The organism is Ferrovibrio sp. (assembly GCF_025869515.1).
Taxonomy (GTDB): domain Bacteria; phylum Pseudomonadota; class Alphaproteobacteria; order Ferrovibrionales; family Ferrovibrionaceae; genus Ferrovibrio.
Genome location: NZ_JAOZVR010000118.1, coordinates 1 through 57,671 on the forward strand (window position 1 = coordinate 1; position 57,671 = coordinate 57,671).

Below are 57,671 nucleotides of genomic sequence, written 5' to 3' on the forward strand. Positions count from 1 at the left end.
CCGGCAACCAGAGCGTCATCGGCTTCTATGTCATCAATGCCGACGGCAGCTTCGGTCCGGCCCAGCTGGTCTTCCCCAATGCCTCGCAGACCCCGCCGGTGCTCGACCCGGACGATCCGAACAACCCGTCGGACAGCTACACCTCGGTCAGTCTGGGCAACCTGCCGGCCGGCTCAAGCTTCGGCCTGTTCATGATCAGCAACGGGGCAGGCAACAGCACCACGGCTGCGCTGCTGGCGGACGTGTTCAGCAACGATGCCGCCTTCAGCTTCGTCAATGGAGCTAACAGCAGCCAGACCGCTTCCCTCTTTGATACAGTTCCGCCGCAGTTGATGGTGCATGGCCTGTCCTCGGCGCCCTCGACAGGGACGGCGATCAACCAGTCGCTGACGCCGATCTTCCATACCGCCGCCAGCGCTACGGCGCATTTCAACGGCCAGACCATCGATACCCTGGCCCTCAACAGCGACGGCATGCAGCATGTGGCGGCCGGCCAGGGCGAGATCAACGACGGCGCCAATACGCCGGCGCCGGACCGTATCGCTATCGGCTGGGAGGATCTGGCGGCCAGCCAGTCTGCCGATTTCGACTTCAATGATGTGATCCTGCAGGTCGAGGTGGCGGCCGCCACGCTGACCCAGATCAACCCGGCCAATATCGGCGCCGGCGCCAATCTCAGCGTATCCGATGTCGACCAGGGCGATCTCAACGGCGCGGTGTTCCGCATTTCCGGCGGTTATGTCTCGGGCGATACGCTGCAGCTGAGCGGGACTTTCAGCATCGACAGCAATGGGGACATGCTCAACCAGGGCGTCGCCACCGGCATCTCGGTGGTCGGCGGCGGCTTCGGCGGTGATACCAACAACCCGAACGGCCTCAGCTTCACCGGCGCGGCCGATCAGCTGCTCTATGCGCAGCTACTGCAGTCCATCACGTTCGCCAGCAGCAGCGGCATGATCGGGGTCCGCAGCTGCGAGGTCTCGGTCCTAGATGACGGCAATGTCACCAGCAATGTCGCCATCCAGCATGTGGCGGTCGGCGCCAGCAGCGGCCAGAATGCCGTCACCGGCACTGCAGCCAACGACACGCTGAATGGTACCAGCGGCAGCGACTTCCTGTTCGGTGCGGCCGGCAACGACATGCTGAGCGGTGGTGACAGCGACGACATCCTGGCCGGCGGCACCGGGGACGACACCTACATCGTCGCCCGTGGCGACGGCACCGACAGCATCAGCCAGGCCGACATCGCCGATGCCTCGACCAGCACCGATATCCTGCGCTTCTCCACCGGCGTGGCCTTCGACCAGCTGTGGTTCCGGCAGGCCGGCAACGACCTGCGCATCGACGTGATCGGCGAGGCCAGCAGCAGCGTCTACCTGAAGGACTGGTATGGGGACGCAAGCCGCCGCGTCGACAGCATCGAGACGGTGGACGGCAGCCATAGCCTCTCGGCCGCCAATGTCGCCAACCTGGTTTCGGCGATGGCCAGCTTCAGCCCGCCGACGGCCGGCCAGATGACGCTCGTCGCCGCCGGACTGGATGACGATCTGAACGGCGTGCTGGCGGCGAACTGGGCATAGCGATGGCAGTCGAAAGAAATGGCTTAAACTTTCTGTTCCTTGCTATTCGGCAATCTGGTCCGTCCGACTAAGGATGTTAGTGACGCACCCGATATTTCAATCGCTTATGAGACAGTGGCCAGACACCAATGATAATCCCATCCGGCTAAGACCGTTAGTCGGAGAGTCGAATCCGATTTGAAATGTTAGTCGCACTAACATCACCTCAGTACGCTTAAATTTGGCGCCTTCTGCCCGAAATACTTCAGCTATATTGGATGCGGAAATGCTCGGCGATATCTCTTCGCCGCGCGACCCAGATGCGGTCGCCGAGCGCCCGTAGGTCACGCAGGATGGTCTGCACAGCAGCAAATCGTGCCGGCCGGCCGCAGATGCGCAGGTGAAACCCGACCGACAGCATGGATGATTTTTCGGTGCTGGCCTCACCCAGCAGGACATCCAGCGCCGCGCCGACATAGTTGGAAAACTGCTCGGGCTGCACGAAGCCATTGGGATGGAAGAACTTCATGTCGTTGGTATCGAAACCATAAGGCAGCACCAGCATGCGTTGCCCCGATGATAGGGTGTCCCAATAGGGCAGATCGTCGTTCAGCGCATTGGAATCATAGCCGAAGTCCAGCTCGGCCAGCAGCCCCCGGGTCCATGGGCTCTGCCCCCCGCGCGACATGAAACCGACTGGTTGCACACCGGTTGTCGCCGCGATGACGTCACGCGTCCGCACGATATCCAGTCGTTCGCTGTCACTGTCGCGGTAGCGTGAATGCGGCAGCCAGCGCCAGCCATGCACGGCCGGTTCATGGCCGGCCTCCACCACGGCGCGCGCCAGATCGGGCACGCGCTCCACCGTGCGGCCGCACATCATGAAAGTGGCATTGATGCCATGGAACTCGAAGGCATCGAGGAAACGCCAGAGGCCGGCCCGCATGCCGTAATCGAAGACCTGTTCCTGAACCAGGTCTCGCACGCCGGGCGGCTGCACCGACTGCACCTCCCCGAACTGTTCGGTCTCGGTATCGCCCTGCTCGATGGACAGCTCGCCGCCTTCCTCGAAATTGACGACGAGGGAAACGGCGACCCGGGCGCCATTGGGCCAGACGATGGCGGGGCGGTTGCGGCCATAGCCGCGCAGATCACGTTGGATGGTCATGTCAGCGATTCTGGATTTGTCGGCCGAGACCGCCGAACCGCTCGGCAACAATCAGGCCGATCAGCGTGGCGATGACGATGACGCCGGAAACGGCGGCAACACGGACATCGAGACTGCCTTCCAGGATGGCCCAGAGCTTGATTGGCAGCACTTCGGTGCGGGCATCGGCGAGGAACAGGGAAATCGGCACATTGTCAAAAGACGACAGGAACGCGACGAAGCAGCCGGCGACGATGCCGCGCCGGATCAACGGCAGGGTGACGCGGCGGAAAGTATACCAGCGGCTTGCGCCAAGGCTGAGCGAGGCGATGATCAGCGCCGGATTGAGCTGCTGCACGGAAGCGCCGACCATGCGGATCACGAAGGGCACGCAAATGATGGTATGCCCCAGCACGAGGGTCGTCAGCGAGAGGCGTACCGCCAGCATGTTGAACACCAGCAGCAGCGACAGGCCGAAGGCCATGGCCGGCAGCACCATCGGCGACATGAACAGGGCATCGAGCAGGCGGGCCAGCCGGCTTTTGCTGCGCGCGATGCCGAGCGCACCGGCCGTGCCCAAGGTTGCCGAACCGATCGTGGCCATGATGGCGACCTTCAGGCTGGTGATGGCCGGCTGGAGTATCTCGTCGGATTTCAGCAGTTCGAGATACCAGCGTACCGACCAGCTCGGTGGCGGGAATTTCAGCGTGATGCCGCCGGTGAAGGAAATGATCAGCACCACGGCGGTCGGCGCCAGAAGTAGCAGCATGGTGAAGCCGGCCAGCGCACCGATGGCACCGAAATAAAGAGTGTCGCCCGGGCTACGCTGCATCGACGCCTCGCATATAACGGCGCGACAGGGCACCGACGATGCCGACGATGCCGATCACGGCGCCGGTGAAGATCAGCGACAGCGCAGCCGCGAAAGGCCATTCCTGCACGCCCATGGCCTGCTGATAGATATAGACCGGCATCAGGATCATGCGGCCGCCGCCCACCAGGGTCTGCGTGATGAAGGCAGTGGTGGCGGCGGCAAAGACCAGCAACCAGCCGGCCAGCGCGCCCGGCCGGGTCAACGGCAGTATCACGGTGAAGAAGATGCGGAGCTGGCTGGCGCCGAGGCCTTCGGCGGCCCTGGTCAGGTTGCGGTCGACACGCAGCAGGCTGTTGATCACTGGCAGGGCCATCAGCGGCAGTTGTATCTGCGCCAGCGCGATCACGAGACCGTTCCAAGAGTAGAGCAGCCGCGCCGGCTGGTCCCACAGGCCAAGCGCAAGCATGGCCGAGTTGACGATGCCCTCGCGACCGAGAATGACGATCCAGGCAAAGGTGCGCACAACCGTGCTGGTCAGCAGCGGCAGCAGGATCAGGAAGGTGATGACTGTACGCCCGGTCTGCCCGGCCGCTACATAGGCGAGGCCGAGCGGATAGGCTAGCAGCAGGGTCAGCAAGGCAACTTCGGCGCCCAGCAGCAGGGTGTCATACAGCACCCGGAGGTTGAAGCCTTCGGAGAAGAAGCGGACATACTGGTCCGGCCCCATCTCGAGGAACTGCGGCGTGCGGAACAGGCTGAGAAACACCAGGACGACCAACGGCACCACGAAGGTGACGAGAAACAGCATCGCCAGCGGCATCGCCGGCAGCATCTGTTTCATTTCAGGTGAACGCAGCAGCATGATCCGCACGCCGTCGATCAGACTTTCACGTCTTTATTGAAGCGGGTGATCCATTCGCCGCGCAGCTTCTGGAACTTGGTCCAGTCGAGCAGCACGTTGCTGGCCACCAGGTCGTCCACGCTCCTGGCCACCGTGAGGTTGGCGCCGGTCAACGACACTTTCTTGTTGGTCGGCATCATCACCCAGGGTGTGGCTTCCAGCCCCTTCTGCACCTCGGTCGACATCACGGTATCGAGATAGTCGAGGACCAGCTTGGGATTCTGGTTGTTCTTGACGATCTGGGCGCTGGCGCGGATCACCACGGCGCCGGTTTTCGGCTTGGCGAAGGCGATATCCACGCCTTTGGCCGCCAGCAGGGCCACGTTGTTGAAGTAGTTGAAGGCGATGTCGATCTCGCCTTGCTGAAACAGGGCCGCCAGCGCGCCGGGCGACGGCGCGATGGCGCCGACATTGGGCAGCAGCTTTTTCATCGCCTCGAAGGCCGGCTCGATATTGGTTTCGGAACCGCCATGCATCTTGGCGATTTCGACCATGAAGGCGGTGCCGAGGCTGGAGCCCATGCCGGTGATGCCGACGCGGCCCTTGTATTCCGGCTTCCACAGGTCTTCCCAGGAGGTCGGCGGCGTCTTGATCTTCTTCGGGTTGTAGGCGATGCCGATCAGCTGCACCGTCAGTACGGGGGCATAGCCACGCGGATCGCGGAAGGCTTCCGGGATATCGGCATAGCTCTTCGACTTGTCGGCCGGGAATTTCTCCAGGATGTCAGCCTCGATGGCGGGGATCAGCGGGCCTTCATCGAACAGCACCACATCGAAGGGCGGCGCATTGCGCGAAGCCTGGATCTTGCCGATCTGATCGACATTGAGGAGCGGCGAGAAGGTGACGCCACCGCCGCCGCTGGCTTTGGCCAGGGCCGGGCCGACCACGGCCTTGAAGGCTTCATCGAAGCTGCCGGGATAAGTGGTGGCGACGATGGAACCCGCCGCGCGGGCCAGATGCGGGAAGCCGCCCATGGCACCCATTGCCATCGCAGCGGAGCCCATGGTGAGAATCGATCGACGGGTAAATTGCATGGTCCTTTTCCTTCTATCCTGAAGAATTCAAGCGGGGGGACTGGCAGGCAGGGCAAACAGGCCGATGCCGGTGGGATCGGTGATGACAAGGCCGAAGGACGTGCCGGCAGCGACAGGTCTGGAGGCCGGTGAGCGCGTGCGGTGGATCTTCACCGTCTCGCCGCCGGGAAGCGCTGCCTCGATCACATCGGCGGCGCCAAGCGGCAGGGTCAACCGCACGCTTCCCGCCAGCGCCCCGGGCGTCGCCGGGTCGGCCAGCGCGATGTTTTCCGGCCGGATCGAGACCAGCACCGGCGCGCCGACGGGAAGCGACGCGGGTTCGGCCAGTGCAATGGCGATGCCGGCCTGCAGCATCACGCGATCCGGTGCCGTCAGTGTGCCGTTGAGGAAGTTGGCATGGCCGATGAACTGGTTGACGAACAGCGTCGCCGGACGGTCGTAGAGCGCATCGGGCGTGCCGACCTGTTCGATGCGACCGCGGTTCATCACCACGATGCGGTCGGCCATCGACAGCGCCTCCTCCTGGTCATGGGTCACCATGATGGAGGTGACGCCATAGCCTTTCAGCAGGCTCTTGATCTCGATTTGCATGTCGAGGCGCAGGTTCTTGTCCAGCGCCGAGAAGGGTTCGTCCAGCAGCACCAGGCCGGGTTCGATGGCCAGTGCACGGGCAAGCGCGACGCGCTGCTGCTGACCGCCCGACAGTTGGCCGGGCAGGCGGTCGGCGAGATGGCCCATCTTCACCAGGGCCAGCATTTCGGCCACCTTGGCCTTCACGGCGGGTGCCGGCTTTTTGCGTGCCTTCAGGCCATAGGCGACATTCTCGAACACGTTCAGATGCGGGAACAGCGCGTAATTCTGGAACACCATGCCGATGCGGCGACGATTGGCCGGGATATGCTCGACGCGATAGCCATCCAGCAGCACCTCGCCGGTGCTGGGCTGCAGGAAGCCGGCAATGATCTGCAGCAGCGTGGTCTTGCCGCAGCCGGATGGGCCAAGCAGCGCGATCAGTTCGCCCGGTTCGACGCGCAGGGTGATGGCATCCAGCGCCTGGGTGGCGCCGAACCAGTGATGGATGCCGCTGAGCGCCAGGCCATTGCCGCGCATCGCCATCACCAGACCTCCGCTGCAGAAGGCAGGTTTTCAATCTGGCCCTTGATGAAACGGTTGCAGGCGTGCAGGTCTCCATAGATCAGGATGTCGACCGGCTCCGGGACGAAGGTCTTTCCGCCGTCCCATCCGATCAAAGCGCCGCTTGATGCCAGTTTTGCCATGAGCCCCTCGTTAGGGAGCCTGTAGCAATGCATGTGCCACAATATCCGTGTCTCTAAGATGCTGTATTATATATCGTTTTTTATTTAATCAAAGATTGGCGCCAATTTTATGATATTATTGTAATCAATTTTTACAACATATGATGAATAATTAAGCAAGAAGATTGCTTTCAAAAATTGGGCGAATTCAGTAAACAGGCAGCATGAAGCCTGCCAGGAAAGATCGCGATTCTGATGCCACCGGCACCGAGCCGAGGACCATGGATGATGACCCCGTGGTGCAAGGCATCCTCAAGGCGATCAGCCAGAAGCGTCTGAAGCCCGGCACCAAACTGGGCGAAGATGCGCTCGCGCAGGTGTTTGCCACCACACGCATTCATATCCGCCAGGTGCTGGCGCATCTGGCCTCACGCCATATCGTCACGCATTTCCCCAACCGGGGCGCCTTCCTCTATCGGCCCACTGTACAGGAAGCGCGCGATATCTTCGCTGCACGCCGCGTGCTGGAAACCGCCACCGTCAGCACGGTGATCGACAGGCTGGACGACGCGGCGCGCGCCAGACTGCGCCAGCATATCGGGCGCGAGACCGCTGACGACCGCAACGACCGCTGGGCTTCCCTGGCTCTCACTGCCGATTTCCACATCATGATCGCCGAGTTGGCCGGCAATACGGTGCTATTCGATTTTGCCAAGGAACTGATGTTGCGCACCTCGATAGCCATCGCCACTTTTGAAGTGCCCGGCTCGCCGGATTGCTCGCCCGATGCGCATCCCGTCATCGCCGACCTGATCCTGGCCGGCGACAAGGCCGGCGCGCTGGCCGCCATGGAGCGGCATCTTGATGAAATCGAACAGCGCCTGAATCTCGGCGTCACCGCGCCGGACCCGGACGACATCGTCGCCATCTTCCAGGATATCGGCATCGCGCCGGCGAAGCGCGGCGCCGTCTGACGTGACGGACAGGGCGCGCAGGAGCTCAGCCGCTCTTGGAATGGACGACTAGCAGTTTAAGTCAGACCGTCCAAATCATGGTCAGTCCGAATAAGAATGATAGGGGACACTTATATATTTCTGCATCTTACGGCAATGCGGCCGATAGCGAATGTTAGTCCAGTGCGATCCGGAATGTGAGTCGCGCAGCCGAATCCGATTCCCAATGTGAGCCGAACTAACACCAGATGCCGCTGCGCGAATTTTCCGATTTCAGGCGGATCGCATGCGCATGTCCCGCCACTTCTGCCACCCGTCAGATGATCTTGCCGGTGCAGAGCGTTTTGTCCGCTTACATCTTTGCGACATCCAGGATCGCGCGAGCGAAGGCCTGCGGCGCTTCCTGCGGCAGGTTATGACCGATGCCGCCGCGCACCAGGCGATGCTCATATTTTCCGACGAACTTGTTTGCATAGGCCGCCGGATCCGGGTGCGGCGCGCCGTTGGCATCGCCCTCCATGGAGATGGACGGCACCCTGATCACCGGCGCTGCCGCCAGCTGACGTTCCAGCGCGTCATACTGGCGTTCGCCATCGACCAAAGCGAGCCGCCAACGATAATTGTGGATGACGACAGCGACGTGATCCAGGTTATCGAAGGCGGCAGCCGACCGCGCATAGGTCGCTTCATCGAAGTTCCACTGCGGAGACGCCAGCTGCCAGATGAGCTTGTTGAATTCGTAGCGGTTCTGAGCGTAGCCGGCGCGGCCACGCTCGGTGGTGAAGTAGAACTGGTACCACCATTGCAGCTCGGCCCGGGGCGGCAGCGGCATCCGGCTACCCTCCTGGCTGCCGATCAGATAGCCGCTGACCGCGACGAGGCCCTTACAGCGTTCAGGCCACATCACCGCGATGATATCCGCAGTCCGGCCGCCCCAGTCGTATCCGCCGATGAGCGCGGTCGGAATCCTGAGCGCATCCATCAGCGCGATGATGTCGAGCGCCAGCGCCGCCGGCTGACCGTTACGCTGTGTCGAGTCGGACAGGAACTTTGTGCCGCCGTATCCACGCAGGTAAGGGATGATGACCCGGTAGCCCGCCCGCACCAGTTCCGGCGCCACGTCGATATAGCTGTAGATATCGTAAGGCCAGCCATGGAGCAGGATGACCGGATACCCGTTCTCCGGACCGACATCCACATAGCTCGTGCTCAGCACGCCCGTGTTGATCCGCTTCAGTTCGCCGAAGACATTCATGGCGCCGGAGCCGGCACTGGACTGCGCGCGAGCCGGTATGAATGGCACCTGGCTCGCCCCGGCAACCGCGAGGGTTCCGGCTGCGGCACCGAGGAATTGACGGCGATTCTGATGGGACTGGTTTGACATGACGGTCTCCACTGGATGCCTGGAAAGGACGGGCGATGCGTCCCGACTGCAACAGCCTGCCTTGATCCGGGGGATCAGCCCTGGCGCAGACTGTCCTTGCGCCGGCGCCGTGGCCGCGGACGACCAAGCGGGTTTCCTGCCAGCGTGACGGGCTTGTGTTGCTTGTAGTTCATCAGCAGGGCAACGAGTTTGCGTAGCATGACGCCTCCTGGGCGGAAGAATTCCAACCTGGCCACTCAGCCAACATCGGTGACGCGTGACGGCTCTGCTGAGGCCAGCGCCGCCGTGCGTTCGGCCTTGGGCGGGTAGATCCAGACCGTGTTGATCTCGCGCTTGGTCGCCTTGGCGACCTCGCCGATCATCTCGACCTTGCGGTCCCAGCCGCGCGTGAAGAGGGCGCCGGCACTGCCCAGATCCAGGCAGGTGACATAACCCTTCTGGTGATACGGGGTGGCGGAAACGCCGAGTAGTTCTGCGGCGGCATTGTTGCCGGCGAAAGCGCCCATCCGCGTGGCGTGCTGGCAGGACATCAGCGCGAAGTTGCCGTCGTCGTCGCAGACCGCTTTGGCGGAATCGCCGGTGGCGAACACGCCTGCCAGGCCGGGGACGCGAAGCTCGCGGTCCACGATCAGGCGACCGAAATTGTCGCGTTCGGCGGCAAACTTCTGGGTCAGCGGATTGGCACGGATGCCGGCCGCCCAGATCACGGTGGCGGCGGCGATCTCGCTGCCATCGGACAGCTTCACGCCAGTTCTGGTCAGCTCGGCGACGCCAAGCTTCATGTGCATTTCAATACCCAGATCCTTCAGCGCCTTTTCGATGATGGGTCGGGGACCGGCGCCCATGTCCGGCGCGATGGCGTCGGAACGGTCGACGATGAGGACGCGCATTTTCGCCTTCGGTCCGAAGATTTCCTTCAGACGCGTCGGCAGCTCGGTGGCGGCCTCAATGCCGGTGAAACCGCCGCCGGCGACCACCACGGTGCTGCGGGCCTCTGACTCCGGCTGCTTCGCCAGCTTGTGAAGATGCTTGTCCAGCGCGACGGCGTCTTCGAGGCTGTCGACGCTGAAGCCGAATTCGGCCAGACCCGGCACCGGCGGACGGAACAGCTGGCTGCCCGTCGCCAGCACCACCCGGTCGTAGTGGATGGTGAAGCGGTCTTCCGGATGGCCGGCCGCCTCGACAATATGCCTGTCGGTATCCACGTCCGTCACATAGCCCTGGATATAGGCGACATCGACGGCCTTGAGCACATCGAGCAGCGGGGCAGACATGGCCTCAGGCTTCGCCTCATACAGGCGCGGCCGGATCACCAGCGCGGGCCGCGGTGCGATCAGCGCGATCTCCAGCTGGTCGGGCGTCACGCCCTTCAGGTCACGCAGGCGGGCGGCCGACAGTGCCGCATACATGCCGGCAAAGCCAGCTCCGATGATCAGAAGTCGCTTTTGCATTCCAAATCTCCGCTCATGTGTGGTCGGGGCGCTTCGCTCCGATGATCGCCCCGGACATGCACGGCCTCTGAGGCCGGCTCGGTGGAGCCAGGCGAGAGTGCCCTGCAGCGGCTTTGTCGTGTATTATGCGCGAAGGTCACGGACTGCCGCTGATCGTTAGGTCAGGCTATGCTTTGGCATAAGTCCGTGCGGCGCGATCAGATCCTGTCACCGAGGTGACTGCCTGCCGGTGCAACGCACAGCGGCGGATCGCATCGCTCTGGAGCCGCAGCCACCTGCCGGTCTTATCCGGCTTTCGGCTGAGTTAGTTCACTCCGCGATCGCGAGTGGTCTGCGGGATCGCTTCCCAGGCCCGAACCGCATCGCCGATGGATGTCACCCGCATCTTTCTCATTGTGTTGGCGCGGTGCAGTTTAACGGTGATCTCGCTGATCCCGAGGTCATAGGCGATCTGCTTGCTGACCTGCCCGTTCGCCACACCACGGAAGACCTGGCGTTCGCGTGGCGTCAGGCTATTGAACCGGTCGACGTGGATTTTTGTCACCTGCGCCGCGCTGCGATTTTCCACATCGCGCGCAATGCCGATCATCACGGCATCGAGCAGCGTCTGGTCGCGAACCGGTTTGGTCAGGAAATCGATGGCGCCGGCCTTCATGGCCTGCACTGACATCGAGATGTCGCCATGTCCCGTCAGAAAGACCACAGGCTTATCGATGCCGGTAGAGGCCAACTGGCAGTGGAAATCCAGACCACTGATCCCCGGAAGGCGAACATCCAGCACGATACAGCCAGGACGTTCGCACAGAGGCATCTTTGCCAGTTCTTGCGCTGAACTGAAGCACGCCGCCTCCAGCCCGACCGATTCCATCAGCTCCTTCAGTGCCATACGAACATCGTCGTCGTCATCGACAATAATGACGAGCGGCCGCTCGAGCATTCCCGCAGTCTTTTGCGAGGTTGTCAGAATCTGATTCATAACCATCCCCGATCGTCAGCCACGCCGCCCCGGCAGCTCAATTTTTGGGTGGGGCCGTAGCCCCGCTGGCGGTGATTTCACAGTATCGGAGCTCTGCTGTCGCCGAAATCTTGTTTCACTTCGTGGCTTTATGAGCGGTTTAGATATCGAACGATCATTTTATACAATTCTTGCCAGGCTGGCCGGGGTATGGCGAACCATAGGTTGTCGCGGCGACTCGGAGCGTAATAGTTTCGCTGCATACAGGCAAATGGCGGGACTACACCGCTGATTCTGGAATTCCGGCCGGAAAGGAGCGCGGCCCTTATGATGCAGCCCGGCGTATATGGGGAAGCTTTGGGGAAAGTGCTCCGTTCGGACATTGCACCTGTCCTGGTGAATCGCTCGCTGCGCAAGTCCGAGATCGCGATCACCGAGGTCCGTTCGGATATGCCCGAGACCGGCTTGTCCGGCTCCATGCCCGCCGATGATGCCTACATGATCAGCCTGAAGCTGAAAGACTATCCCGACTGCGAGGGATGGGCCGAACGGAAGGTAAAGAAATTCGATGTCTTCGCCGGCGCAACGTATATCTACGATCTGAAGACTGACCCGCGCTACGTCATCAACAAGGCCTATCATTCGATCTTCTTCTATGTGCCGCTCAGCGCACTGAATGCCGTGGCCGAGCAATCGAACGCCATGCGGATACATCACCTATACTGCCCGCTCGGCGAGGCCTTCGACGACCCGGTGATACGGCATCTCGGCATGTCGCTGCTGGACGCGGTTCGCCGGCCGGATCAGGCCAACCAGCTGTTCGTCGACCATGTGACCATGGCGATTGCCCTGCATGCGGCAACCGCTTACGGCGGGCTGCAACCCATCGGAAATCTCGCCAAGGGTGGCCTGACCCAACGCCAGCTCAAGCGGGTTTGCGACTACATCGACGCAAATCTGGACGGCGCCACAACCCTGCAAACACTGGCTACGGAATGCGGCCTGTCGTCCAGCCATTTCGCGCGCGCTTTCCGTCACTCGACCGGAATGTCGCCGCATCAGTGGCTGTTGCGGCGGCGCGTCGAAACGGCGAAAGCCCTGATGCAGGTACACACCCTGACGCTTGCCGAGGTGGCGGTAACCTCCGGCTTTACCGATGCGAGCCATCTCAGCCGGGTCTTTAAGGCTGTCACAGGTGTAAACCCGGGCGCATGGCGCCGCACTCTGCCGATCTAGACACGACTGAAACTCTCCGTCCGCGGCAGCATGGATAGGGCGCACCATACCTGAGCCCTAGTGCTCCTTACGAAAGGCGACGGCAGGCTAGACCGGCGTGCAATTCCGGAAACCTGCCTGCACTGACACACTCCGACCGAGCAGTTCATTCAACTGACGGGAAGTGTCGATGCAAACTCTGGCGGGAAAAATTGCGGTCATCACTGGCGGCAATAGCGGGATCGGCAAGGCCACGGCGCGTCTGTTTGTCCAGCAGGGCGCCAAAGTCGTCATCACCGGCCGCCGACAGAGCGTGCTCGATGCAGCGGTCACGGAAATTGGCCCAGGCGTTGTCGGCATCCCCGGCGACTCCTCGGATATCGCGCATCATACACACCTGGCCTATGAGGTTCGCCGCCGCTTCGGCGGACTCGACATCTTCGTCGCCAACGCCGGCGTCATCAATCTTGTCCCATCGGACAAGGTCACAGTAGAGGACTATGATCACCAGTTCGGCGTCAATGCACGCGGGGTGTTCTTCGGCGTTCAGGCAATGCTGCCCATAATGCGCGACGGCGGCAGCATCATCCTGGTCAGCTCCATCGCCGCGCGGAAATCACTCGACAATCATGCCGTTTATGCCGGCAGCAAGGCGGCCATCGGTGCCTTCGCCCGCGCCTGGGCCCTGGAGCTGAAAGCCCGGAAGATCCGCGTCAACGTGCTGAGCCCCGGCCCCGTCGAAACACCGATCCTCGACAAGCTTGGCGTGACTGAAAAGGAACGGCCTGACTTCGTGAAGGCGATGGGCAGCATGATCCCGCTGGGCCGCATGGGCCTGCCGGAAGATCTGGCCAGCGCCGCGCTGTTCCTCGCCTGCGATGCAGGCAGCTTCATTACCGGAATCGAGCTTACCGTAGACGGTGGCATGTCGCTGACCTGACGTCAGACCATCAAGCACACCCACTCCTCACCCGGCCCAAAAGAAAGAAGGAACCTGCAATGACTCAATCCATCAATACCGACGCTCCGCAGCGACGCAGCCTGCTCAAAGCTGGTCTCGGCCTTGCAGCCACGGCATCGCTTCCCGGCATTGCGCGGGCGCAGGCCACACCGATCACGCTGACGTCCAATGCCCAGGAAGGCCCCTTCCTGGATACGATCACCCTGCGCGATGGAACCCGTCTTTTCTTCAAGGATTTGGGTCCGCGTGATGCGCAGCCTATCGTGTTCCACCATGGCTGGCCGCTCAGCGGTGACGAGTGGGACAATCAGATGCTGTATTTCTATGCCAAGGGCTATCGCGTCATCGCGCATGACCGTCGTGGCCATGGCCGGTCGAGCCAGACCGATAACGGCAACGACATGGACACCTATGCCGCCGACCTGATCGAGCTGGCCAAGGTGCTGGACCTGAAGAACGCGATCCACGTCGGCCATTCCACCGGCGGCGGCGAGGCGGCGCATTACGTCGCCCGCGCCGAACCCGGCCGTGTCGCCAAGCTGGCGCTGATTGCCGCTGTGACTCCGGTAATGGTGAAGTCAGCCACCAATCCCGAGGGCCTGCCGCTGGAGGTGTTCGACGGCTTCCGCGCAGCCCACCTCAAGAACCGGGCACAATTCTTCCTCGAACTCGCCTCTGGCCCATTCTACGGCTTCAACCGCAAGGGCAGCGAGATTTCCATGGGTCTGATCCACAACTGGTTCCGCCAGGGGATGATGGGCGGCACCAAGGCACAATACGACTGCATCAAGGCCTTTTCCGAGACCGACTTCACTGCGGATCTGAAGAAGATCGACCTTCCGGTGCTGATCATGCACGGCGACGACGACCAGGTCGTACCGGTGCATGACGCGGCCCAGAAGGCCATCAAGCTGGTCAGGAACGGCAAGCTCAAGCTCTACAAGGGCCTGCCACACGGCATGGCCGCAACGCATGCCGACATGATCAACGCAGATCTGCTCGCTTTCTTCACGGCCTGAGCCCCAACCGGCAGGTCGTCTTCGCAGCGACGCACCTGACTCCTCGCCGGTGGCCTCGCCCCCTTGGCCACCGGTCTGCCGCCACGCGCAGTCCCCGGCGACGTGGCGTACCCGGTAGCCTCCCCTGGGCTGACCGGACTTGGCCGCCACTCATCCCTACCCGATGAGTGGCGGTCTTTTTTCCTCTGCGCGGCAATGCATGGATTTCCATAGTTGCGGCGCTGATATCGCACAATTAGTGTCAAGCGTTGGACGACGTGCCTAAGCCCTGGACCGCTCCGGTCCGGAGGGGAACAGCAGATGACCGGCCTCTGGACACAGCGCCCGAAATTCATCCATCTCGGCTTATTTATCGTTGCCTATGTGCTGGGCTGCGCCTTTGCCCAGATTCTGGCCTTCATGCCGGGAACCGGCATTTCGATCTGGCTGCCGGGCGGGTTGTTCATCGCTACGCTCCTGCTCGCATCCCGCTCGACATGGGCCTGGTGGCTACTGGCCGGGTGCTTCGCCGAGTTATTCGCCAATGCTTTATGGTTCCGCAGTCCGCTGCCCGCAGCGATCCTGATCTATTTCGGTAATGCACTGGAAGCCGTGATCGGTGCATGGCTCATCCGCCGGGTGCTGGGTGATCCGGTGCGCCTGGATACACTGCAACAGATGCTGATCTTCGTCGCACTGGGCGCAGGGGTCGCGCCGATCATCGCTGCGACGATCGGCGCCGCGACCGTCGACGGGTTCGACATTCTGTCGCAAAGCTTTTGGACCGCGTGGCCCCTGTTCTGGATCGGCGACGCCACGGGTGTCCTGATCGTCGCGCCGCTGGCGCTGGCCGTGCTGCAGAACTGGGGTGACAGGACCCAGCTATCAGCCGCCCAATGGATGGAGATCTCCATCCTGGGCCTGATCTTCGCCGGGGTTGCCGCGCTGTCCCTGAACCACTACCTGTCCTTTACCTACATTGTCGCTCCGCCGCTGCTATGGGCAGCCGTACGCTTCGAGTTTAAAGGTGCTGCCATCGCGCTGATGTTCCTCGGTCTGATCACCGCCGCATACTCTATGTCGAGTGGCGGCGAATTTCCGGGCGTGTCTGAATCCCCGAAAGAAAGGCATATCCTGCTGCAACTCTTCCTCTCCATCACTGCCTTGTCGGCGATGATCGTGGCGGCGATCTCGCGTCAACACCGCCTGGGACTGCTTACGCTTCGCAAAAGCATGGACACCCTGCGCCACCGGGAATGGGAGCTCACGCAGCTTGTGGACGTGGTGCCCAGCCATCTATGGCGACTGACGCCAGATGGCGAACCAATCTTCTTCAACAGGCGCATGGCCGACTTCCTTGGTATGAGTGTCGCCGATATAGACCGGCCGAACGCGACGCGGCTGGATGCACTTATCGAAGCCATCCATCCGGTCGATGCGCCCGGATTCAGGACTGCGCTCAGGTATTCATTGGCAACTGGCGAGCCATTTGCCCTGCGCTATCGCCTGCGTCGTGCCGATGGCGTCTACCACTGGATGTCCAGCCGTGCCGATCCGCTGCGCGGCGAGGATGGCGGTATCGTACAATGGTATGGCCTTTGCCACGACATCGACGATCAGGTGCATGCGGAGGAAGCGCTGCGTGAACGGGAGCGCGGATTGCGGGAACTTCTCGATGCGCTGCCGATCAATATTCTCAGCTTCGCACCCACGCGTAAAATGACCTATGCCAGCAAACGCTACATCGATAAAGTCGGTGCGCCATTGGTGCATATCGATGACTTCGATGCTCTGGCCAGGGACGTCGCTCATCCTGAAGATTTCCCCAGGATGTTTGCCGTAGCATCGCACGGTTTTGCGACTGGGCAGCCGTTCGTGAACCGTTTTCGACGGCGCGACAAACAGGGCATCTATCGCTGGATCGAGGCACGCACGCAACCGCAGCGAGACGCCTCTGGCGCCATCCTGCAGTGGCACATTGTCTCAATCGACATTGAAGACGAGATGCATGCCCAGCAGGCATTACGCGCGGCGCAGGATAGCCTTGCGCGCCAAAGTCAGGCGGCGAGCCTGGCCGAACTTTCCGCCTCCATTGCCCATGAGGTGAACCAGCCGCTGGCCGCGGTGATTGCCAACTCCCATGCCTGCCACCGCTGGCTGACGGCTGATCCGCCGAATATCGAGCGGGCCAACAAGACGGTCGACCGTATCATCCGTGATGCCAACTCGGCGGCGGATGTCGTGAGCCGCATCCGCGCCCTGTTCAAACAGTCAGCCGACACCAGGGCCAATGGCGCGATCGAAGACATCGTGGCGGAAGCACACAATCTGATCGCCGAGGAAGCCGCACGCCATCGTGTACTGCTGGATGTCGAGGTCGACCGTGGCCTTCCGGCCATTTTCATGGATGCCGTACAGATCAAGCAGGTTCTGGTCAATTTGATCCGCAACGGCATGGAAGCCATGACCGGCCTTGCCGAGGGAAAACGCCTATCGGTGCGCGTCAGTCGCATCGACAGCACTCTCCGGATCGATATCCGGGATCATGGCACGGGGATTGAGACTCCGGACCGGATATTCGAGCCATTCTTCACCACCAAGGAACACGGTATGGGCATGGGCCTGGCGATCTGCCGGTCCATTGTCGAATCGCATGGCGGCCGGCTTTGGGCCGAAAAGAACGAACCGAAGGGCGCGGTTCTCGCCTTCACCTTACCGATAGAGTCGAAAGTTTTGTCATGAGTACCGATGACCAGATCATCTTCATTGTTGACGACGACGCGCGGATCCGCGAGGCGCTGACAGACCTTCTCGCGTCGCACGGGCTGCGCACAGTCGCCTTCGGATCGGCTCGTGACTATATCGCGGCGGACAAGCCCGATGTCCCTGCTTGCCTGGTCCTCGATGTCGAACTGCCGGATATCAACGGCCTGGACCTGCAGGGACAGATCGCCGCGAGCCATCATCCGCCGATTGTGTTCATCACCGGGCATGGCGACATTCCCTCCTCCGTGCGCGCGATCAAGCGCGGCGCCGTCGACTTCCTGACCAAGCCGTTCAGCGATACAGACCTGATGATCGCGATTGGTGCCGCAATCGCCCAGGACCGGGAGAACAGGGCTGCACGGGCAGAACTGGAAAGCCTGCAAACTCGCTACCTCGCCCTGACGCCACGCGAACGCGAAGTCCTGCCGCTCGTGGTGAGCGGCCTCCTCAACAAGCAGGCTGCCGCCGAACTGGGGATCAGCGAAGTGATGCTGCAGGTCCACAGAAGGAATGTGACACAGAAAATGGGTGCCGATTCCTTCGCGGACCTCGTGCGGGTCGCCGAGCGACTGGGAATACAGGTCACCCACTCCCGTCGGGCGGGAGGACCGAGAAAATGAGCAATGTGAAGTCAGTTGTCGCAGTGGTGGATGACGATCCGAGAGTCCTCGAATCCCTGGAGGAGCTGCTGGAATCAGCCGGCTATATCGCGCGCAGCTTCTCGTCGGCAGGAGCGCTGCTGGCCAGTGACACATCGAGTATCGATCTGCTCATTACCGACATTGGTATGGCGGGAATGAATGGCTTTGAACTCCGCGATCAGGTGAAGAAGGCGCGCCCCAAGCTGCCGGTATTCCTGATTACCGGTCGCCACGAAATTGTGGACCAGGAGCGCGCACAGGACATCGGCGGGCTGTTCCGGAAGCCGTTCGATGGCCAGGTTCTACTCGCGGCTATCGGGGATGCCTTGCAACACAAGCGAATGGGGAGTGATCATGGGAGTTGACCAGCCGCTCCAGCGGGGATCGAAGCAGCCCTCTTCGCAGACCGATCAGGGTCCGCAGCAACCGACCGTCATTATTGTCGATGACGATGCTGCGATCCGGGAGGCACTGGCGGATCTGCTGCAATCTGCAGGATTCAGTTCTACCTGCTTTGCATCGACAGCCGCCTTGTTCGAAGCCGATGCCCTTGAGGCGCCTGGCTGCCTCGTGCTGGACGTGCGAATGCCTGGCGCAAGCGGTCTCGATCTACAACGACGCATGGTGCAAAGGGGCGACGTCAAGCCAATCATCTTCCTGACCGGCCATGGCGATATCCCGATGAGCGTACAGGCCATGAAGGCTGGCGCAGTCGATTTCCTGACCAAGCCCGTGCGCGACCAGGACCTTCTTGATGCCATCACCTCGGCAATTGCGCTGGACGCCGAACGACGGGCTCGTGGCATTGTGATCGAACGCAATATCCAGCGCCTCAAGGGGCTGACCCAGCGCGAGCGCGAGGTCCTTCAGGAAGTGGTGCGCGGCCGTCAGAACAAGCAGATTGCCTTCGACCTCGGCATCAGCGACGTGACGGTGAAACTCCATCGCAGCAATGCCATGCGCAAGATGGGGATCAGTTCGGTTGGAGAGCTGGTCCGCATCTGGGAGGCCTTGCCCGCAACTGCTCGGGATATCGCCAGGGAATAGCGGCTTTAGAAGACGGACGACACGCCCCACGCCGTCAGTTGGCAAGAAAAAGGCCGGCCGCCACAAAGTGTCGACCGGCCCATGGATACTGATGTACCGGCGCCTCAGCCGGCGCCGGCACAAGACAGGTGGTCAGTATTCCCAGTGGGCAGGCACCCAACGGAATACATCGCCGTCGACGGCTACCCGGCAGAACGGGAACGACAGGTGAGCCGCCACCAGCACCTCACCAGTTCCTGCCAGTTCCCGCAAAAGATCGACACGGACACGGGCCGACTCCTCGGGGTCGTGCTCGAACCCGTTGTACCAGTACGGATGCTCGAACCCGACCGGGAACAAGGCGTCCCCGGCGAAGGTCAGCCGATCATTGCCCGACGAAATGCGAACCACGCTGTGCCCGGGAGTATGGCCGCCGGTGCGACGAACGACGAAGCCCGGCGCCACCTCGTGCTCATCGTCGAACTGCCGCAGCTGGCTGCCGTATTCTTTCAGGAACCGGGTGGCGACCGACCGGAGTACGGGCGGAATCGGCTTTGGCATGGTGGTGTGAGAGAAATCGGGCTGGGCCCAGAAATCGATTTCAGTCGCGGACACGTGGATCGGCACATCCGGTCGCAGCCGACCCTTCAGCCCGTCACCAAGCAGCCCGCCAACGTGGTCCATGTGCAGGTGCGTGAGCACGATATCGGTCACGGATGCGAGGTCGATGCCGGCAGCCTCCAGTCGTTGCGCCAGGCGTCCGGCCTTGGGGAAACCCGGATACTCCAGTCCGATCCCGGCATCGATGAGGATCGTCCGGCCGCGGCCACGCACCACGACCACGTTCAGCGGCCATTCGAGCACGTCCGGCGGCATGAACATATCCTTCAGCCAGGCTGCCAAAGCGGCCGGATCGGCGTTGGTGGCCAGCACCGAGGTTGGAATCGTCAACACGCCGTCGCTGATCACCAGCACTTCATAGTCGCCGACCTGCAGTGCATAGCGCGACGGAACCATTTCGTCGGGCTTAGATTTTCCGGGCTGCGATACAATATTCACGTTCATGATTGCCTCCTGTTTTGGCGAGGCAATTGTCATCCATGCATCGGGCACTAGACATCGTGCCGGGTGCTAGATTTTGCGACCCAAAAAACAGAAAGACCTGTACTTTGAGATAGGCTCATCTGCGCTGCTGGCGTGGAGACCGGACCATCCGCTATCAGGCGGCCCTAAGGCCGCTTGAATGTGAAAGTCAAAAAACAAGGCCACCAATCAATATTGGCCGCCTTGCCTAGAGATCGCATGAAATAACTCACTCGGTGAGTGACAACTTTATTGGAACAACTAATAATATAATTTGGGCCTTTCCTTGTCGGCCGTCAAACTATGAGGCATTGAACTCAGATCCCTAAACTTGGGACAAACTCTCAATCATTGAGTTCGGTTTCTCAGCCCGCCAATGGGAAAGGCCGCTTCCGTACCGGCCTCGACACTGCTGATGCCGAAGGCATCCTCGGCGAAGGCATGGGCTTTCCGGCGGTCGGTGCGCGCCATAAGCCAGGCGAAATGCCAGTTGATACCCGCCAGCAGCTGCGCCAGGCGGATACAGCGCCTAGCCGTGAACGTGTTCCCGCGCATGTCTTCGCTTCGCCAGCCGCAGGAATACACGGCTGCGCAGTGGGCAATGTTATCCGCAATCGGCGCATTGACCCGCACCTGAACCTGGTCGGTCACCAGACCGGCATAGTCGCCGTAGAAGAATCGGCCGCTCTCATGCATTTCGCGCAAAGTGCCGTCGAGAAAGAGCCACCGCATTGCCGATATCTGGGCGATGCCATCCGAGATTTCGGCAATCAAGAGCAGGTTGCGCTCCGGCCATCGGCCATTGTTGGAAGTTCAATCAGAGGGCCGCACGGCACAGCCGAGCGAAGGCCGCCCACGTTCTCTTCGTTCGCCTAAGTTGCCAGCACATATTCGTTCACATAGAGGCAATCGACGCTTTCAACGAAGTGAGCGACATCGTGCTGGATTGCTTCGGCGCCACGGTCGCTATCGAAGAACCTTTCGACTAGGTCCTGCATAGTGGGAAAATGAAGCTGGACCACGCCGCTTGTATCTGGTGCGCCAATATCCAATGCCTCAATCACAATGTTCCTCGCGTACTTCACGGCGCCAACGTGCACCTTCAAAGCCCGCTTTGCATGCAGAGCCCAGGCTCTATGTGCTGCGGAATTTGGCAAGTCCGAACGGAACTTGAGCCGCCCTACGTATTTCACGCCAGGTGAACGTTGTCCAACGACGATGGCGACGCTGTCGCGCTCGATGATTTCTTCCACGCGGAAGGTGTGTGCCGCCGCAATACCGGGAACTAGGCTTGCCAGATTGACGACCTGTTCACTTGCCCAGGCCGAGCTGGCACTCGGAATATACTCCACGATGATGTCGTACTGTTTTGGGCCATCCGCGTTATCGGGTGTCGGCTTGTATGGCACGTCAAGTGGGGGATCGATGACGAGGTTTACGACAAGGCGTCCCGGCATCTCTCCGTTTCTAGTCAGGCTCTTGGCGGCGACGATATAGCGTTCCTGGAACTTCTCGCGTTCCAGAGCCACATCGCCTTTCAGGAACGTGATATACTTAACCACCAAGTTGGTGCCTTTGGCAGCCTCCCATTGGTTCCCTCAGTTTCTGACTTTTTTGTGCTTCGCGAGCACTGAGTACGAGTAATCAGTGCGATCTCGCTTCGGCAGTCCTTCGGGAACCTTGGAGACTGTAATTGCTGACCGGTCCGCGTGTTACCGCAGATATTTATTGATCTGATTTGAGCCGCCCATTCTCACGTTCCCCCGGTGTTCACAAGCCGTTACTTCCAGATGGAAGTGATCTTCTCGCCAATCGTCGACTTCACCTTCTCCAGCGCGATGACCGACTGCTCGATGGCTCCGAACAACGAGTCACCTGCGCCATTGAGCATCTCAATGCGAACTGTGTCTCCGTGCTTCATGAACTCAGTGGTCGTCGCGCCATTGGCGATTATCTCGAACATACGGACTTCCGCGATACAGCAGTAACCCACACCACCGTTCTCGACAGACGAGCCCCACAGGCCGCCCTGCTTATTTGACACAGTTCCAGATCCGATAATCGTTCCGGCTTCCATATCTCTCGTCTTCGCGACGTGCGCGATCAATTGCGGGAAGTTGAAGGTCATGCCGGTTCCCGCGTCTGGCCTACCGAAATCCTTGCCGTTCAGCTTCACCCGTAGCGGAAGGCATACCTTGCCGTCCCTCCATGCACCGTCAAGTTCATCCGGAGTAATAGCTACTGGCGAAAAGGCGCTTGCCGGTTTGCTCTGGAAGAACCCGAACCCCTTGGCAAGCTCATTCGGAATCATGTTCCGAAGTGAGACGTCATTGACGAGCATGAGCAAACGGATAGCATTTGCGCAGGCTTGGACGTCAGACCCCATGGCAACGTCACCGCAAATGACGGCGACCTCAGCTTCCATATCGATGCCCCAGGCCTCGGCCGCGACGATCGGATCACGTGGACCAATGAAGCTGTCCGATCCGCCCTGGTACATCAGGGGTTCCGAATAGAACGATTCTGGCACGGCGGCGCCTCGCGCCTTTCTGACCAATTCGACATGGTTCAGGTAGGCGGAACCATCGGCCCACTGATACGCCCGAGGCAGTGGAGAATGGCACTTTTCCGGTTCGAATTTGACAGCGTTCGGGACTTTTCCGGCGTTGAGTTCATTGTAGATGGATTGGAGCCGGGGTGCGGCGAAATCCCAGTTGTCCATCAGGTTCTGCATCGTCGCCGACACTTCCAGCGCCGGAACGCAAAGAGTCAAGTCTTGGCTAACAACCACCAGTTGGCCATCCCGGCCAGCTTTAAGGCTTGCGATTTTCACTGTGCCGCTCCAGCCGCTTTAAAGCTGCCATCATGCATCCAGCGGGCGTGCCGGGGGGCACGCTTGGTTTTCGCCCATTCGTCAAGCATGTCCCACTTCACTTCGTCGAGTTGCTCCAGCATCCCGGGAAGAGCAGTATCAGCCGCCAGTTCGATGCGATGGCCGTTCGGGTCGAAGAAATAGATGGACTTGAAGATGGTGTGATCTGTCGGACCGAGCACGGAGATGCCTGCGTCCTCCAGGTTCTTCTTCGCCGCAAGCAGCGTTTCAACTGAGCCGACCTTCAATGCCAAGTGCTGAACCCATTCCGGGGTATTGCGGTCACGGTCCATCTGCGGCTGCTCCGGCAGTTCAAAGAACGCCAGGACATTCCCGTTTCCGGCATCCAGAAACACATGCATGTATGGGTCATGTTCCCTGGTCGAGGGAACTTCATCCTCTGCAATCGCCAGGATGAACTTCATCTTCAAGTGCTTTTCGTACCATTCGACCGTCTGCTTAGCGTCGCGACAGCGGTAGGCCACATGATGCACTTTCTCGACCAGCATCTAGTCCTCCTCTGGCGTCACGGTGGACGCCTGTTCATGCAGTTGTCGGAGTATTATTCAGGCAAACGGCTTTGCGCCCTTTGCCTCCGCCGCCATATACTTGGAGGCCACGAAGCCGAAGATCATCGCCGGACCAATCAGGGAGCCGCCGCCCGGGTACCGACCACGGAAGACGCTCGCCATGTCGTTGCCGACAGCGAAGAGGCCCGGGACTGGCGACCCGTCTTTTGAGACGACACGCGCGTTGGCATCCGTTCTGATACCAGCGAAATTGCCGATGTCGCCTGCGTACATCCAAACGGCGTAGTAGGGGCCTTCGTCGAGCGGCGCCACGTTCGGATTGGTACCGCCGCTGCCGTCACCCAGATAGTGCCCGTAAGCGTTTTCGCCCTTGCCGAACTCCGGATCTTCACCATTGGCGGCGTGCCGGTTGTAGTCCGAGACGGTCTTCGACAGAGTAGCGCGGTCAATTCCAAGCTGGTCAGCAAGGTCTTCGATACTTTTTGCCCGATACAGGTAACCGCTCTCGACCAATTTGCCGATCGGAAGGAACGGCTTTGCGTAGCCTAGGCCGTATTTGCTGAATGCACGGTGGTCGCAGATAATGAAAGCGCCTGCCGGACGACCGGCATCCGGATGGGCAATCAGGTTCTCGATAAAGTCGTGGTATGAAATGCTCTCGTCAGAGAAGCGCTTACCAGTGCGAAGCACGGCGATCATGCCCGGCTTACCCTGGTTGACGGAGTGCAAAATGGCGCCCCAAGTGCCGTCTGGACGCGGAACTCGGGAAACCGGCATCCAGGCGCCGCCGTTCTTCACGTCGACATCGACATATCCGCCTGCGCTCTCCGCCATGCGCGCACCGTCGCCGACATTTCCCGGCGCGGTCAGGGAGATATGCTCATCTGCCAGTGCGGGATGGCGATACACCGCGGATCGGCGCTCCAAATTGTGAGCGAAGCCACCACTGGCGAGCACGACGCCTCGTGAAGCCCGAACCCGGATATTGCGGCCGTAGCTGTTCACAACCGCACCAACCACTCGACCGTTTTCAATGATGAGTTCGTTGGCGGGGGATGAGGTCCAAATCGGAGTACCGAGATCGAGGAGTGCTCGTGCCAGACGGGCGATTAGCGCATTGCCGTTCACCAAAGCCTGACCGCGCCCGTGGCGGACCATGTCGTAACCGTATTTGGTCAGAAGGGTCATCACACGGATGGTAGAAGTCACGGACCGGCCAAATTTGTAGAAATGGCTGAGATCCGAACCGGAGCTTACGCCCATGCCGAACAAGGAAAGTTCCCGCATCAAGGGTCGCAGGCGGCGCAGTTCCTTGCCAAGAATACTGCCGTTCACCGGTTTGACGTGCAGGGACCGGCCACCCTGAGAGGCGCCAGGCTGTGTCGGGTGGTAGTCGGGCATCTTGTACTGGACGTTGAAGGGGATGCCGATTTCGTTGACAAAGAAATCCACCATCTCCGGACCTTGGGTCAGGTAGGTTTCAATGAATTCCTTATTGTAGTCGTTTCCAAGCTCTGTCTTGAGATACGTCTCCATGTCCTTCCGATTGTCCCTATAACCGAATAGCGTGCGCCATCTGCCGGACTGCTATCGATTAGTGACTCTGGCTTTCGCAGGCGATTTTGGCGCCGCGGATTAACCCCATTTAGGGATTAATCCTCCTGGTCAGCCTCTGGTTCGTCGTCTTCATCTGGCTCGGCGCCATCGTCGTCGTCGTAGTCGCCCCATCCGAAGGACGGCTCTACACCACCGAAGTCGACTGACGTGTCGAAGTGGTCAACCTCGACCGTGAACTCCTCGATCTTGCCATGGACGTCCTTGGGGATGGTAACCACGACCTTGAACTCCAAGTCGGTTTCCACTCTGTGTTCGTCGGAACCAAGGGAGATCTCGTCCTTGTCGATGCCGTCTATAGTGGAAAAGCTGAAATCCACCTCGACTTTGACGTTGGCTGTCCCGGTTAGCTCGATTGATATGGTCTCTTCGTCGCCATCGACCAGGATGGCGGAGGTGTAATCGAGCTCGACACCGTTCAAAACCTGATTATTGACGTACTCTTCGTACATGTAGCTGGATGAGGCAGAAACATCGATTTCCGCACCTTCGAAATAGCTGCGCGCCTGGCTTTCGATTTCCTCAGCCAGTTCGGGCAGCTCGTTTTCCTCAAGCCGCTTTGCAAACTCGCCAGCGAGCCACTCGCCATTTTGCGGGAACAGGGAAAGCGCTGTTCCCAGATCCTTGATGCAGTAAATCGCTTTGGAATTCTCGGCGTAAGCGAACCAGCCGCCATCAGTGGTTACACACAGAATTTGGGTATCGTTCTTCTCGGCATAAGCCTCCAGGCTAAGCAAAGCCATGGCGTCCGGAAACTCGTGCTTCTTCTTGGCTGTTGGCTCGAAGGGTGGCTGAACGCCTATGTACATCTCGATCATCTTGGTCGGATCAAGGAATTCTTTCGAGCCAACCTGTACGAAGCCGGTATTGGCGGAATAGGCCTTCATTCGCGTGTCCACACCAGCCGCTGGTTCAGCGTCTCCAAGCACATCTGCCACGACTTCCTCCCGCTTTTGCCTCGGGAAATTCCAGGCGCTACAGATAGACTTCATTGCAGTATCAAGAGCTGCTTTACTCTCATTTGCTGCTTTCACCATATGGTGCCGCAGCTCTTGCTCGATGACCTCTGGCATTACGAAGCGGTAGTTGCCCGTTTTGAACTGGCTCATCAGTCGCAGGTGGCCGTGTTCGAGTGCGCGCCCGCGCTGATCAAAGATGCTGGTGTCCAAGGAGATGGCGGTGATTGCCTTATCGGCGATCAACTTCTTGAGTTTTCGGTCCGACGCTTTTGGCACGCCCATCCCCCTGGCAGGTTCCCGTGAAAGTCTGGCAAGGTCGAAGAGGGCCGTCGATACGGAGCCTGTGTTATCCCCAGATTTCAACATCATCTGGAAAGGATGCATACGGAAGTACTCAGCCGCCGCTGCTCTACCGTCTAGATGTACGGCACCTGCTTCGTTAACATTCGTTTCGGGTCGCAGGGGGCATTCAGTGGATTTCGATATCGTTCTGCGCAGCGGTCTGTATGGGTCGAGCACCAAGGTCGGTGTTATCTCGATCGGTAACGCGAACGTGGATGTCACGGCGAGCTTCGCCGGGTCGTTGCACATCCTGGAGATGGGTGACCATTTCGACGACTATCTCGTCACAGGCCACTTCCCGGCGTTGATGTCGGGTCCTGTCACGGCGCCCAAGCCCTTTGGGCGACTCATCTGGAAGCATCCATCTATGGATGTTATGGGCAATTTCGGCGAAGCCATTTTCGCGTCGGTTTACACCCGGCATTATGGTGCCGCGAACAGTGAAATCGTTCACATCCACCAACCTGTCGGCTCCGGCTTTCGGTTCCGGTGCCCTGACTTCCTTGTGGCACCTGTGTCGATATTTGCACAGGATGTGTCCAATTTTGGCAGCACTATTCCGACAACGCTCGATTTCATTCCAGCCGAGTGCAAGGCCACCCTGTCCAATTCCTATGAGCGGGCGTATGCGAAAAATGCCGCTGAGCAGCTTGCGGCATTTTGGAAGAAAAGCTTAGGTATGAACCCCTCATATCCTGTGGGTTATGGCATTGCATCAGTGATGTCACGGTACCCCAGTCCGACGGTGACGCTGACGTATTTTTGGCCGAAGGCCAACATGGCCACCAAGCTTCAGGCGGCGCTGTCGAAAAAGAAGCTTCGGATTCGGAAAGTGTTGGGATGCCTGCATGACTCAGCAATCTGACGCACTCATCGTAGCGAACTATGCGACTTGGGCCGGGGACCTGGCCTTCGCAGTCGAAGCGCTGGAGGTTGCGGCACAGCGCCTTCCCGATGACAGGTACCCATCCACCTACATGTTTTCCATGTTGGCCAATGAGCAGCTGCGTGCATTGGGTGGGCTGACTGACTCCCAGATGCACCTGTTCGCTGATGGCGACGAGCAGCGCCGGGCAGAGCGCACCTTCAGGGGAAAAATCGCGAATGCGGTGGTAACGCGTTTCGAAGAGTATCGGGCGAAAATGCGCCTTTACCCGAATAGCCCGGAGAATTCCAATCGAATCCGGAAGAACTGCCTGCAGAGGTACAGCGACCTGATGGTGGACGCGAGACTGGCTGCGGCCCTCGGGACTGATCTCGTGTCGGACCCGGATGGCGAGGTTCCAGAGTGGAGAGAGATTCTTGGCGGTTCACTGATTACGGTTCGGGTCAGCGACCTGGGATTGGTCGAAGCCTCGTCCGTTCTCCTACCAGGCGATATCAGAGTGCTAGTGGAGCTTTTCACCGGCTTGCAAGAGCTGTTCGCCCACCTGGACAACCCCAATAAACGTACCGACTAGCCAGCCGCAGGTCTCACTCCCGCCCCCCACCAAACGTGACGGGCAGCATCTTCAACTTCACACCCGCCTTTTCTTTGGCGCGGTCCACCAGTTTCACGAGCGGCGTGTTGTCATGCTCGTCATCCCACTTGATGCGCCGATACCAGTACAGGTCCATGGTGCCCTTGGGCCATCCGATCGCATCGAGATGCCGGAGCTCCGACACCAGGGCCTGCTCCAGCTTCTCCGGCACCAAGGCCAGCGCGACCGCGCCCAGGCTCATACGGCGGGCATTTTCCCGGGGCGGTAGTTGCTCGACGGGGGTGAAATGCTTCTTCAGGTCCCCGCCATAGGTCGCTTTCAGCCCGGGGTCGGTGGCGCCTGGCCAGATCTGTTTCCTTGTTTTCAGGGACAGGCAGGCGAAATCGCACAGGGCCAGCCACGCCCAATACGTATCGAAGCCCTTGAGCAGCGGCGGGATTGCCTTCTTGTCACTAAACGCGATGGCGAGCATGGCCTTTATGGCATGCAGGTCGGCGGCTTCCGCCTTTTCGACCTTCACTTTGGTCAGGTCGGTGCCGCATGTGCAGTGACGGATGGATTTGGTGCGCCAGTCGAGGTGCTTTCCGCAATCCAGGCATTGCGTCAGCAGGCGCAGTTTGTGCTCCTGGCAGTGCTGGACGAATTTCCAGTCCCAGACGGCCTTGTAGTAGCCATGCTCGCCCTTGATGCATTTCGGGCAGACACGGCGGGTCTTAATCAGGACGCCGAGGTTGTCGAGGTTACAGCCCAGCACAAAAGAGGCTTCGCTGTTCACTTCCGGTGCGAGCGGCCGCAATTTTTCGAAGGACTGCCGGGATATCGCCGCTATCCGTTTGACATCGGCGTCTGTGAAATTGCTCTTCTTCAGTTTGATGTCGGCACGGTCTGCGACTTCGCCTACGCGGGAGTCATTGGCTTCGGCGAGCCTCGCAAGATACCCAAAAATGCTTTCGTCGGCTTTGGGCGGGAATGTGGTGTTGAGTGGGCGTATATCTGCGATTGCCGAATGTTTGCTCAAGGATTTGACCGGAAAATGTGAAGGAATATCTAGGAATACTTTTTAGATATCCTTGCATTTCCAGTCAAATCCTCGATTTAGGCCACAAGCATATCTATTTGCTTGCTCGCTCCTCCTGCGCAATCTTCCTGAAATGTCCGAAGCGTTTGGAGATTTCGGTTTCGATAGCGTCCAGGCCGGGGTGCTTTGTCATCGAGTTCCGGTGTGCGAGGTATGTGGGCAGCGGTAGCTCCAACGATTTTTGCAACGCTGGGAAGAGCAGCAGGATTTGACCAAAAGTGAAGTGGTGTCGGTCAGCGTCGGTCAGTTTGTTGGCACTGCAGCAGGCGACGACGCCAGAAATCCCGTCTCCAACCATCAGCGTCATCACGACGTCATTGCCGACGATATTCACGAGCAGGCTGACTGCGTGGGGGTGAGCCGCAAACTGTTTGATGCCGTCGGCACCCGCACCAAGGCTTCCGCTCCCTCGAACCTCCGGGCGCGGCTCTGACGGTTTAAACCATACGCCTTTGCGAACTTCTTCCGCGTATGGTCCGTCGAGTGCTGCATCTCCGAACAGGCAGAATGCGACGCCGCGACCAAGTTTGGCCAGGAAGCGGAAGTCGTAGTCCATGTGATACCTGATACCAGATTTGATATCTCCGCCTGTTGCCAGCTTAGTCAGGATTGCCAGCCGTTCGTCATCCAATTGGTCGGCTGGCTGAAATCCTATCGTTGCAGGGTCTGCACCATCGACGACTGTCCCCATGACCTTTTTCACTTTCGGACGGTCAGAAAACGCGTCACGGAATGACTTCCACGTCGCATTGATGTCGAGATGTGAGCGTTCGGAGAATAAGAAGTAGGCGCGCGACTCCTTCGATTTTGTTGTCCTGGGATTTCCTCCGGAGTACCAGAACAACCGCTCATCGTGTGGTCGCACCCAATAGACCTGCTCGCCAAGCGGACCCATATACAACTCGCAGACATCGTCCTCGGTCATGCCCGGAAGATTCAATTCCATAACTGCCATACAGTATAAGGGGAGGCCACCTGGATCTGATGGAAGATACAAATCCATCGCGTTCATCTTCAGCCAATTAGCGACGAGGAAGCTTCGGGCGAAGCTCGCATCGACGAAGAGGCCGAGATTGCTGTTGCAGGTTTTGCAGACGCAATGCGTTTTGTATTTGTCTGGAGCTTGCGCGCCACCAAGGAACTGCGGAATGGCGTGTTCCAGGCTCATGTCCTTCTCTGCCTTGTCTTCAAGGCAGTAGATACACTTGACCATATTTCCCCCATATCTGGCTTTTCATTGAACCAGGTAATTCTGGCTTACGACTCAGGCATTCCCACAAGACGGATAGTCAGCCTTTCAAGTGCAGCAGGCAATGTTATCGCCACAGGCGCCCACAAATTCATACCGGTGCATGCAGCTTCAGCACGCGCTCCAGCTTCTCCGTTCTCCTGAACACAAACTGCCGCCCGCCATCCACGCCTGGCCCCGAAACTGGTTTGCAGCCTGTTGCCATCAGCTTCGTCGCCGCCCACCCTCGATGTCTGCCAGCATCCAGCCCGAGCTGGCTCGGAAACACGTAGGTTTCGCGGAACCGCTTCATCTCGGCGGACGACACCAGCTGGCCGTTCACTCCCAGCTCGCAATGCGTCTTGAGCAGGCCCTGGCGGCATAGGTGATACGCCACCTCCTGCTTGACCTTTAACACGATGGCGGCCTCAGGAATGGTCAGGGCTCCGCCGGACGGCTGCGGCCGCTGCACCAGGCGGTCGACATTCAGGACGATGCGGGCCAGGCCCTTGGATTTCTCGTCGACCCAGGCGGAGTTCAGGTGCCTGGGCAGCGACTTCGGTTCGAAGTCCACCTTCGCAAAGCGACCGGACGAGATGGCATCGGACAGCCGGACGCGTCGGTCGGGCGGCCGGTTCGCGCCGCAGGCCCGGCAAAACAGGTCGACCAGGGATTCCAGGCCGTCTGCCTTCCATGACGGCCTGCCGAACAGTTCGGCCGCCGGGCCGCTGCCTGCCGACTTCCATAGCCAGCCGACCATTTCGGCCTTGGCCAACCCCATCCGCGATACCCGCAGGATGCGGCGGGCGCCCTTCCGGTCAACCAGGCCTTCCAGCTCTCCTCGCAGGCGCTCGACGACTGCTGCCTGAACCAGGATGGCGGCGCCGCTACCACCACCGTCCCATGCCTCCACCAGCTTGTGCTTCTTCAGGACGGCGCCGACACGGACGACAGAGCGGTTCAGGCGTTTCTTGGCCTGCGTCAGGGTGACGAGCTTGCCGGTCCGGTTCCGCGACACCTTCCTGGTGCGGAAGCGAATGGTTTCATCGGCATCCAGGTAGTCCTCCAGGGCTTCCCGGACGACACGCTGGGTCTCCGGCGCCACCGTGCGGTCGACCATCCAGTCACTCAGGCGACCAAAGGACTTCACGATGCCATACCGGCCGTTGCGGCCACCGGCACCCTGCTGGAGTTGCTCGAACAGTGCGTGGATGCCGCGGGGCCAGTCCTGGCAGACCTGCCATCCGGCGTTGACCAGGAGATGCGTAACCATCCCACGCTCCAGCATACGGATGGGGCGTGGCCGCCGGGACATGCCGGTTGCCAGAGCACCAAGCTGCAGGCACAAGTCCATCAGCGTGGCCACCGAAACGTCAGGCACGCCTTTGGGAAGCCTGCCACCGGTCAGGATGGCCTGGAGCTGCCTCAGCCCTACCAGGTCTGATGCCAGTACCTTGTTGGCCTTCGCTCGCAAAAGATTACCGCCACAATGGCACCGCGTCGAACTTCCCCGTGTCCAGCCGAGCTTGCCCTCGCATTTCGGGCAGCGTGACTGCAACTGCCGCCCGTGCTCGACACAGGCTGTCGAAATGCTCAGGTCCCAGACGGCGCGATGGCGGCCATTCTCCTTCAGGCAGGCCGGGCAATATCGGCGGTGCTCGGTGGTGACGAACTGATGGCCAATCTGGTGACCTAGGAAGTTGACGGTCTTGCCGCCTTTGGCTGGCCAGTATGTCGCGCGGAGCAAGGCATCCGCTGGCTGGCCAAGCAAAGTGGGCAATGCGCGTAGTTTGGTAGGAACGGTTGCCAGTGATGGGAGCCAGCGAAGCTGGATACCGGCACGGGCCGCGACTTCGGTGGTGGTGCGGGCGTCGTTGGCGCCTGCTGCTTTGAGCAGGTAGCCGAGAATGGATTCATCGGCATAGAGGCGCGGACGGGAATTGAGCCGCACCGTGGGGTCAGATTTCACGGCGCGGCTCATGGTCAGGCAGCCTTCATGACGGCAGCCGGGGTAAGCTGACGCTTACCCTTGTAGGCATTCACCTGGTGGTCCGGCAGGTCGGTGATGGGTGTGGACGCCGGAACCTTGGTGTCATCGACCTCGAACACGTTGAACCAGCCCTTGTCGCGGGGCCGTTTGTGGCAGTTCACCATGTCCTTCAGGAGCTCGTCGGACATCACAGTGACGCCGTCTTCCAGGGCGATTTCGAGCGCCTCGACGAGCAGGTCTGTGGTGCGCGGAAACAGACCGCCGGACAGGTAGTTCAGCCGGTAGGCAATCCGGGGCTCCGCAATCATCCCTGCGTTTTCCAGCGGGATGTTCTTGGCGTACATCCTGAGCAGCACGATGAACTGGGCGCGTTCAGCAGGATTGTTCCAGTCGAAGCGGTCCATGGTGAATTCACCGATGGAGCGACGGACCAGCTCGCCGTTGTTATAAAAGATGGGCTCTGCCTCGATGGTGCCAGCCAGCATGACCGAGCAGGCATTCTTGTTGAGAATGGCCTTGAAGAAGTTCGACGTGACTTTGGTCGTCTTCTCGTCGGTGTAGTGACCCGCATGCTGTAGTTCGTCGAAGATGGCGAGTTCGACGCCATTCTTGATAAGCTGACGCACCATGCGGTCGATGAGCTCGGATGCGCTTTCCCGGCTTTTCTTGTCGCCCATGGCATTCATCAGGCGCAGGCACTTCTGGGCCAGTGCACCCGGCGTCGACGCCGGGTCGATGGGCACGTACAGAACCGGCCAGATGGTCTGCCTCACGTCACCAATGGTGTCTTCCTTGGGCTGCACAATCTCTGCGGCCGTGCGCAGCAGGCGCGTCTTGCCGCTGCCTGATGGGCCGGTCACCAGCACGCTGGCGGCCGATGCGCCGACCCTGGAGCCAGAATTGCCGTAGAGCCGCAGGCGGCGCATGGCCCTCAGCACATCTTTGATTTGACCGTACTCCAGGTAGGCACTGCGCAGGTCCACGACCTTCTGCACGCGCTGGGTTTCGGGCAGCAGGATGCGGGGAGCCTTCGCCCCCTCCGAAGAGGGGGCGGTCTTGGTGGCGGCGGTGGGGCGGGTGTTGTCGTTGGTAGCCATGATTGTGGTCTCCGTGGGTTAGGCGACAGATTTGTCGGTCTGGGTGATGCCGTACTTGGCGGCGAGTGCGTCGAGATCCTCCATGGTCAGGTCCTCGTTGTCCGCGCTGAGGTCGACCGCAGGCGTGGCGACAAAGGACTCCGTGCCGGTGATGGTGGTGTTGACGGCGGCACCCGGGTCGAGACGCTCGCCGCCCGCACGCTTGTTCTCAGTGCCAATGGCATTGATGATGCGCTTGGACAGGGCGAACCGTTTCTCGCGGATAAGCTGCTTGACCTGGTCGTGGAATTCGCGACGTGCGGCCATGAGCATGTGGAAGGTGACGCGTTCGCGTTCCTTCAGGCGCGCCTTGGCCCTGGCCAGGATGACGCCATGCTCGCGCAGAGACAGGCCCTGGGCGTACTCCTGGTCCACGCAGGGGAGCTCGAAGTACGTCCCGCTGCGCCAGTCCAGCACCCAGACCGAACCCAGGTTGTCCGGATTGTACTTGACCCGCACGACCTCGGGCTTATCTGCCCGGTTGATGAGTTTTTGCATGAACTCGCCCTGCTTGTTGTAGCGCATATTGAAGATTTCGATGCCCTTGCGGGTCAGCGAGCGAAGCTCAGTGCGCGTCAACAGGATGTCGAGATCCTTGATGTCGTCGGGAAGACGGACAGGGTAGTCAGCCACACCCGCCTTCCAGGCATCGAGCGGAATGTCGCCGATGCCACGGTGCTCGGAGACCGAGTAGACCATGACCAGCCACTTGACGAGCATGTGCCACAGTGCCTCCAGCGTGATGGCGGCATTCTTCACCGCGTCGTAGTCGCCACGCTGCTCCGGGTTGGACCGGGTGGTGCCGGGAAGCTGGTGAATCAGGTCTTCCTCGATACGCCGGAACAGGCGCTCGATTTTGCCCTTCTGCTGCGGACGACGAACGGCACAGAAGACGACCTCAATGCCGAGACCCTGGCAGGCGATTTTGAAGTCCTCGCCGTGGAATTCAGAGCCGTTGTCGACGAACAGGGTCACCGGCATGCCGTAGCAAGGCCACTCCCCGATGATGTCGGGGAACTTCGCCAACAGGTCATCCTTCCACCCGATGGCGTTCTTGAGCGCCAGCGCGACGGTGTGGAAGCTCGGCGGTTCGAAGCCGATATGCATGCCGACGACCATGCGGCTCTTGCGATCGAGCAGCAGAGTCAGCCAAGGCCTGCCGATTGGCAGCCTCGTCTCGTGGTCAACGACCACGATGTCGAGCAGGTGATGGTCGACTTCGACTTCGTTCAGCGGGAACTTGCCGTCCGAGCCCTTCAGGACTGGGATGCACAGGCGCCGCATCGCTTCCGAGCCTTTCTGGGCGCGCATGACCTCATCCAGCGGAAGCTGCCGGATGTACTTCCGCACGGTGGGAAGGCTCGGGAACCTCAGCTTCCCATTTTCCATGTAGATGGGGTTCTTGCCGTCCGGCGCCATCCGCAGGACGATGTCCTTGATGAATTTGAAGATCTTGGTCACCGGCTGCGGATTGCGCCGCATGTAGTGGACTTCGATCTGGTCATCGATAACGCCGACAACTTCGGGGTCGAAACGCGGTTCCGCATTGCCACGAAGGTAGTACCTCGGCGCCAGCCAGCGCAGGTCGGCGCCGTCCGTGCGACCGTGGCGCATCATCAGCCGTGCCCATTCGGACACGCGGCGGGCACTCGGCGGCTTCTTGCCCGAGTTATCGTTCGCTGCTGCCTCACAGATGATGGGACCCAGGGCCGCTTCGGAGTACGACCTCGGCGGCGGGTTTGCCACGCGAACCGCACTCAGATAGTGCCAACGGCGATTGATTTCGTTGAGGATGTGCTGCGGATACTCAGACAGAAGGCGGCTGAGTTCCTGCTTTTCCTTCTCCGTAATCAGGGACTGCGTGCTGTCCTTGACGCGGATAAGTTCGCCCTCCGTCCACAGCTTCATCAGCTGATTGTCGGTCTTGGAGATGATTTCGCCGGTATCCGGGTCTTCCAGCTGGACATAGCCGTTCTTCGTGCGACCGAAGAACTTGTAGACCTTGCCGGAAAGGCTCAGGCGTTCACCCTTGGTGAAGTTGATGACATTACTCATGGTTCGTCTCCTTGTAGGTTTCAGGGATGATGGGGTACTGGAAGGGCACGCTGACCCGGAACAGACGTCCCCGGGACCAGAGCTCCTTCATTTCGTCCTCGGACTTCTTGAGGTACGTGCCGGTGGCAGCGCTGCGGAGCAGGTAGTTGCCTTGCCGGTCATGCCCTTCGAAGTCGAAGAGTTCGGCGTCGAGGTCGAAGTACTCGCGCCAGTAGTTGGGCTTCTGCATGCATGTCTCCTTTCAGAAGCGGCGGTTGGCAGCCCAGATCCGGCTGTCGAGGGACAGCGGTGCTGAGTGCAAATCGATGTGGAAGTGGCGGCGCAGGGCCAGGTTCAGCAGGTAGCCGAAGGACGCCTTCGGCCAGTCAAGGCGAACCAGCAGGTCGCCAAGCGTCTGGGGCCGGTGGAGAACCACGGCTTCGGTGACCTGATAGCGGGTGCGCTCACTCGGCTTGTGCAGCCGCTCCAGCAGCAACCGCTCGGCATTCTGCAGGCGTGGCTGCTTGCGGATATCCACTTCGGTATAGACCTCGAAGTGGACGCCACGGCTGGCATAGAGCTGGGTGATGAAGTCCCACCACTCCTTGTCACGCCGGTAGATTTTCTCCGGCTTGACCTCGTAGATCTCCATCGTGCGGTCTTCGTATTGGATGAAGCCGTCCGGAGTGTAGGTGTGGGTCTTCTCCTCATAGGTGAAGCGGATGGGCTGCGGCTGGACGCCGTAGGCAATGATGCTTCCCTCGGTCTCGTTCAGCCGGATGCGGTCGCGCTCCAGGAAGGACTCGTAGTCCATTTCCACGCCCATCATTAGGCTGGGGAAGCGACCGACCATCCATGGCTTCCCACGGCGTTTCGGTCCGCTTTTCAGGACGTTCCGACTCGGCTTGTGAGCGGCGATGGTGTCGTCATGCTGTAAATTCGGCACAGCGATGCCCGTGGCGCCCGCAGGCGCGCTAAAAGTGCTCATGTAGATTCTCCTAGGGTTAGCGGGCGGCTCGGCGGCTCGTCAGCGGGATGCAGTCCTGACAGCGGTCAGGCAGGTACCGCAGCGGAACCCCGATATCGACGATGCCGTCCTTCGGTGCCACCTCAAGCAGTGACTGCGCCCTGACGTCGTTGTAGTCGGGATTAATCCCGTGGATCGACTCCATGTAGTCGTACGGACGCATCCACTTGATACCGTTGTGCACCCAGTAGCCGGTCTCGCAACTGAGGACGACGAGCCCCTCTTCGTATTCGCGCTCCTCAAGCGGCCAGCGCTTGAAGTTATCGTTCGCGACGTCCTGATAGCTCAGGCCCATACGTCGGCTCAGGAAATTGTCGGTCATGGCGGTGTCCTTTCTGTTAGGCAGCCATCGAGAGGGGAGAAGCAGCGTGAGCGGTGAGCTCACGCTGCCGACGAAATCGGCCCTGGAGTTTCAGGTCGAGCAGCTGGCAGTCGCTGGTCGTCACCTCCAGGCCGTCGGACAGACGCCTCAGGGTGACGATTGCGGAATGCACGGCGGGGACCCAGGACTTGACCCGGTAGACACGGCGGTCGATTTCGACGACCTCGTCGGTCTTGAGGTTCACGAGGTTCATCGCACGCGCTCCTTCTGAGTGTGGTCCAGGACGATGATGTCCAGCTGGCTGTGGTCGATCTCGATGGTCGGCAGAGGGCGGCCGTTGGTGACCGCATTCCTGCGCTCAAGCTCCCGCCGCGCCAACCGCGAGAGCCTGCGCTCGTTACGGCTCTTCACGTGCGGCACATACAGGACCGGCCCCGGGACGCTCGCGCTCACCTGGATGCCGAGCGCGCGGCAGCTGCGCTTGAAGTTCGCCTCAAAGTCCGCCGAGCTGAAGTCACCAGGAACTCCGCAGCGGGCATCAAGGTCGACAATCTTCGGCGCGGCGACAGGCCAACCCACCGTCAGTTTCGTGAGCGCTTCAGCCTTCCGCCAATAGCGGTCCGCGACAAAGGCATCACGGTCAGTTACCCAATTCATGGGAAGCGGCTTGCCAACTGGAAGGCAGACCTGCTCAGGCTGACTGCGCTTGCCGCGGATAGCCATTGCGAGCATCTGCCCGACGCGGGACGTGGGCCGGGCAATGGGCTGGCCGTCCGGCGAGAACCAGGTCGCGCCAGTGGTGGAGACGAGTGTGTCGCGGTCTACTGCAGACACACGGGGGGCGTTTGCGCCGAAGGGCGCAGTAATGACCTGCATAGAGGCCTCCATAGTTCGAAAAGCGGGATGCCAGCCTGCGGATGACGGCTGGGTACAGACCTGCGCTGACTGGTTGGGACAGAGTCCGGCCAGGGTTAGCTCAGGCATCTGGCGCGCCTTGAACCCCGGAGTGAGCCGACATCAAATCCGGCTGGTGGTGACCAGACAGATATATATGTCAGCGCTGGAGGGCGAGATCGCCACTCCAGTTACCCCGAGGTGGGGCGCGTCAGGATATGTGGGAGTAGGTACGGATCATCGCATCCGGCAGCTGCCAGATGGTCACGAAGTCAGAGGTGACGAGCGCGATGAAATCCATGGGTTGTGTAGATACGTGAGGTTCAAAAAAAATGCAACCATAAAACTGTGAGCACATTGAAAATGTGCAGATGAACCGCGGTGTTACACGAATGCCACACCAAATTTATCGACTCTGGAATTTATGTTATCAAATTTGTACATCTATTTTAGCAAGTCCGCCGTCACGGCACCTGTTCTGCCTCATTGAGCGGCATCCAGCGGTAGGGACATCTGCCACTCCGCCTTTGCATGCCACTTCATTTCGAACGGGTCATACAGGCCGGGCAGTTCGAAGTGGTCATTGATTCTCATGAAGTGACGGACGTTGTGGGTGGCTATGGCCGCCCCAGCCGCGATGCTGGTGGCAGCTATCATCAGGTCGGCGCCCGGGACTGACTTCTTACTACGGGGGTTCACAACGACCAGGTCATGGAGCGCGGGGGTCTCCCGCATGCGGGCCAGAACCAGAGCGGCCTCGCCGGTAAATGGGATGATGGGCAGACTGGGGAGCACGGCTTCATATAGCCACTTCATGGCCGGACCAGCCGACGGTGAGTTGCTGGCTTTCAGGCGATCGACCCCGATCTGGAGTTCGGCGACCGTAATGGCGGTGGTCACAAGAGTGTCAGCTGGCGTCGAGATGAGCCACTGCACCAAGTTGGGGTGGGGCTTCAGTTTATGGGTGTTGGATAGGACGTCGGTGTCGAGGATGATGCGCACACCTAGCCCCCGGCATCCGACCCTCGGGTGCCTGGAGACTTCGGTGTATCTCGGACGTCCTTCAACGCACGATCCAAATCGCTCTCTCCAGGCGCGGCGAACCCGCTCGATAGCAGGGGAGATTTAATCAGGTGCTCGGCTTTCTCGAAATAGGTTTTTGAGACCATCACGGCCTCGGCACCATCTTCTGTCACAATCGAGACGGGATTACCGGCAGCGACTTCCTCAATCAGGTCGCTCAGCTTCGATGCTGCGATGTCAACTTTGATGACCTTCAATGTCATCTCGCGCTCCGGTGTCGCCTACTCTGCCCTGCCCTACTCCTTACGCTTTTCTACTTGTCAACTTTGCGGTCGGGCAGTCAACAAATCATCGCGCAGTCGTCAAGCGAACGCCAGAAATTTATGGGCAAGCCACTGTGCCCGAAATTCCGTGTCTTGCAAGCACACCGGTTATGTTTGAACGCCGACAGATATGGCGACAACAAAAACCGGTGACGAGTAAATGGAAGACGCGCAGAAGCAGGCAGTGGGTGGGGATTTCGAAATCCGGCAGGTGCCACCTCGTTCTGGAGGGCCGTCAAGATGGAAGTCGACGCTGGCGCGGAATCCCGAAAGCCAGAAGTCGCGCCACTTCGAAACCATATTCCGCATCCTGAATGAGCGGCGCAGCCCGGTGCATGTCCGTGAGTTTGTTCACGCTGGCGTCGAGCCGAGTTCGTTGCGCAGCTTGGTTTATGACGGCGCCATCACCAATCCCATGCACGGGGTCTACTATCTTGCTGAGGCGTATGATCCGTTCTTGATGGCGATCGCCGGTCTTTCGACCTTGAGTAATGACTTCGTTGTGGGCTTGAAGAGTGCCGCTCAGTACCATGGCCTCATCACGAAGCCAGACGACAATCTCTGGATTGCCATCCCGTATGGCAAGTCCGCGGTGAAGGCAGCAGGGGACTATCGCACGGTGGCTGTCCGTTGGCAGAACATGATGCCACCGACGGAGCCGATGGTGGTGTCTGAGATTGGTGACGGAATGGTCGATCATTGGGTGACGGCGCCTCGCGATGACATGGAAGCGACGGAACGCTACTTTGGATTCAGCACTGAGGTGCTGTTCGGTCGAGAGTGCCTGATCACGACACCTTCAAAAACCGTATGTGATATGCTGAGAAACATGAACCGATTGGTCGGCAAGGACATGTCGTTCGCGCGTTATATCTCTGAGGGCGACGCGTTTGACGCGCTCAAGAGCTATTCGGAGCGATACGACCTGATGGACCTACGCCGCATGGCTGACCGGCACGGGTGCCTTCCGGATATCGAGCGGCATATCAGCCTTGCCGAAAGGTTTGCGGTCGGCCTGCGGCGTTAAGCGGCGCGCCGACCAGGAGGACGATTAGCCCTTCATCTCAGCGCCGCAGCAACTTGCTCCTTTGTCGGCTTCTTTGACATTAAGTTGGTCAAACCGCCAAAGACACCAATGGCCAGGAGAAGTGCTCCCAGGATTGCGCTGCCGAGAGACCAGAACCCTGCGGTCTTTGACCAATCATTGTTCGCAAAAAGGATGATTGGCACGATCATCAGAAGTCCAATCCAGAACGCATAGACAGAGCCCATGCGTTTGGCTTTCCATTCAGCCCAACCATCCGCGATATGACCATCCTCGTACCGCATGCCGATTAAAATCGGCCAGGCATCGTTCGTAAAAACATAAGTAGCATCAGTGCCCACCAGGGCGTGGGATCGCATAACTGGCAACGCCTGCACATTCTCTAACGAGACATCTTGACCGTCTGAACTCTCGATACGCCAAACGGGCCATCTGGCAAACTCACCCGATTTTGGAATCTCATATTCGCTTTGGTACTGAAGTCGGCCCGTAATGACCCTGAGCGGCGCCATCCAATCTACCCCGTGGTTTAATTTGACCCGATTCGCCAGCAAGACCCGACTCTCGCTCGCAAATAAGATGTAATACGTCTCTTTTATATTCTGCAATCAAAGAAATACAACGCTATACGTCGTGGTAGTTTTCGCCCTCTGGGACCATGGTCCCGGGCATGAAAGAGCGGGACATACTCGTCGGCCTGGGCGCCAGAATCCGGGTTTTCCGGAAGGCTGCCGGGCTATCTCAGGCCAAGCTGGCGGAGGAGGTCGGGGTCACCCTTGAGACAATCGGCCGTATAGAAAGAGGCATCCATTTCGCCTCAGCGTTGAACCTGGGTCGCATAGCCACCGCGGTCGGCCGCAATATCGATGAGCTGTTCGCGGCCACGCCCCGGGTCCGCAAGAAGGCTGAACTGGCCGCCATCGATCAGGCCGTTGATCAGTTCCGAGCCATGCTGGAGACCGGTCAGGCTATCGATGTCGAGGATTTGGCTGCCGTGTTCGACAAGGCCGCCAAGAAGCAGCCTAAGACGGTTAGGAAGCGCTGAGCTGGGCCTTCTTGGTGTTGGCGTAGTGCCGTACGCCCTGAACGGCCTGAGATAACTAGGAACAGTCAATTCGCAGCTGGCATTAGTTTCCGGCCGCGAATGTAGTCGCAGGATTTCTCGGCAATCATCATTGTTGGCGCACTGGTGTTGCCCGATGGCACCGTCGGCATGACCGAGACATTAGCGATTCGCAGCCCCCCTCAGACCACGCAAGCTGAGTTCGCCGTCAACGAAAGCCATCCGGTCTGTCCGCAGGCACCCATAGCCGGTCCGGTCATCCAGCGGCAAAGATGGCTACACCAGGTAGTAGGCTGTTACCCCTGCTCCCAATGTAGCCACCTTCATGTGCCCGGCTGAGGTAAAATCAGCTAACGATCTGATTCTCGATGTTGCGGGGATACTTCGTCAGAATTTCCGGCTTTTCCCCGACGACCACCGTGTCGTCGATGCGGAAACCGCCAAGGCCGTAGACGTAGATGCCCGGCTCGGCCGAGTACACTTCGTTCTTCAGAAGTGCGCGGTTGTTGAATGCCATGTCATCCGGATATTCGTGACCGAGGATGCCCATGCCGTGACCCGTACGGTGGCGGATATACTGGCTGCAGCCAGCCTTCTCAATGACGTCCTGGGCTGCAGCATCGATACCTGAGACCGCCTTGCCCGCTACAGCCGCGCCAGTGGCCGCCTCGTTGGCTGCCCGGGCAACTTCATAGTACTTGCGCTGATCTGCTGAAGCTTCGCCCGCGAACCAGGTGCGTTCATTCTCGATGACGATGCCGTTCAGGCGAGGGATGACGATGTTCACCAGCACATCGCCCTTGCTGATCTTGGCGCCACAGGAAGCGCCATCGCCGTGCGGTGAGGCCGATGCCGGGCCACTCAGGGTCCAGCAGCGCAGGACTTCAAGGTTCGCCCCCGGGAAACGCTTGGCGCCTTCCTCGACCATCAGAGTGGCCATCTGATAGTCGAGTTCCTGCACCAAGCGACCAGGCCGGATGTTCTCCCTGTAGCGCTCCTGAAGCCAGTCCGACAGAGAGCAGGCCTGCCGCATAACCTCGATTTCTTCCTCATGCTTCACCCAGCGGAGCGAGCGAAGGTCGGACAGGCTCGGAACCAGCTTCATGTCCGGAAGAGCCGCGGCGGCTCGGCCGAGGAAACCTGGGATGCCGTCGACGCCGATGCGCGAGGTCGTCAGGCCCATCTTCTTGAAAAGCTCGACTGCAATCTCGGGTAACTGCGGCAGCAGGTACTGACGCTGAGAAACCTTGGGATGTTCAGCATAGAATTCGATGTTTTCGAGCCAGACGTGGCCACGCTCGCGGGCCATCATCATATGATGGGTCGACAGCTCATTCATGATGGCGTGCGGCTCGCCGTTGCGCGGAATGACCACCATGATGGGGCGTTCCCAAGTCTGGACGTCGACGTGGAAGTTCGTCGCATACTGGAAGAAATCGGCGGCCGTGAAAATGATGGCGTCGAACCGAAGCCGCTCCATCAGCTTTCGCATTTCGGACAGACGCGAATCACGGACTTTGTGAGAGAGGAACGCCATTTTCTAGACCCTTTCAGTGCTGGTTTGCGTTGTGACTATGGTGATTGAGTGGATGGAGCGAGGCCTGAAACTCTCAGAAGACGCCGACGGCCATGCCATCGCGCTGTGGGTCCGCTCCGCCTTGCAGGCCCTGCTCGGGCCACATGGTGATGCCGTGAACGCCCGCGAAAGCGTAGGTGTAGTGGCTGCGGCGGGTTTCGTAGCCCATGTCGTTCAAGGCCCGCTCTGACTTAGTGGAGATGCGGTTCGAGATGTCGACCATGTTCGACGTTGCGACCACGCGGGCCGCCGATATCGCTTCCTGAATGTCCATTCCCCAGTCGAGCACGTTCAGTGTGACCTGCAGGACGGCAGGCCCAATCCAGGAGGCGCCGGGCGCACCGAGCGTCAGAACTGGCTTCTCATCCTCGAATACGATGGATGGGCACATCGTGCTGGAACGCCGCTTGCCCGGCGCAATGGACTGCGGGCTACCAGGACGCGGGTCGAAGGTGCTCATCGCACCGTTCATCATCATGCCAGTGTCCTGGACGACATAACCCGACGGATTGCCCAGGGTGTGGGTCAGCGAGACCACCAGCCCGTCCCTATCCACGCAGGAGACATGGGTCGTATGCTTGGAGTCCAGCCGCCCCGAGCGCTTTGTCAGAACCTTCTCGCCACTGCGGATAAGTGCTGCACATTGGTCGGCATAAGCGTCGGACAACAAATGCTCCGTGGGAACCTTTGTGAAGCGCGGGTCGGCAAAACTCGTGTCCTTATCGCGCGTTGCAATCTTCATTACCTCGGCCAGCAAGGCGATGTATTCCGGCGAGTTGTGCTTCATGGATGCGAGGTCAAAACGCTCCAGAACCTTGAGCGCCTGCGCCACATACAGGCCGCCGCCCGGCGCCGGGACGGACGAAAAGCGACGCCCGCGATACGTCACGTTGATAGGGTCGGCCAGTTCCGCAACGCTGTCCGCCAAGTCCGCCATCGAGACCAAACCGCCGTCTTTGCGGATTTCAGACGTGATATGCTCGCCCAGTGAGCCCTTGAAGAAAACGTCGGCGCCTTCGCGGCCGATTAAAGCCAGGGTTCGCGCCATATCCGGGTTCTGGACCAGGCTACCCGGCTTCTTCACCTCTCCCTGGGTATCCAGGTATAGCTTCCTGCCGCCCTCGGTGATTCCGAGCTTCTCGCCATAGTTCAAGCGCCCGTACTTGCGTTCATTCTGATTGATGACGGTGTAGACATGGGGCCGGATAATCCAGCCATCATTCGCGACGTCCACTGCGGGCTGGAACAGGTCATTCCAGCTCCATTTCCCAAAGGCCTCGTGTGCCCTCCTGAAGACATCCAGGATGATGGGAGTGGATACCGATGTGGCGCCACTCTCGTTGACAAAGTCCCGCACGATGTACCCGAAGCCGTCAACGGTATCGCCGACATAGCGGTCCTGCCACATGGTGTTCGAAGCTTCCTTCGGACATGCGCCGAGGCCCACATAGACTGTCTGCTTCTTGGTCCTCGGGTCATAGACATGCATGATGCCGAAGCCACCAACGCCGCACATCAACGGGTCGACCACACCCTGTACCAGCGCGCAGGCAAGGATGGCGTCCATGGCGTTGCCGCCATTTGCCAGCACCTCGGCACCTGCATTGGCTGCCTCGGGCTGCGGGGCGACAATCATTCCATTTGCGCGCGGCAAACGGCGATTTGGCTTCGGCATTGTTGTCTCCTCCCTTATTCGGCTTCCCGGGTCAGCCGATGCTCATCAGGCTGGCATTTCCACCCGCGGCGGCCGTGTTTGTGCTGATGCTCTGCTCGCTTACAAGCATTTCCAGCGGGAAGCTCTCGTATTGCCCAGCTGAAACGGCCAAGACCGGCACCACATGAGCAAAATCGTTGGCGAGCCTGGTCGCGAATGCCCCGAGGTTATCGCCATCACCTTCGAACAAGGCGACTGCCGGATGGCCATCGACAAACAACTTGGTCAGAGCGGGCGGCAGGCTGGCAAACAGCCCCTTATGCTGCCCGTCCACGATAACTCTGTTCCCGGTGGCAAAAGCAGCCGCCACCTGAATCAGAATCTCGGACTGCGAAGCTGCATTGCACAGCACGGTTCCGCGCGGCATGCACATATAGATGTTGCGCTCACCGACCGGGCCCGGCAGTTCCTGGCTGCACCCCAGCGGGCTTCTTGCGATGAAGCCTGCGCAGAGCTCGGCCTCCTTCTTATGGTCGTTCTGCTTCAGCCAGTCCTGGTAGGCCGCCGCCAGAATATTCTTCATGGCAGACTGAGTTCCCGGTTTCTTTGCCGGAGCCACGGACAGCAGGCGGCGGAGGTAGTTCGGACCGCCCGCCTTCGGGCCGGTACCTGACAGTCCGTGTCCACCGAAGGGCTGTACGCCGACCACCGCACCAATGATATTCCGGTTCACATACAAGTTTCCGGCATTCACCTGCTGGGTAACGCGAGCAATCGTCTCGTCAATGCGGCTATGCAGGCCGAAGGTCAGGCCATAGCCGGAGTCGTTGATTTGGCCGATCAGGGCATCCAGGTCATCGCGGCGGTAGCGCACGACATGGAGAACCGGGCCGAACACTTCCGCCGTTAGGTCGGAAAACTGCTTCAGCTCGATAATTGTGGGTGCCACGAATGTGCCGAGGCGGGCCGCCGGGGGCAGTTCGAGCTGCTCCACGCGGAATTTGCGCCCACGCATGGCTTCAATATGCTTGTTGATGCCATCCTTGGCCTCCGACGTGATGACCGGGCCGACATCGACCGACAGTCGGTCTGGCGAGCCGATGGAGAGTTCGGCCATGGCGCCCCGAAGCATGGTCAGCACATGGTCCGCGACATCCTCTTGGAGGCACAGCACCCGCAGAGCCGAGCAACGCTGACCGGCCGAGTCAAAGGCAGAGGCGATGACATCGGTCACCACCTGCTCCGGCAGAGCCGACGAATCGACAATCATGGTATTCAGGCCACCGGTTTCGGCAATCAGCGGAATGGGCTGGCCGTCTGGGCTGAGCCTGGGGGCCAGCTGCTTCTGGATGAGCTGGGCGACTTGGGTGGAGCCCGTGAACATCACGCCACGAATTCTGCTGTCGGCCACTAGCTCGGCGCCAACCCGACCATCACCTGGCAAGAGCTGCACGGCACCAGTCGGCACACCGGCTTCCAGCAGGATTTGTACCATCTGAGCCGCAATCAGTGGCGTTTCCTCAGCTGACTTGGCGAGGACGGCGTTTCCTGCGGCCAGGGCTGCCGCAACCTGGCCCGTGAAAATTGCCAGCGGAAAATTCCACGGGCTGATACAGACCACCGGCCCGAGCGGCCGGTGCGTGTCGTTGGAAAACTCTGCAATGCCGTCGGCATAGTACCGCAGGAAATCGACGGCCTCGCGTACTTCGCCAATGGCATTCTGAAGGGTCTTACCCGCCTCACGTACAATCAGCCCCAGCAGGTGCGACATCCGGTCTTCCAGAATATCGGCTGCTCGCTGCAAGCACTGGGCGCGCTCCGCGGGCGGCGTGGACTGCCATATCGGGAGAGACGCAATCGCGCCATCGACCGCTCTTGTCACCTCGCGCGAGGTGGCGGGGGTAACATAGCCGACCAGGTCATTATGGTTGGCCGGGTTCCGGACCTCCTCGGGCGGGCTTTCCGCTGCCACGCCATCTATCAGGATGGGAACGGCTTTCCAGTTCTGGTCGGTACTGGACAGCAGCGCGCAGGACAACGATGCCAGACGCTGCTCATTCGACAGGTCGATACCAGAAGAATTGAGCCGCTGCCCAAGGATGTCGCGCGGAAGCGAAATCTTGGGATGCTGGCCGCCGAGCGGCTGGATAGCCTTGGCCGTCTCGACTGGGTCTGCAATCAGGCGATCGACTGGGATTTCCTTGTCGGCAATCTGGTTTACGAATGAGGTATTCGCGCCATTTTCCAGCAGGCGCCGCACCAAGTAGGCCAGCAGCGTCTCGTGAGTACCGACCGGAGCGTAGATACGGCATGGGCGATTCAGTTTTTCCCGGCCAACGACTTCCTCATAAAGTGGCTCGCCCATGCCATGCAGGCACTGGAATTCGTACTGGCCTGAATAGTAGTTCTCGCCTGCCAGAGTATGGATGGTCGCCAGCGTCTGGGCATTGTGGGTGGCGAACTGCGGATAGACCGCGTCCGGGGCGCCGAGCAGCTTGCGGGCACAGGCCAGATACGAGACGTCGGTGTGGACCTTGCGGGTGTAGACCGGGAAACCTTCCAGCCCATCGACCTGGGCGCGCTTGATTTCGCTGTCCCAATAGGCACCTTTCACTAGGCGCACCATGACCCGATGGCTGCTGCGCCGTCCAAGGTCGATAATCCAGTCCAGCACGAACGGCGCACGCTTCTGGTAGGCCTGGACCACAAAGCCGATGCCATTCCAGCCCGCGAGATCTGGGTCGAAGCACAGGCTCTCCAGCAGGTCGAGTGAGATTTCGAGCCGATCGGCCTCTTCAGCATCGATATTTAACCCGATGTCGTAGCGGCGAGCCAGGACCGCCAGCGCTTTGACGCGGGGAAGGAGCTCATTCCTGACGCGCTCGAAATTAGCCCGGTTATATCGGGGATGAAGCGCCGACAGCTTGATGGAAATGCCCGGCCCTTCGTAGATGCCGCGCTTGTTCGAGGCCCGGCCGATGGCATGGATGGCCTGCTCGTAGTCGGCATAGTAGCGCTGGGCATCGGCGGCCGTGACGGCGGCCTCACCCAGCATGTCGTAGGAATAGCGGAAACCCTGGGCTTCATACTTGCGGCTGTTCGCCAGCGCCTCGGCAATGGTCTGGCCGGTGACGAACTGCTCGCCCATCATCCGCATGGCGATGTCCACACCCTTGCGGATGAGAGGTTCGCCACCCTTGGCAATCAGCTTGGTCAGCGCATTGGAGAGCGACTTACCACTGGTCGTGGCCGTCAGACGGCCGGTGATGAGCAGACCCCAGGTGGCGGCATTCACGAATACCGACGGGCTATGGCCCAGATGGGATTCCCAGTCGCCGAGACCGATTTTGTCCCGGATCAGGGCGTCACGAGTCGCGCGGTCGGGAATACGCAGCAATGCCTCGGCCAAGCACATCAGCGCCACGCCTTCCTGGCTCGACAGTGAGTATTCGTGAATGAGCCCTTCCACGCCGCCGGACTTATCCTTCCCGCGAAGCGTCTCAACCAGGGACCGGGCAAGCTTCTGGGCAGCGGCAGCCGTCGCCTTCGGCAGGGTGGCCTCTGCAACGAGCTGGGGGATGCATTCCGGTTCCGGGCGCCGGTAGGCAGCGGTAATCTTCGCGCGCAGCACACTCTGGGGCTGGATATTGTGGGCGAACTCCAGGAATGGCGGCTGGTGGATGTCAACAGTATTGGCGACGTCGGACAAATCGATGCCGCCGGGCCGCTCATTCATCAGACCGTTCAGGCCTTCGCCGCGCTCGGCTTTCTCCAGCATCGAGAAGATAGCCTGCTTGATAAGCCAATGTGGGGTCCGGCCGACGCCGTCTGCGGCGCGCTTCAGCCGATTCTTCAGGGTCTCATCGATTTTGACGCCGATCGTTGTGTTGGCCACTTGCCTGACTTCCTGAACGTTAAATAAGAGACCGACCGCTTAGCGCTTCGCGTCCTGATGAATCATGTCCGCCGCTTTTTCCGCGATCATCATAGTCGGCGCATTCGTGTTGCCCGACGAAATGGTCGGCATGATGGAAGCATCGGCGACACGAAGATTCCGAATGCCGTGGACCCGCAGGCGGGCATCGACCACTGCCATGCTGTCATTGCCCATACGGGCGGACCCTACCGGGTGATAGACGGTATCGGCGGTTGCCCGGACATAGTCCGACAACTCGGCGTCTGAGGTCACACCTTGTCCTGGCGCCAGCTCTTCGCGCCGGAAGGGCTCAAACGCCTTCTGCGCGAGGATGCGGCGAGCAATCTTGAGTCCTGCCACGGTCGCGTTCAGGTCTTCCGGGTCGCTCAGATATCCGGGGTCGATGATGGGTGCAGCACTGGGGTCTGGAGATGCCAGCGTGATGCGGCCCCGGCTCTGCGGACGGATGGGCCCGATGCGCAGCGAATAACCATGCTGTCCCGCCACGGTCTTGGCGCGCTTGGTATATGGAAGCCATACCGAGGCACCAGAAATGATGAGGGGGACGAAGAAAGCCTGGAGGTCCGGGTACTCCAGGCCCTCCCGGCTGCGGAAATACCCTCCCGCCGAAATAGGGCTTTCGCTGACCGGGCCAGTGCCCAGCGTAAAGGCGCGCGCGACGCTTGTGACGATACGGTCGACACGCAGCTCGCGCAGCAGCGATATCTCACCAATCGCCGCCATCTTGATAAATGCGTCGAGGTGGTCAATCAGGTTCTGGCCGACGCCATTGAGGTCATGGACCGGCGCGATACCTACGCTCTTGAGGTGCCCTGGATTTCCAATGCCAGACAGCATCAGGATATGCGGAGAACCCACTGCACCGGCAGACAGCACCACCTCGCGACGTGCTGAAAGCGTGACCTTCTCGCCACCCCGGACGTAGGCAACTCCGGTTGCCGCGCCATTCTCGATGACGATACCAGTGACCAGCGCATTGTCGATGAGCTGGAGATTCTTCCGGGTATTCAGGGATTTCAACAGGGCACCGGCCGAATTGCTGCGGCGGCCGCGCTTCATGTTGAAATCGTAATAGCCAACACCAGCTACATCTGGGCCGTTCAGGTCGTCGATGCTGCGGTAGCCCGCCTGGATACCGGCCTGCACGAAGGCTTGGGTCAGCGGATTCTTCGGACGGGCCGGAGTGACGTCGACCAACCCGTCGCCGCCATGCAGTTCGGACTCACCGTTGACATGGCGCTCGTTCTTCTTGAAGTACGGCAGAACATCTTCATAGGACCAGCCGGTATTTCCCAGCTGTGCCCACTGGTTGTAATCGCCCGCATTGCCGCGGGCGTAGACCATTCCATTGAAGATGCTGGAACCGCCGAGCCGTTTGCCTCGCGGCCAGAAGCTCGTCCGGTCGTTCAGGGCCTTCTGGGGAACCGTATTGAAGAACCAGTTGTCACTCTTACGGCGATAATAATACCCAGTCAGCATCGGAAAGGCATGAAGCGGATGGCGGTCGCCGCGACCCGCTTCAATCAGCGCCACCCGCACCGCCGGATTGGCGCTGAGGCGCTCGGCCAGTACGCATCCAGCAGCACCAGCACCGACAACGATGTAATCGAACTCTTCAGGCACCTGACTAATCCCTTACTGAAATCCGGTCTGCCGCTTAGTAGAAGAACGCGACGGAGTGGTTGCGCAGGTAGCTTTCCAGGCCGACCATCCCGCCTTCGGCGCCGATGCCGGAATCTCCGAAAGGCTCGCCAGTGCTGGCATGGCCAGACCCTTTGCCGGTCGTCGCGCCGCTGCGGACCGAAACCGTCGACTGAATGGCTTCGGCCATTCGCATTCCCACGCCCATATTTGCAGTCCACACATAGGCGTTCAGGCCATAGCGGGTGCCGTTCGCCAGCCAGATGGCTTCGTCTTCGGTATCGAAGGCCGTGACGGACAGTACCGGACCAAAGATTTCTTCCTGCGCTATGGCAGCTGACGGCTGCACATTCCGGAAAATCGTCGGTGCGACGAAGTTACCACCAGTATCGGATAGCAAGCGCTGACCACCCGTAACAAGCTCGGCTCCGGCCTGCGGCGCCTGCTCGATGTACTTCATGACCTTTTCTAGCTGCGGCTTGCTGACCAAAGGGCCAAAGGTCGTCGCCGGATCGGCTGCGTCTCCCGCGTGAACTTTGCCGAAGCGAGCGGTCAGCTTTTCCAGCAGTTTTGTCTCGATACTTCTCTGCACCAGCAGCCGGGTGCCCGAGCTGCACACCTGGCCCTGGTTGGTCAGGATGTACAGAGCGATGAAGTCGGCCGCCGCATCCAGATCGATGCCGTCGTCGAACACGACCTGAGGGCACTTCCCGCCGCATTCGGCGAGCACCTTCTTCATGTTCGACATGCCAGCATACTGCATCATCAGCTTGCCGACGGCGGTCGAACCCGTGAAGGTGACCATGTCGACATCGTTGTGCATGGCAAGCGCCTTGCCCACGACATGTCCGTGGCCCAGCACGATATTGATGACACCACCCGGAACGCCTGCCTCCAAGGCCAGCTCCACCAGCCGAAGCGCGGAGAAGGACGACATCTCGGACGGTTTCAGAACAATGCTGTTGCCAGCCGCGAGCGCCGGGCCGAGCTTCATGACCGCGTTGAAGGTGGGGAAATTCCAGGGCGTGATGGCGCCGACCACACCGCGGGGTACCTGCCGTAACGCATGATAGCTGCGGGCGTCCGTGGGCAGCACCTTGCCCACGACCTTATCGGTGGCTTCCGCATAGAAGCGGAAATGGTCGGCAGCAGCAGCGGCGTTGAACCTCCAGGTCGAGACGGGCTTCCCCATCTCAACGGCATCAATCCGGTCGAAGGTCTCGGCTTCACGCGCAATCAAGTCGGCCAGTCGCAGGAGCACCTTCTTGCGCTCGCCCGTGGGAATGCCACTCCAGATGCCCTTTTCGAAGGCTTCGCGGGCAATCTTCACGGCCTGATCGACATCCTCGACAGATCCGGCCGGGATTTCGGAGAGCTTCTTGCCGTTCGAGGGGTTCAGGACTGCGATGGAGCCAACGCCCCGCGACTGTTCCGGCTTGCCGCCGATGATGGGGGTTGGTGATTTCGCGAATACTGCTTCGGACGATTGCATAACTACGAGCCTCGATTTCTGCAATTGCGAATACTGAATTTCTTGTCGCACTGGCCCTTCAGCGGGCTGTTGAAAGTCAGCTCCCGCTAGACCAGATGGCAGGACACCATGTGGCCTGGGAGCACTTCCCGAAGGACAGGCTTCTCCGTCTTGCAAAGCTCCGTCGCCTTCGGGCAACGCGGATGGAAATGGCAGCCCGACGGCGGACTGATTGGGCTGGGCAGTTCGCCCCGGACAATTTGGCGCTGGCGCTTGGAGCGGCTGGGATTGGGGATGGGCGAAGCATCCAGCAAGGCTTGGGTGTATGGGTGCAGAGGATTGCGAATAATCTCGGCCTTGGTCGAGTATTCGACGAATTTCCCCAGATACATCACCGCGATGCGATGGCTGATGACGCCGACCACCGCCATATCGTGTGTGATAAAGATGTAGGACAGCCCCATGCGTGACTGGATGTCGCCCAGCAGGTTGATGACCTGCGCCTGGATGGATACATCGAGTGCCGAAACGGCTTCGTCGGCGATGATGATATCGGGGTTCAGCGAAATGGCGCGGGCGATGTTGACGCGCTGGCACTGGCCGCCTGACATCTCATGCGGATAACGGGTCATCATATCCGGGTTCAGACCGACACCCTTGAACAGCTCGGCGACCCGATCCTTAATCTCACTCTTGGGCACCAGGCGGTGGATACGCAGCGGCTCAGCGACCAGCTCACCAGCATTGGCTCGAGGATTGAGCGATGAGACCGCATCCTGGAATATCATCTGGCAATTCTGCCGGACCGGTATCATCTGCCGGTGGCTCAGATGAGTGATGTCTTGACCTTTAATGTGGATGGTGCCGCCAGTCGGCTCCTCCAGACGCGACAGGACTCGTGCAAGCGTGGACTTGCCGCAGCCGCTCTCGCCAATCAGACCCAGTGTTTCGCCGGGCATAAGCTCGAAGGACACACCATCGATAGCGCGAGCCACCCGGCCATCTTTGACCTTGAAGTGCTTGACGATATCCTTGGCCTCAAGAACCGGGCTGGAAATCTTCGGCGTGCTCATCATGCATACTCCCAGCACGAAACGATGTGTCCGGGCGCCAGCTCGACCGGCGTCGGACGCTGGGTATGGCACCGGTCCTTTACCCGGTCGCAGCGTGGTGCAAACGGACACCCCGGCACTGCCGGGCCTGCCGACGGCACGTTGCCGGGGATTTCCCGCAACCGACTGGGCATGTCGTCGCCGCTCAGGAGAGCATCGAGACGCGGAACGGCGCCCAGGAGACCCCGGGTATAGGGATGAGAGGGGTTGGAAAACAGGTCATTGGAGGTGGCCGTTTCCACAATCCGGCCCGCATACATCACGGCAACCCGGTTCGCAGTTTCGGCCACAACGCCCAGATCATGGGTTATCAGGATTGTCGAAATACCGAACTCATCCTGCAAACCAGACATCAGAGCCAAGATCTGGGCCTGGGTGGTGACGTCCAGGGCAGTCGTGGGCTCGTCTGCAATCAGGATGCTGGGCTTGCAGGACATCGCCATGGCAATCATGACGCGCTGTCGCATGCCGCCGGAGAGCTGGTGCGGGTATTGGTTCAGCCGCTCGTTAGCGGACGGAATTCCGACCAAGTCGAGATTCTCACGGGCGCGTTCTCGCGCCTGCTTGCGGGTCAGCCCCTCATGAAGCATCAGGCCTTCGGTAAGCTGACGCTCAATCGTCAGGACAGGGTTTAGCGATGTCATTGGCTGCTGGAAAATCATCGCCATTTCCTTGCCGCGGACTTTGCTGATTTCCTCTTTGCTCAGATTAAAGATTTCGCGGCCCTTGACGTAGACACTGCCTTCGATGATCGCGGGTGGACTGGCGAGCAGCTTCATTAGGGACAAAGCGACTGTGCTCTTACCGCAGCCGGATTCGCCTACCAGCGCCAGCATCTCCCCCGGCCGCACGTCGAATGAGATGTTGTCGACAGCTACGGCACGGCCCTTGGGGCCCTCGAAGGACACTTTCAGGTTCCGGACGCTCAGGACCGGCTGCACGGTTTCGGGACTGTTCTGCACCATTGCATCGCTCATGGCTCAGCGCCTCCATCTCTGGCGCGGGTCGAGATACTCACTCAGCGCATCGCCAACGAGGTTGAACGCGAGAACGACCAGAATGATTGCGAAGCCCGGATACAGCATCAGCCAAGGGGCAAGCCGCATATTGTCACGACCATCCGCTAGCAGCGCACCCCACTCCGGAGCCGGAGGCTGTGCGCCCAGGCCGATGAAGGACAGGCCAGCGGCGGCAAGGATGGCCGTCGAGAAGCCGAGCGAGGCCACGACAATGAGCGGCGGAATGATGTTGGGAAGCAGATACCGCAGCATCAGGCGCACCGGCCCGGCGCCAACGACGCGCCCAGAGTCGAAATACGGCTTGCTACGCTCCACCAGCACGACGCTGTAGATGACACGAGCGAAGAATGGGGTGCGGCTGATGCCGACCGCAATCATGGCATTGTCCAAGCTGGGGCCCAGGAATGCGACGAGTGCGAGCGCGACGAGAATTTCCGGGAAGGAATACAGGAGGTCGATGCAGCGCATCAGAAAGCCACGTACCCAACCGACCGCGTATCCGGCAATCATGCCGACAATCGTGCCGGAAACGACGCCGATGGTGACGGCAATGAAGCCTACATACAATGTCAGGCGGGCACCGTGGAGTACGCGGCTGAACATATCGCGGCCGAGGGTGTCGGTGCCGAACAGGTGCGCCCAGCTCGGAGGGCTCAGGCGCGGCCCGGTAAACATTCTTTCCGGGCTGAACGGCGCCAGCATGGGGGCAAAAATCGCGGCTCCGACGATAACAATCAGGATGACCAAGCCGATGATGGCGTTCAGGTAACGGAGGCGGAAGAATTTCACGGTTCGCCTCCGTTACGACTTGATGATACGCGGATCGATCCACATGTAGACCAGATCCAGCAGAAGGGAGACCGTCACGATGACGGCGGCGAACAGGATGATGAAGCCTTGAATGGTGGGATAGTCGCGCTGCAGCATGGCGTGGATGGCCACGCGGCCGATGCCATTCCAGCTGAAGACATTCTCGACGATGACCTGCCCACCCATCATGTATCCGAAAATCAGACCCGCGATGGTGACGACGGCAATCATCCCCGGCTTCAGCGCATGGCGCATCAGAACCAGACGTTCCGGCAGTCCCTTCGAACGGGCAGTCCGGATGAAGTCTTCGGTCAGCACCTCAATCATCGCCGACCGCGTCATGCGGGCGATAATTGCGGAATAGACCAGGCCCAGGGTGACCGCGGGCAGGATGACGCTGGCAGGGCCATCGCCCGCCACCGGAATGAACTGGAAGTGGACCGAGAAGGTCACGAGCAGGACCAGGCCGAGCCAGAAGGCTGGGACAGAGACACCCAGGACCGAGATGAACATCAGTAGGTTGTCCAGCCAGCTACCTCGGTGATAGGCCGCAAGGAAGCCGAGCGGCAGGCCGATCGCCAGCGCCAGCACGGTTCCGCAAATCGTGAGAAGAAAGGTATTGGGCAGGCGACTCAACAGGAATTCGAGAACCGGCTCTCGGCCAAAAATGGTCTTGCCGAAATCGCCATGCAGGACGCGCCAGACATAATTGGCCGACTGCTCCCACGGCGGGGCGTTCAGGCCGAGCTGTTCACGAATTGCATGGATCTGTTCCGGCGACACTGCATCCATCTTGGCGACCATGACTTCCACCGGGTCGCCAGGAACGAGATGGATGAGCAGTCCAACCAGGAAACAGGCGGCCAGCATGGTCAATGCCGCCGTCGCTATCCGTGTGAGAATGTACCTGAGCACGTCTGCCACCCACCCTTAACAAGCTACAAAAGACAGGGCGGCTGGTCCCTCCGACCAGCCGCCCTGGTAATCACATCGTAACGTCGTTGAAGTTCAGCATGCCGGAGTGGAAGTAGCCGAAGCCCTTCACCTTGCTGCTCGACACCGAGTAGAAGGCCCAACCCGGTGAGACGATCGGGAAGACCAGCGCCTCGGACAGCATGTACTTCATGAGTTCCTGCGAAGCCTTGGCACGGGCTTCACCGGTCAGCAGCTTGCTGGCATTGACCATCTCGTCGAACTTTTCGCCCAGACCGGCATTCAGGTAGCCAGGACCGGCAAAGCTGAACGCATAGTTGTTGATCGGGTCGAGATTGCTGACACCCCAGGTCCAGGCCATCGGAATGCCTTCGGTACGCTGGTTCTGTTTCTTGGTGTCTTCCATGAAGGACGCCACGTCGCGGGTCTCCAGGGTGGCGTCGATGCCCACATCCTTGAGGTTCTGCAGCATGATCTGGTGCATCAGATCCCAGCCGATGAGTTTATGGACCGTCAGGGTCATCTTCAGCGGCTTGGACTTGGTGAAGCCAGCGTCGGCCAGCAGCTTGCGGGCCTTTTCCGGATTGTAGGTCTGGCCCCAGGAGGCGCAGGCCTTCTGGTCCGCCACCGGCAGGTTCGGTGCCGACGGACAGTAGATCGGCTTGCCCAGGCCTTCGAAGGCGATATTGGCGTAGGAGTCGCGATCCAGGGCGTGAACAATGGCCTGACGGACACGAGCATCGTTGAACGGCGGCACGTTCCGGGTGAAGGCGCCGTAAGCCCACTGGCCCGACATGGTCGACAGCCAGACGGTGTACTTGGAGTCCTTCTTGAGCGTCGCCATTTCTTCGAGCGCGGGCTCGACAATGGTGACCTCACCGCTGCGGAAGGCGGCCATACGGGCAACCGACTCCGGAATGACCTTGAATTCAAGGAATTTCTCGTGCGGCGCGCCTGGATTCTCGATCATCGGGTTGACGTTCTTGTAATTGTCATTGCGCTCAAGGCGAACCTTGTCGTTGCGCACCCAGCTGACGAACTTCCAGGGGCCGGTGCCGACCGGCGAATAGGTACCATTCTTGTCGGACGACGGGCACATGATGCCGAAGCGATGAGCGCCGAAATTTGTCAGGAGCGCCACGTCCGCGGTCTTGAACTTGACCGTGATGGTGTTGCCCTCGATTGTCGAGCCATCATAGGTGCTGCGGAGCGACGCCACACCGGCCGTCTCCGGGCGAGCCATGCGCTCGAAGTTCCATTTGACCGCAGTCGCATCCATGGCGGTGCCGTCGTGGCACTTCAGCCCTTCACGAATCTTGAACTTGTAGGTCAGGAAGTCGGGGCTGACCTCCCAGCTCTCCGCGATGCCCGGGCGGACATTGGCGTCCTTGTCGAGCGTCACCAGCGAATCCAGGATCTGGCGGATGACCTGCGACGAGATATCGATTGGTGCGGAATGCGGGTCAAGCGTATTGATGTCCATGTTCCGGGCCATCATGATCGTGCCGTCCTTAGCCTGCGCCATGCTCAGGGGCAGCAGCACCGTAGCCGCGAACCCCAGGGCAGACAGGAAACGGGAAGCCTTACTTTGAAGGACTGATTTCTCACGCGATTTGAAGGTCAACATAGCCAATTCCTCGCTCCTTGTTTTATGCCAATGGCGGTGTCATCGCACTTGCAGCACCGAAAGCTGCAATGTGCTGTTCGATTTTCGACTCCGTCGCAGTTCTCTGCGGCAGCGCCTGCTCAAAACCCCGGCCCCCGCCGGAGATTAGGTCAGCAGCTTTCTCAGCAATCATGATCGTCGGCGCATTGGTGTTGCCGGACGGGATGCTGGGCATGATGGAAGCGTCAACCACGCGAATGTTTTCAAATCCGTGGACCCGCAGACGGGAGTCCACCACGCAGTTGGGACCAGTACCCATTTTTGCCGTCCCCACGGGATGGAAGGCCGTCGTGGCCGCTTCCCGGATATACGCTTCCCATTCCGCGTCGGACGTCTTGGCGGCGCCAGGCGCAATCTCTTCGGCGGCGTATTCCCGCATGGCGGGCTGGGCAAACACTTCGCGCATCATCTTCAGCGCTCGTATCTGAGTCTGCATGTCTTCGCTCGCAGTCAGGTAGCGAGGCTCCAGAATAGGCGCTTCAAGCGGATCAGCGGATCGCAGCTTGAGATAGCCGCGGCTTTGCGGCCGGATGGGCCCGACCCGGACAGAGAAAGTATGCTCCTGGTTGGACTTGTAGGGCGGGAACCAGATAGCGGTGTTGCTGGCGCCGACAGGCAAGAAGAACGCCTGGCAATCCGGAGCTTCCAGGCCCGGGCGGGTCGACAGGTAACCACCCGCTTCAATCGGGCTGCTGGCGGCTGGACCCTGACCGAACAGAAACGCTTTCGCGATATTCGCCGTCAGAC

The 57,671-nt window shown here is 60.1% G+C and carries 54 protein-coding genes and 1 pseudogene (1 of these 55 running past the window's edge); 13 read left to right on the forward strand and 42 right to left on the reverse strand.

From position 1 onward, the window contains the following. A partial coding sequence (locus OJJ21_RS21895) for a DUF4114 domain-containing protein (protein ID WP_297689863.1) occupies positions 1-1,580 on the forward strand: 1,580 nt, incomplete at its 5' end. A 244-nt stretch (positions 1,581-1,824) separates the two neighbouring features. Here OJJ21_RS21895 and OJJ21_RS21900 read toward each other — a convergent pair. Genes OJJ21_RS21900 through OJJ21_RS21925 form a run of 6 tightly spaced genes read right to left on the reverse strand, consistent with a single transcriptional unit; the run spans position 1,825 to position 6,732 of the window. Further along, positions 1,825-2,727: a polysaccharide deacetylase family protein gene (locus OJJ21_RS21900; RefSeq protein ID WP_297689865.1), complete on the reverse strand. Its 903-nt coding sequence runs from the start codon at positions 2,725-2,727 to the stop codon at positions 1,825-1,827. Position 2,728: 1 nt separating this feature from the next. Beyond that, positions 2,729-3,538 (reverse strand): ABC transporter permease, encoded by an 810-nt coding sequence (locus tag OJJ21_RS21905; protein WP_297689867.1) that lies wholly within the window; start codon positions 3,536-3,538, stop codon positions 2,729-2,731. Beyond that, a complete protein-coding gene (locus OJJ21_RS21910) occupies positions 3,528-4,382 on the reverse strand; it encodes an ABC transporter permease (protein ID WP_297689869.1) in 855 nt (284 codons plus the stop codon). Before OJJ21_RS21910 ends, OJJ21_RS21905 begins: the two co-directional genes overlap by 11 nt. Before the next feature lie 17 nt (positions 4,383-4,399). Further along, positions 4,400-5,455, reverse strand: a complete 1,056-nt coding sequence (locus OJJ21_RS21915) for an ABC transporter substrate-binding protein (protein WP_297689871.1) — start codon at positions 5,453-5,455, stop codon at positions 4,400-4,402. 27 nt (positions 5,456-5,482) lie between these two features. Continuing rightward, complete coding sequence (locus OJJ21_RS21920; RefSeq protein ID WP_297689873.1) at positions 5,483-6,571, reverse strand: ABC transporter ATP-binding protein; 1,089 nt, start codon at positions 6,569-6,571, stop codon at positions 5,483-5,485. After that, a complete protein-coding gene (locus OJJ21_RS21925) occupies positions 6,571-6,732 on the reverse strand; it encodes a hypothetical protein (protein ID WP_297689875.1) in 162 nt (53 codons plus the stop codon). Before OJJ21_RS21925 ends, OJJ21_RS21920 begins: the two co-directional genes overlap by 1 nt. Before the next feature lie 260 nt (positions 6,733-6,992). On the opposite strand from OJJ21_RS21925, the gene OJJ21_RS21930 reads away from it, so the two are divergent. Then, positions 6,993-7,685 carry a GntR family transcriptional regulator gene (locus OJJ21_RS21930; protein ID WP_297689877.1) on the forward strand — a complete coding sequence of 231 codons (693 nt, stop codon included), beginning with the start codon at positions 6,993-6,995 and terminating at the stop codon, positions 7,683-7,685. Positions 7,686-8,016: 331 nt separating this feature from the next. Here the strand turns inward: OJJ21_RS21930 and OJJ21_RS21935 are convergent, their stop codons facing one another. From OJJ21_RS21935 to OJJ21_RS21950, 4 genes are all read right to left on the reverse strand, one after another. Continuing rightward, positions 8,017-9,048: an alpha/beta hydrolase gene (locus OJJ21_RS21935; RefSeq protein WP_297689879.1), complete on the reverse strand. Its 1,032-nt coding sequence runs from the start codon at positions 9,046-9,048 to the stop codon at positions 8,017-8,019. A 74-nt stretch (positions 9,049-9,122) separates the two neighbouring features. Further along, the gene (locus OJJ21_RS21940; protein WP_297689881.1) at positions 9,123-9,248 is read right to left on the reverse strand and encodes a hypothetical protein; all 126 of its coding nucleotides are present in this window, start codon (positions 9,246-9,248) and stop codon (positions 9,123-9,125) included. 36 nt (positions 9,249-9,284) lie between these two features. After that, complete coding sequence (locus OJJ21_RS21945; protein WP_297689883.1) at positions 9,285-10,499, reverse strand: NAD(P)/FAD-dependent oxidoreductase; 1,215 nt, start codon at positions 10,497-10,499, stop codon at positions 9,285-9,287. 304 nt (positions 10,500-10,803) lie between these two features. Continuing rightward, the gene (locus OJJ21_RS21950) at positions 10,804-11,475 is read right to left on the reverse strand and encodes a response regulator transcription factor (protein ID WP_297689885.1); all 672 of its coding nucleotides are present in this window, start codon (positions 11,473-11,475) and stop codon (positions 10,804-10,806) included. Between the two features lie 306 nt (positions 11,476-11,781). Between OJJ21_RS21950 and OJJ21_RS21955 the strand changes: the two genes are divergently transcribed. The 7 genes from OJJ21_RS21955 (at position 11,782) to OJJ21_RS21985 (ending at position 19,082) form a co-directional block, all read left to right on the forward strand. Beyond that, on the forward strand, positions 11,782-12,690 hold the full coding sequence (locus OJJ21_RS21955) for an AraC family transcriptional regulator (RefSeq protein ID WP_297689887.1): 909 nt from the start codon (positions 11,782-11,784) through the stop codon (positions 12,688-12,690). Between the two features lie 169 nt (positions 12,691-12,859). Then, positions 12,860-13,609 carry an SDR family oxidoreductase gene (locus OJJ21_RS21960; RefSeq protein WP_297689889.1) on the forward strand — a complete coding sequence of 250 codons (750 nt, stop codon included), beginning with the start codon at positions 12,860-12,862 and terminating at the stop codon, positions 13,607-13,609. A gap of 209 nt (positions 13,610-13,818) precedes the next feature. Then, positions 13,819-14,649: an alpha/beta hydrolase gene (locus OJJ21_RS21965; RefSeq protein WP_366093580.1), complete on the forward strand. Its 831-nt coding sequence runs from the start codon at positions 13,819-13,821 to the stop codon at positions 14,647-14,649. A 300-nt stretch (positions 14,650-14,949) separates the two neighbouring features. Further along, complete coding sequence (locus tag OJJ21_RS21970; protein WP_297689893.1) at positions 14,950-17,370, forward strand: MASE1 domain-containing protein; 2,421 nt, start codon at positions 14,950-14,952, stop codon at positions 17,368-17,370. After that, the gene (locus tag OJJ21_RS21975) at positions 17,367-18,014 is read left to right on the forward strand and encodes a response regulator (RefSeq protein ID WP_297689896.1); all 648 of its coding nucleotides are present in this window, start codon (positions 17,367-17,369) and stop codon (positions 18,012-18,014) included. Before OJJ21_RS21970 ends, OJJ21_RS21975 begins: the two co-directional genes overlap by 4 nt. Beyond that, entirely contained in the window at positions 18,011-18,400 is a 390-nt protein-coding gene (locus OJJ21_RS21980; protein WP_297689897.1) for a response regulator, read from the forward strand. Before OJJ21_RS21975 ends, OJJ21_RS21980 begins: the two co-directional genes overlap by 4 nt. Continuing rightward, positions 18,390-19,082 carry a response regulator transcription factor gene (locus OJJ21_RS21985; protein ID WP_297689899.1) on the forward strand — a complete coding sequence of 231 codons (693 nt, stop codon included), beginning with the start codon at positions 18,390-18,392 and terminating at the stop codon, positions 19,080-19,082. Before OJJ21_RS21980 ends, OJJ21_RS21985 begins: the two co-directional genes overlap by 11 nt. Before the next feature lie 132 nt (positions 19,083-19,214). Here the strand turns inward: OJJ21_RS21985 and OJJ21_RS21990 are convergent, their stop codons facing one another. The 7 genes and pseudogenes from OJJ21_RS21990 to OJJ21_RS22020 form a co-directional block, all read right to left on the reverse strand. Beyond that, positions 19,215-20,126, reverse strand: coding sequence for an MBL fold metallo-hydrolase (locus OJJ21_RS21990; RefSeq protein WP_297689901.1), 912 nt, complete (start codon positions 20,124-20,126; stop codon positions 19,215-19,217). Between the two features lie 366 nt (positions 20,127-20,492). Continuing rightward, on the reverse strand, positions 20,493-20,918 hold the full coding sequence (locus OJJ21_RS21995) for a hypothetical protein (protein ID WP_297689903.1): 426 nt from the start codon (positions 20,916-20,918) through the stop codon (positions 20,493-20,495). A 98-nt stretch (positions 20,919-21,016) separates the two neighbouring features. Then, positions 21,017-21,706 (reverse strand): EthD domain-containing protein, encoded by a 690-nt coding sequence (locus tag OJJ21_RS22000; RefSeq protein WP_297689905.1) that lies wholly within the window; start codon positions 21,704-21,706, stop codon positions 21,017-21,019. 218 nt (positions 21,707-21,924) lie between these two features. After that, the gene (locus tag OJJ21_RS22005; protein WP_297689907.1) at positions 21,925-22,977 is read right to left on the reverse strand and encodes a fumarylacetoacetate hydrolase family protein; all 1,053 of its coding nucleotides are present in this window, start codon (positions 22,975-22,977) and stop codon (positions 21,925-21,927) included. Beyond that, positions 22,974-23,525, reverse strand: a complete 552-nt coding sequence (locus OJJ21_RS22010) for a VOC family protein (RefSeq protein WP_297689909.1) — start codon at positions 23,523-23,525, stop codon at positions 22,974-22,976. The genes OJJ21_RS22005 and OJJ21_RS22010 overlap by 4 nt, the downstream gene beginning before the upstream one ends. 57 nt (positions 23,526-23,582) lie before the next feature. Further along, positions 23,583-25,091: pseudogene (locus tag OJJ21_RS22015) on the reverse strand (FAD-binding protein); the annotation flags it as partial. A 107-nt stretch (positions 25,092-25,198) separates the two neighbouring features. Continuing rightward, positions 25,199-26,503 (reverse strand): PIN domain-containing protein, encoded by a 1,305-nt coding sequence (locus OJJ21_RS22020; protein ID WP_297689911.1) that lies wholly within the window; start codon positions 26,501-26,503, stop codon positions 25,199-25,201. Between the two features lie 88 nt (positions 26,504-26,591). On the opposite strand from OJJ21_RS22020, the gene OJJ21_RS22025 reads away from it, so the two are divergent. Beyond that, positions 26,592-27,326, forward strand: coding sequence for a hypothetical protein (locus OJJ21_RS22025; protein ID WP_297689913.1), 735 nt, complete (start codon positions 26,592-26,594; stop codon positions 27,324-27,326). Then, a complete protein-coding gene (locus OJJ21_RS22030; RefSeq protein WP_297689915.1) occupies positions 27,310-27,921 on the forward strand; it encodes a hypothetical protein in 612 nt (203 codons plus the stop codon). The genes OJJ21_RS22025 and OJJ21_RS22030 overlap by 17 nt, the downstream gene beginning before the upstream one ends. 13 nt (positions 27,922-27,934) lie before the next feature. On the opposite strand, the gene OJJ21_RS22035 is transcribed toward OJJ21_RS22030, so the two are convergent. The 12 genes from OJJ21_RS22035 to OJJ21_RS22090 all read right to left on the reverse strand — a co-directional run bounded on the left by OJJ21_RS22035 (position 27,935) and on the right by OJJ21_RS22090 (position 38,937). Further along, complete coding sequence (locus OJJ21_RS22035) at positions 27,935-28,960, reverse strand: TniQ family protein (protein ID WP_297689917.1); 1,026 nt, start codon at positions 28,958-28,960, stop codon at positions 27,935-27,937. A gap of 94 nt (positions 28,961-29,054) precedes the next feature. After that, the gene (locus OJJ21_RS22040) at positions 29,055-30,233 is read right to left on the reverse strand and encodes an HNH endonuclease (protein ID WP_297689919.1); all 1,179 of its coding nucleotides are present in this window, start codon (positions 30,231-30,233) and stop codon (positions 29,055-29,057) included. A gap of 127 nt (positions 30,234-30,360) precedes the next feature. Beyond that, entirely contained in the window at positions 30,361-32,229 is a 1,869-nt protein-coding gene (locus OJJ21_RS22045; RefSeq protein WP_297689921.1) for a TniQ family protein, read from the reverse strand. Positions 32,230-32,231: 2 nt separating this feature from the next. After that, complete coding sequence (locus OJJ21_RS22050; RefSeq protein WP_297689923.1) at positions 32,232-33,335, reverse strand: TniB family NTP-binding protein; 1,104 nt, start codon at positions 33,333-33,335, stop codon at positions 32,232-32,234. Between the two features lie 18 nt (positions 33,336-33,353). Beyond that, positions 33,354-35,429: a Mu transposase C-terminal domain-containing protein gene (locus tag OJJ21_RS22055; protein WP_297689925.1), complete on the reverse strand. Its 2,076-nt coding sequence runs from the start codon at positions 35,427-35,429 to the stop codon at positions 33,354-33,356. After that, positions 35,422-35,658: a hypothetical protein gene (locus OJJ21_RS22060; RefSeq protein ID WP_297689927.1), complete on the reverse strand. Its 237-nt coding sequence runs from the start codon at positions 35,656-35,658 to the stop codon at positions 35,422-35,424. The genes OJJ21_RS22055 and OJJ21_RS22060 overlap by 8 nt, the downstream gene beginning before the upstream one ends. A 12-nt stretch (positions 35,659-35,670) precedes the next feature. Beyond that, positions 35,671-36,396: a TnsA endonuclease N-terminal domain-containing protein gene (locus OJJ21_RS22065; protein ID WP_297689929.1), complete on the reverse strand. Its 726-nt coding sequence runs from the start codon at positions 36,394-36,396 to the stop codon at positions 35,671-35,673. A 16-nt stretch (positions 36,397-36,412) separates the two neighbouring features. Further along, complete coding sequence (locus OJJ21_RS22070; RefSeq protein ID WP_297689931.1) at positions 36,413-36,757, reverse strand: hypothetical protein; 345 nt, start codon at positions 36,755-36,757, stop codon at positions 36,413-36,415. Between the two features lie 16 nt (positions 36,758-36,773). Then, positions 36,774-37,010, reverse strand: coding sequence for a hypothetical protein (locus OJJ21_RS22075; protein ID WP_297689933.1), 237 nt, complete (start codon positions 37,008-37,010; stop codon positions 36,774-36,776). Beyond that, the gene (locus tag OJJ21_RS22080) at positions 37,007-37,633 is read right to left on the reverse strand and encodes a hypothetical protein (RefSeq protein ID WP_297689935.1); all 627 of its coding nucleotides are present in this window, start codon (positions 37,631-37,633) and stop codon (positions 37,007-37,009) included. Before OJJ21_RS22080 ends, OJJ21_RS22075 begins: the two co-directional genes overlap by 4 nt. Positions 37,634-38,134: 501 nt before the next feature. Beyond that, a complete protein-coding gene (locus tag OJJ21_RS22085; protein ID WP_297689938.1) occupies positions 38,135-38,653 on the reverse strand; it encodes a PIN domain-containing protein in 519 nt (172 codons plus the stop codon). Between the two features lie 2 nt (positions 38,654-38,655). Beyond that, complete coding sequence (locus OJJ21_RS22090; RefSeq protein ID WP_297689941.1) at positions 38,656-38,937, reverse strand: hypothetical protein; 282 nt, start codon at positions 38,935-38,937, stop codon at positions 38,656-38,658. Between the two features lie 220 nt (positions 38,938-39,157). Here OJJ21_RS22090 and OJJ21_RS22095 point away from each other — a divergent pair, with 220 nt between their 5' ends. Next, positions 39,158-40,024: a hypothetical protein gene (locus OJJ21_RS22095; RefSeq protein WP_297689943.1), complete on the forward strand. Its 867-nt coding sequence runs from the start codon at positions 39,158-39,160 to the stop codon at positions 40,022-40,024. Positions 40,025-40,056: 32 nt separating this feature from the next. On the opposite strand, the gene OJJ21_RS22100 is transcribed toward OJJ21_RS22095, so the two are convergent. Further along, positions 40,057-40,554 carry a hypothetical protein gene (locus tag OJJ21_RS22100; RefSeq protein ID WP_297689945.1) on the reverse strand — a complete coding sequence of 166 codons (498 nt, stop codon included), beginning with the start codon at positions 40,552-40,554 and terminating at the stop codon, positions 40,057-40,059. A gap of 158 nt (positions 40,555-40,712) precedes the next feature. Between OJJ21_RS22100 and OJJ21_RS22105 the strand changes: the two genes are divergently transcribed. Further along, the gene (locus OJJ21_RS22105) at positions 40,713-41,087 is read left to right on the forward strand and encodes a helix-turn-helix transcriptional regulator (RefSeq protein ID WP_297689947.1); all 375 of its coding nucleotides are present in this window, start codon (positions 40,713-40,715) and stop codon (positions 41,085-41,087) included. A 65-nt stretch (positions 41,088-41,152) separates the two neighbouring features. Here the strand turns inward: OJJ21_RS22105 and OJJ21_RS22110 are convergent, their stop codons facing one another. From OJJ21_RS22110 to OJJ21_RS22165, 12 genes are all read right to left on the reverse strand, one after another. Further along, a complete protein-coding gene (locus OJJ21_RS22110; RefSeq protein WP_366093582.1) occupies positions 41,153-41,281 on the reverse strand; it encodes a GMC oxidoreductase in 129 nt (42 codons plus the stop codon). Between the two features lie 170 nt (positions 41,282-41,451). Continuing rightward, positions 41,452-42,642, reverse strand: coding sequence for a Xaa-Pro peptidase family protein (locus tag OJJ21_RS22115; protein WP_297689949.1), 1,191 nt, complete (start codon positions 42,640-42,642; stop codon positions 41,452-41,454). Between the two features lie 73 nt (positions 42,643-42,715). Further along, positions 42,716-44,356, reverse strand: coding sequence for a gamma-glutamyltransferase family protein (locus OJJ21_RS22120; protein WP_297689950.1), 1,641 nt, complete (start codon positions 44,354-44,356; stop codon positions 42,716-42,718). Between the two features lie 31 nt (positions 44,357-44,387). After that, positions 44,388-48,230 carry a trifunctional transcriptional regulator/proline dehydrogenase/L-glutamate gamma-semialdehyde dehydrogenase gene (gene putA / locus OJJ21_RS22125; protein ID WP_297689952.1) on the reverse strand — a complete coding sequence of 1,281 codons (3,843 nt, stop codon included), beginning with the start codon at positions 48,228-48,230 and terminating at the stop codon, positions 44,388-44,390. Between the two features lie 39 nt (positions 48,231-48,269). After that, positions 48,270-49,895 (reverse strand): GMC family oxidoreductase N-terminal domain-containing protein, encoded by a 1,626-nt coding sequence (locus OJJ21_RS22130; protein ID WP_297689953.1) that lies wholly within the window; start codon positions 49,893-49,895, stop codon positions 48,270-48,272. Positions 49,896-49,929: 34 nt separating this feature from the next. After that, positions 49,930-51,405 carry an aldehyde dehydrogenase family protein gene (locus OJJ21_RS22135; RefSeq protein WP_297689954.1) on the reverse strand — a complete coding sequence of 492 codons (1,476 nt, stop codon included), beginning with the start codon at positions 51,403-51,405 and terminating at the stop codon, positions 49,930-49,932. 86 nt (positions 51,406-51,491) lie between these two features. Beyond that, positions 51,492-52,460 carry an oligopeptide/dipeptide ABC transporter ATP-binding protein gene (locus OJJ21_RS22140; RefSeq protein WP_297689956.1) on the reverse strand — a complete coding sequence of 323 codons (969 nt, stop codon included), beginning with the start codon at positions 52,458-52,460 and terminating at the stop codon, positions 51,492-51,494. Continuing rightward, the gene (locus OJJ21_RS22145; protein WP_297689957.1) at positions 52,457-53,473 is read right to left on the reverse strand and encodes an ABC transporter ATP-binding protein; all 1,017 of its coding nucleotides are present in this window, start codon (positions 53,471-53,473) and stop codon (positions 52,457-52,459) included. The genes OJJ21_RS22140 and OJJ21_RS22145 overlap by 4 nt, the downstream gene beginning before the upstream one ends. A 3-nt stretch (positions 53,474-53,476) precedes the next feature. Beyond that, the gene (locus OJJ21_RS22150; RefSeq protein ID WP_297689959.1) at positions 53,477-54,304 is read right to left on the reverse strand and encodes an ABC transporter permease; all 828 of its coding nucleotides are present in this window, start codon (positions 54,302-54,304) and stop codon (positions 53,477-53,479) included. Positions 54,305-54,316: 12 nt separating this feature from the next. Then, entirely contained in the window at positions 54,317-55,240 is a 924-nt protein-coding gene (locus tag OJJ21_RS22155; protein WP_297689961.1) for an ABC transporter permease, read from the reverse strand. Between the two features lie 70 nt (positions 55,241-55,310). Beyond that, the gene (locus tag OJJ21_RS22160) at positions 55,311-56,885 is read right to left on the reverse strand and encodes an ABC transporter substrate-binding protein (RefSeq protein ID WP_297689963.1); all 1,575 of its coding nucleotides are present in this window, start codon (positions 56,883-56,885) and stop codon (positions 55,311-55,313) included. Between the two features lie 22 nt (positions 56,886-56,907). Further along, positions 56,908-57,671, reverse strand: the end of a protein-coding gene (locus OJJ21_RS22165) for a choline dehydrogenase (protein ID WP_297689965.1). 949 nt of this gene lie beyond the right edge of the window; 764 of the gene's 1,713 nt are visible here — the last part of the coding sequence; its start codon lies beyond the right edge, outside the window; the stop codon is at positions 56,908-56,910.

Excerpts from the sequence above, each read along its gene's own strand:
- OJJ21_RS21915 (WP_297689871.1), bottom strand. The coding sequence starts at position 5,455 with ATGCAATTTACCCGTCGATCGATTCTCACCATGGGCTCCGCTGCGATG.
- OJJ21_RS22080 (WP_297689935.1), bottom strand. The coding sequence starts at position 37,633 with ATGCAGGTCATTACTGCGCCCTTCGGCGCAAACGCCCCCCGTGTGTCT.
- OJJ21_RS22050 (WP_297689923.1), bottom strand. The coding sequence starts at position 33,335 with ATGGCTACCAACGACAACACCCGCCCCACCGCCGCCACCAAGACCGCC.
- OJJ21_RS21905 (WP_297689867.1), bottom strand. The coding sequence starts at position 3,538 with ATGCAGCGTAGCCCGGGCGACACTCTTTATTTCGGTGCCATCGGTGCG.
- OJJ21_RS22090 (WP_297689941.1), bottom strand. The coding sequence starts at position 38,937 with ATGACATTGAAGGTCATCAAAGTTGACATCGCAGCATCGAAGCTGAGC.
- OJJ21_RS21920 (WP_297689873.1), bottom strand. The coding sequence starts at position 6,571 with ATGGCGATGCGCGGCAATGGCCTGGCGCTCAGCGGCATCCATCACTGG.
- OJJ21_RS21940 (WP_297689881.1), bottom strand. The coding sequence starts at position 9,248 with ATGCTACGCAAACTCGTTGCCCTGCTGATGAACTACAAGCAACACAAG.
- OJJ21_RS21990 (WP_297689901.1), bottom strand. The coding sequence starts at position 20,126 with ATGAACGTGAATATTGTATCGCAGCCCGGAAAATCTAAGCCCGACGAA.
- OJJ21_RS22030 (WP_297689915.1), top strand. The coding sequence starts at position 27,310 with ATGACTCAGCAATCTGACGCACTCATCGTAGCGAACTATGCGACTTGG.
- OJJ21_RS22010 (WP_297689909.1), bottom strand. The coding sequence starts at position 23,525 with ATGCTGGTCGAGAAAGTGCATCATGTGGCCTACCGCTGTCGCGACGCT.
- OJJ21_RS22095 (WP_297689943.1), top strand. The coding sequence starts at position 39,158 with ATGGAAGACGCGCAGAAGCAGGCAGTGGGTGGGGATTTCGAAATCCGG.
- OJJ21_RS22020 (WP_297689911.1), bottom strand. The coding sequence starts at position 26,503 with ATGCATCCTTTCCAGATGATGTTGAAATCTGGGGATAACACAGGCTCC.
- OJJ21_RS21925 (WP_297689875.1), bottom strand. The coding sequence starts at position 6,732 with ATGGCAAAACTGGCATCAAGCGGCGCTTTGATCGGATGGGACGGCGGA.
- OJJ21_RS21900 (WP_297689865.1), bottom strand. The coding sequence starts at position 2,727 with ATGACCATCCAACGTGATCTGCGCGGCTATGGCCGCAACCGCCCCGCC.
- OJJ21_RS21980 (WP_297689897.1), top strand. The coding sequence starts at position 18,011 with ATGAGCAATGTGAAGTCAGTTGTCGCAGTGGTGGATGACGATCCGAGA.
- OJJ21_RS22055 (WP_297689925.1), bottom strand. The coding sequence starts at position 35,429 with ATGAGTAATGTCATCAACTTCACCAAGGGTGAACGCCTGAGCCTTTCC.
- OJJ21_RS21935 (WP_297689879.1), bottom strand. The coding sequence starts at position 9,048 with ATGTCAAACCAGTCCCATCAGAATCGCCGTCAATTCCTCGGTGCCGCA.
- OJJ21_RS22070 (WP_297689931.1), bottom strand. The coding sequence starts at position 36,757 with ATGACCGACAATTTCCTGAGCCGACGTATGGGCCTGAGCTATCAGGAC.
- OJJ21_RS22120 (WP_297689950.1), bottom strand. The coding sequence starts at position 44,356 with ATGCCGAAGCCAAATCGCCGTTTGCCGCGCGCAAATGGAATGATTGTC.
- OJJ21_RS21960 (WP_297689889.1), top strand. The coding sequence starts at position 12,860 with ATGCAAACTCTGGCGGGAAAAATTGCGGTCATCACTGGCGGCAATAGC.
- OJJ21_RS21910 (WP_297689869.1), bottom strand. The coding sequence starts at position 4,382 with ATGCTGCTGCGTTCACCTGAAATGAAACAGATGCTGCCGGCGATGCCG.
- OJJ21_RS22075 (WP_297689933.1), bottom strand. The coding sequence starts at position 37,010 with ATGAACCTCGTGAACCTCAAGACCGACGAGGTCGTCGAAATCGACCGC.
- OJJ21_RS21975 (WP_297689896.1), top strand. The coding sequence starts at position 17,367 with ATGAGTACCGATGACCAGATCATCTTCATTGTTGACGACGACGCGCGG.
- OJJ21_RS21970 (WP_297689893.1), top strand. The coding sequence starts at position 14,950 with ATGACCGGCCTCTGGACACAGCGCCCGAAATTCATCCATCTCGGCTTA.
- OJJ21_RS22160 (WP_297689963.1), bottom strand. The coding sequence starts at position 56,885 with ATGTTGACCTTCAAATCGCGTGAGAAATCAGTCCTTCAAAGTAAGGCT.
- OJJ21_RS22145 (WP_297689957.1), bottom strand. The coding sequence starts at position 53,473 with ATGAGCGATGCAATGGTGCAGAACAGTCCCGAAACCGTGCAGCCGGTC.
- OJJ21_RS22140 (WP_297689956.1), bottom strand. The coding sequence starts at position 52,460 with ATGATGAGCACGCCGAAGATTTCCAGCCCGGTTCTTGAGGCCAAGGAT.
- OJJ21_RS22135 (WP_297689954.1), bottom strand. The coding sequence starts at position 51,405 with ATGCAATCGTCCGAAGCAGTATTCGCGAAATCACCAACCCCCATCATC.
- OJJ21_RS21985 (WP_297689899.1), top strand. The coding sequence starts at position 18,390 with ATGGGAGTTGACCAGCCGCTCCAGCGGGGATCGAAGCAGCCCTCTTCG.
- OJJ21_RS22065 (WP_297689929.1), bottom strand. The coding sequence starts at position 36,396 with ATGAGCACTTTTAGCGCGCCTGCGGGCGCCACGGGCATCGCTGTGCCG.
- OJJ21_RS22100 (WP_297689945.1), bottom strand. The coding sequence starts at position 40,554 with ATGGCGCCGCTCAGGGTCATTACGGGCCGACTTCAGTACCAAAGCGAA.
- OJJ21_RS21930 (WP_297689877.1), top strand. The coding sequence starts at position 6,993 with ATGGATGATGACCCCGTGGTGCAAGGCATCCTCAAGGCGATCAGCCAG.
- OJJ21_RS22105 (WP_297689947.1), top strand. The coding sequence starts at position 40,713 with ATGAAAGAGCGGGACATACTCGTCGGCCTGGGCGCCAGAATCCGGGTT.
- OJJ21_RS21950 (WP_297689885.1), bottom strand. The coding sequence starts at position 11,475 with ATGAATCAGATTCTGACAACCTCGCAAAAGACTGCGGGAATGCTCGAG.
- OJJ21_RS21955 (WP_297689887.1), top strand. The coding sequence starts at position 11,782 with ATGATGCAGCCCGGCGTATATGGGGAAGCTTTGGGGAAAGTGCTCCGT.
- OJJ21_RS22115 (WP_297689949.1), bottom strand. The coding sequence starts at position 42,642 with ATGGCGTTCCTCTCTCACAAAGTCCGTGATTCGCGTCTGTCCGAAATG.
- OJJ21_RS21945 (WP_297689883.1), bottom strand. The coding sequence starts at position 10,499 with ATGCAAAAGCGACTTCTGATCATCGGAGCTGGCTTTGCCGGCATGTAT.
- OJJ21_RS22045 (WP_297689921.1), bottom strand. The coding sequence starts at position 32,229 with ATGAGCCGCGCCGTGAAATCTGACCCCACGGTGCGGCTCAATTCCCGT.
- OJJ21_RS22040 (WP_297689919.1), bottom strand. The coding sequence starts at position 30,233 with ATGGTCAAGTGTATCTACTGCCTTGAAGACAAGGCAGAGAAGGACATG.
- OJJ21_RS22060 (WP_297689927.1), bottom strand. The coding sequence starts at position 35,658 with ATGCAGAAGCCCAACTACTGGCGCGAGTACTTCGACCTCGACGCCGAA.